This window comes from Paraburkholderia saeva (genome assembly GCF_907164555.1).
GTDB lineage: Bacteria > Pseudomonadota > Gammaproteobacteria > Burkholderiales > Burkholderiaceae > Paraburkholderia > Paraburkholderia saeva.
The window spans coordinates 57,672-115,342 of sequence record NZ_CAJQZC010000007.1; the positions used below are offsets into that span (position 1 = coordinate 57,672).

The 57,671-nt window shown below is 62.7% G+C and carries 46 protein-coding genes (2 of these 46 cut by a window edge); 39 read left to right on the forward strand and 7 right to left on the reverse strand.

The features are described 5' to 3' along the window. The 23 genes from LPA36_RS18845 to LPA36_RS18955 all read left to right on the forward strand — a co-directional run. Positions 1–774, forward strand: the 3' portion of a protein-coding gene (locus LPA36_RS18845) for a branched-chain amino acid ABC transporter permease (RefSeq protein ID WP_228879894.1). 111 nt of this gene lie to the left of the window's left edge; the window shows 774 of its 885 coding nt (coding positions 112–885); its start codon lies beyond the left edge, outside the window; it ends in the stop codon at positions 772–774. Next, entirely contained in the window at positions 774–1,745 is a 972-nt protein-coding gene (locus tag LPA36_RS18850; RefSeq protein ID WP_228880469.1) for a branched-chain amino acid ABC transporter permease, read from the forward strand. Before LPA36_RS18845 ends, LPA36_RS18850 begins: the two co-directional genes overlap by 1 nt. A gap of 235 nt (positions 1,746–1,980) precedes the next feature. Then, positions 1,981–2,241, forward strand: coding sequence for a hypothetical protein (locus LPA36_RS18855; protein WP_228879896.1), 261 nt, complete (start codon positions 1,981–1,983; stop codon positions 2,239–2,241). 48 nt (positions 2,242–2,289) lie between these two features. Next, positions 2,290–3,456 (forward strand): ABC transporter substrate-binding protein, encoded by a 1,167-nt coding sequence (locus LPA36_RS18860; RefSeq protein WP_228879898.1) that lies wholly within the window; start codon positions 2,290–2,292, stop codon positions 3,454–3,456. A gap of 212 nt (positions 3,457–3,668) precedes the next feature. Then, the gene (locus tag LPA36_RS18865; protein WP_228879901.1) at positions 3,669–4,829 is read left to right on the forward strand and encodes an ABC transporter substrate-binding protein; all 1,161 of its coding nucleotides are present in this window, start codon (positions 3,669–3,671) and stop codon (positions 4,827–4,829) included. A gap of 211 nt (positions 4,830–5,040) precedes the next feature. After that, entirely contained in the window at positions 5,041–6,096 is a 1,056-nt protein-coding gene (locus LPA36_RS18870; RefSeq protein ID WP_228879904.1) for a branched-chain amino acid ABC transporter permease, read from the forward strand. 4 nt (positions 6,097–6,100) lie between these two features. Then, positions 6,101–7,885 (forward strand): branched-chain amino acid ABC transporter ATP-binding protein/permease, encoded by a 1,785-nt coding sequence (locus tag LPA36_RS18875; RefSeq protein WP_228879907.1) that lies wholly within the window; start codon positions 6,101–6,103, stop codon positions 7,883–7,885. Continuing rightward, on the forward strand, positions 7,885–8,649 hold the full coding sequence (locus LPA36_RS18880) for an ABC transporter ATP-binding protein (protein ID WP_228880470.1): 765 nt from the start codon (positions 7,885–7,887) through the stop codon (positions 8,647–8,649). Before LPA36_RS18875 ends, LPA36_RS18880 begins: the two co-directional genes overlap by 1 nt. A gap of 174 nt (positions 8,650–8,823) precedes the next feature. After that, positions 8,824–10,782 carry a tRNA uridine-5-carboxymethylaminomethyl(34) synthesis enzyme MnmG gene (gene mnmG, locus LPA36_RS18885; protein ID WP_228880472.1) on the forward strand — a complete coding sequence of 653 codons (1,959 nt, stop codon included), beginning with the start codon at positions 8,824–8,826 and terminating at the stop codon, positions 10,780–10,782. Continuing rightward, positions 10,779–11,468, forward strand: coding sequence for a 16S rRNA (guanine(527)-N(7))-methyltransferase RsmG (gene rsmG, locus LPA36_RS18890; RefSeq protein WP_228879910.1), 690 nt, complete (start codon positions 10,779–10,781; stop codon positions 11,466–11,468). Before mnmG ends, rsmG begins: the two co-directional genes overlap by 4 nt. Positions 11,469–11,537: 69 nt before the next feature. Further along, positions 11,538–12,308 (forward strand): ParA family protein, encoded by a 771-nt coding sequence (locus LPA36_RS18895; RefSeq protein WP_228879913.1) that lies wholly within the window; start codon positions 11,538–11,540, stop codon positions 12,306–12,308. Between the two features lie 93 nt (positions 12,309–12,401). Beyond that, a complete protein-coding gene (locus LPA36_RS18900; protein WP_228880474.1) occupies positions 12,402–13,292 on the forward strand; it encodes a ParB/RepB/Spo0J family partition protein in 891 nt (296 codons plus the stop codon). Between the two features lie 12 nt (positions 13,293–13,304). After that, positions 13,305–14,453, forward strand: a complete 1,149-nt coding sequence (locus tag LPA36_RS18905; protein WP_407674306.1) for an SLC13 family permease — start codon at positions 13,305–13,307, stop codon at positions 14,451–14,453. 281 nt (positions 14,454–14,734) lie between these two features. Continuing rightward, on the forward strand, positions 14,735–15,277 hold the full coding sequence (locus tag LPA36_RS18910; protein ID WP_228879916.1) for an ATP synthase subunit I: 543 nt from the start codon (positions 14,735–14,737) through the stop codon (positions 15,275–15,277). A gap of 143 nt (positions 15,278–15,420) precedes the next feature. Further along, complete coding sequence (gene atpB / locus LPA36_RS18915; protein WP_228879918.1) at positions 15,421–16,272, forward strand: F0F1 ATP synthase subunit A; 852 nt, start codon at positions 15,421–15,423, stop codon at positions 16,270–16,272. An 82-nt stretch (positions 16,273–16,354) separates the two neighbouring features. After that, a complete protein-coding gene (atpE, locus tag LPA36_RS18920; RefSeq protein ID WP_007180033.1) occupies positions 16,355–16,624 on the forward strand; it encodes a F0F1 ATP synthase subunit C in 270 nt (89 codons plus the stop codon). Between the two features lie 137 nt (positions 16,625–16,761). Next, on the forward strand, positions 16,762–17,232 hold the full coding sequence (locus tag LPA36_RS18925; RefSeq protein WP_228879920.1) for a F0F1 ATP synthase subunit B: 471 nt from the start codon (positions 16,762–16,764) through the stop codon (positions 17,230–17,232). Positions 17,233–17,234: 2 nt separating this feature from the next. Beyond that, positions 17,235–17,774 (forward strand): F0F1 ATP synthase subunit delta, encoded by a 540-nt coding sequence (locus tag LPA36_RS18930; RefSeq protein WP_228879922.1) that lies wholly within the window; start codon positions 17,235–17,237, stop codon positions 17,772–17,774. A 58-nt stretch (positions 17,775–17,832) separates the two neighbouring features. After that, entirely contained in the window at positions 17,833–19,374 is a 1,542-nt protein-coding gene (gene atpA / locus LPA36_RS18935; protein ID WP_228879925.1) for a F0F1 ATP synthase subunit alpha, read from the forward strand. A gap of 145 nt (positions 19,375–19,519) precedes the next feature. Continuing rightward, the gene (gene atpG / locus LPA36_RS18940) at positions 19,520–20,410 is read left to right on the forward strand and encodes a F0F1 ATP synthase subunit gamma (RefSeq protein ID WP_228879927.1); all 891 of its coding nucleotides are present in this window, start codon (positions 19,520–19,522) and stop codon (positions 20,408–20,410) included. A gap of 76 nt (positions 20,411–20,486) precedes the next feature. After that, positions 20,487–21,881 (forward strand): F0F1 ATP synthase subunit beta, encoded by a 1,395-nt coding sequence (atpD, locus tag LPA36_RS18945; protein WP_228879930.1) that lies wholly within the window; start codon positions 20,487–20,489, stop codon positions 21,879–21,881. Between the two features lie 90 nt (positions 21,882–21,971). Beyond that, positions 21,972–22,397 (forward strand): F0F1 ATP synthase subunit epsilon, encoded by a 426-nt coding sequence (locus LPA36_RS18950; RefSeq protein ID WP_228879932.1) that lies wholly within the window; start codon positions 21,972–21,974, stop codon positions 22,395–22,397. 254 nt (positions 22,398–22,651) lie between these two features. Continuing rightward, positions 22,652–24,382, forward strand: a complete 1,731-nt coding sequence (locus LPA36_RS18955; protein ID WP_228879935.1) for an AMP-binding protein — start codon at positions 22,652–22,654, stop codon at positions 24,380–24,382. A 698-nt stretch (positions 24,383–25,080) separates the two neighbouring features. Here the strand turns inward: LPA36_RS18955 and LPA36_RS18960 are convergent. Then, positions 25,081–25,899 (reverse strand): transporter substrate-binding domain-containing protein, encoded by an 819-nt coding sequence (locus LPA36_RS18960; RefSeq protein WP_228879937.1) that lies wholly within the window; start codon positions 25,897–25,899, stop codon positions 25,081–25,083. 242 nt (positions 25,900–26,141) lie between these two features. On the opposite strand from LPA36_RS18960, the gene hemE reads away from it, so the two are divergent. The 4 genes from hemE (at position 26,142) to LPA36_RS18980 (ending at position 31,812) form a co-directional block, all read left to right on the forward strand. Continuing rightward, entirely contained in the window at positions 26,142–27,239 is a 1,098-nt protein-coding gene (hemE, locus tag LPA36_RS18965; protein ID WP_228879939.1) for a uroporphyrinogen decarboxylase, read from the forward strand. Positions 27,240–27,688: 449 nt separating this feature from the next. Beyond that, positions 27,689–29,932, forward strand: a complete 2,244-nt coding sequence (locus tag LPA36_RS18970; protein ID WP_228879941.1) for a primosomal protein N' — start codon at positions 27,689–27,691, stop codon at positions 29,930–29,932. Positions 29,933–30,112: 180 nt separating this feature from the next. Continuing rightward, positions 30,113–31,543 carry a YeiH family protein gene (locus LPA36_RS18975; RefSeq protein ID WP_228879943.1) on the forward strand — a complete coding sequence of 477 codons (1,431 nt, stop codon included), beginning with the start codon at positions 30,113–30,115 and terminating at the stop codon, positions 31,541–31,543. 2 nt (positions 31,544–31,545) lie between these two features. Further along, a complete protein-coding gene (locus LPA36_RS18980) occupies positions 31,546–31,812 on the forward strand; it encodes a hypothetical protein (protein ID WP_228879945.1) in 267 nt (88 codons plus the stop codon). 22 nt (positions 31,813–31,834) lie between these two features. Here LPA36_RS18980 and LPA36_RS18985 read toward each other — a convergent pair whose 3' ends face one another. Then, the gene (locus LPA36_RS18985; RefSeq protein WP_228879947.1) at positions 31,835–31,987 is read right to left on the reverse strand and encodes a hypothetical protein; all 153 of its coding nucleotides are present in this window, start codon (positions 31,985–31,987) and stop codon (positions 31,835–31,837) included. A 286-nt stretch (positions 31,988–32,273) separates the two neighbouring features. Between LPA36_RS18985 and putA the strand changes: the two genes are divergently transcribed. The 12 genes from putA to LPA36_RS19045 all read left to right on the forward strand — a co-directional run bounded on the left by putA (position 32,274) and on the right by LPA36_RS19045 (position 49,916). After that, positions 32,274–36,215, forward strand: a complete 3,942-nt coding sequence (putA, locus tag LPA36_RS18990; protein ID WP_228879949.1) for a trifunctional transcriptional regulator/proline dehydrogenase/L-glutamate gamma-semialdehyde dehydrogenase — start codon at positions 32,274–32,276, stop codon at positions 36,213–36,215. Between the two features lie 87 nt (positions 36,216–36,302). Then, complete coding sequence (locus LPA36_RS18995) at positions 36,303–37,451, forward strand: branched-chain amino acid ABC transporter substrate-binding protein (RefSeq protein ID WP_228879951.1); 1,149 nt, start codon at positions 36,303–36,305, stop codon at positions 37,449–37,451. A gap of 433 nt (positions 37,452–37,884) precedes the next feature. Next, the gene (locus LPA36_RS19000) at positions 37,885–40,797 is read left to right on the forward strand and encodes an aminotransferase class III-fold pyridoxal phosphate-dependent enzyme (protein ID WP_228879954.1); all 2,913 of its coding nucleotides are present in this window, start codon (positions 37,885–37,887) and stop codon (positions 40,795–40,797) included. Between the two features lie 36 nt (positions 40,798–40,833). Continuing rightward, positions 40,834–42,669, forward strand: a complete 1,836-nt coding sequence (locus tag LPA36_RS19005) for a fatty acyl-AMP ligase (protein ID WP_228879956.1) — start codon at positions 40,834–40,836, stop codon at positions 42,667–42,669. Between the two features lie 36 nt (positions 42,670–42,705). Further along, entirely contained in the window at positions 42,706–43,944 is a 1,239-nt protein-coding gene (locus LPA36_RS19010) for a cytochrome P450 (RefSeq protein ID WP_228879959.1), read from the forward strand. A gap of 13 nt (positions 43,945–43,957) precedes the next feature. Further along, a complete protein-coding gene (locus LPA36_RS19015) occupies positions 43,958–44,602 on the forward strand; it encodes a methyltransferase family protein (protein WP_228879962.1) in 645 nt (214 codons plus the stop codon). Positions 44,603–44,617: 15 nt separating this feature from the next. Continuing rightward, positions 44,618–45,421 (forward strand): glutathione S-transferase family protein, encoded by an 804-nt coding sequence (locus LPA36_RS19020; protein WP_228879965.1) that lies wholly within the window; start codon positions 44,618–44,620, stop codon positions 45,419–45,421. 10 nt (positions 45,422–45,431) lie between these two features. Continuing rightward, entirely contained in the window at positions 45,432–45,908 is a 477-nt protein-coding gene (locus LPA36_RS19025) for a hypothetical protein (RefSeq protein WP_228879967.1), read from the forward strand. After that, the gene (locus tag LPA36_RS19030) at positions 45,898–46,944 is read left to right on the forward strand and encodes a DUF2156 domain-containing protein (protein ID WP_228879968.1); all 1,047 of its coding nucleotides are present in this window, start codon (positions 45,898–45,900) and stop codon (positions 46,942–46,944) included. Before LPA36_RS19025 ends, LPA36_RS19030 begins: the two co-directional genes overlap by 11 nt. Next, complete coding sequence (locus tag LPA36_RS19035) at positions 46,944–48,281, forward strand: NAD(P)/FAD-dependent oxidoreductase (protein ID WP_228879970.1); 1,338 nt, start codon at positions 46,944–46,946, stop codon at positions 48,279–48,281. Before LPA36_RS19030 ends, LPA36_RS19035 begins: the two co-directional genes overlap by 1 nt. Before the next feature lie 14 nt (positions 48,282–48,295). Beyond that, positions 48,296–49,459 (forward strand): acyl-CoA dehydrogenase family protein, encoded by a 1,164-nt coding sequence (locus tag LPA36_RS19040; protein ID WP_228879971.1) that lies wholly within the window; start codon positions 48,296–48,298, stop codon positions 49,457–49,459. A 76-nt stretch (positions 49,460–49,535) separates the two neighbouring features. Further along, a complete protein-coding gene (locus tag LPA36_RS19045) occupies positions 49,536–49,916 on the forward strand; it encodes a phosphopantetheine adenylyltransferase (protein ID WP_228879973.1) in 381 nt (126 codons plus the stop codon). Positions 49,917–49,985: 69 nt separating this feature from the next. Here LPA36_RS19045 and LPA36_RS19050 read toward each other — a convergent pair whose 3' ends face one another. From LPA36_RS19050 to gcvH, 5 genes are all read right to left on the reverse strand, one after another. Beyond that, positions 49,986–51,707, reverse strand: a complete 1,722-nt coding sequence (locus tag LPA36_RS19050) for a thiamine pyrophosphate-binding protein (RefSeq protein ID WP_228879975.1) — start codon at positions 51,705–51,707, stop codon at positions 49,986–49,988. A gap of 142 nt (positions 51,708–51,849) precedes the next feature. Continuing rightward, entirely contained in the window at positions 51,850–53,238 is a 1,389-nt protein-coding gene (locus LPA36_RS19055; protein ID WP_228879978.1) for an L-serine ammonia-lyase, read from the reverse strand. Between the two features lie 27 nt (positions 53,239–53,265). Then, positions 53,266–54,408, reverse strand: coding sequence for an alginate lyase family protein (locus LPA36_RS19060; RefSeq protein ID WP_228879980.1), 1,143 nt, complete (start codon positions 54,406–54,408; stop codon positions 53,266–53,268). 116 nt (positions 54,409–54,524) lie between these two features. Then, entirely contained in the window at positions 54,525–57,455 is a 2,931-nt protein-coding gene (gcvP, locus tag LPA36_RS19065) for an aminomethyl-transferring glycine dehydrogenase (protein ID WP_228879982.1), read from the reverse strand. A 66-nt stretch (positions 57,456–57,521) separates the two neighbouring features. Further along, positions 57,522–57,671, reverse strand: partial view of a glycine cleavage system protein GcvH gene (gcvH, locus tag LPA36_RS19070; protein ID WP_228879984.1) — the final stretch only. The gene runs 231 nt beyond the window's last position; only the last 150 of its 381 coding nucleotides appear in the window; the start codon falls outside the window, past its right edge; it ends in the stop codon at positions 57,522–57,524.

The window sequence follows — 57,671 nt, forward strand, 5'->3', positions numbered from 1 at the left end:
CTGCTCAACGTGATCAACTTCGCGCACGGAGCGTTGTTCATGCTCGGCGCGATGCTCACGTGGATGGGTCTTTCGTATTTCAATCTCCCTTACTGGGTGATGCTCGCGCTCGCGCCGCTGCTGGTCGGGCTCTTTGGCATCGTCATCGAGCGCACGATGCTGCGCTGGCTCTATCGCCTCGACCATCTCTATGGGCTGCTGCTGACCTTCGGGCTCACGCTGGTTGTCGAAGGTGTGTTCCGTTCGGTCTACGGGTCGTCGGGTCAGCCTTACGACGTGCCTTCCGCGCTGTCCGGCGCGACCAATCTCGGCTTCATGTTCCTGCCGAACTATCGCGCGTGGGTTGTCCTCGCGTCGCTGGTCGTGTGCTTCGCGACGTGGTTCGTCATCGAGAAAACGCGTCTTGGCGCGTATCTGCGTGCCGGCACTGAGAACCCGAAACTCGTCGAGGCGTTCGGCGTCAACGTGCCGCTGATGATCACGCTCACCTATGGCTTCGGTGTCGCGCTCGCGGCGTTTGCCGGCGTGCTGGCGGCGCCCGTCATTCAGGTCTCGCCGCTGATGGGGCAGCCGATGATCATCACGGTGTTCGCCGTCGTCGTGATCGGCGGGATGGGTTCGATCATGGGTTCGATCCTGACTGGCCTGATGCTCGGTGTGATCGAAGGGCTGACACGTGTGTTCTATCCGGAAGCGTCGGCGACCGTCGTCTTCGTGATCATGGCGCTGGTGTTGCTGGTGCGCCCGGCGGGTCTTTTCGGCAAGGAAAAATGATGCAGAGAAAAGCGCTATACGGGCTGCTGTTTATCGCGCTGATCGCCGCGCCGTTCATCGGCGCCTATCCGCTGTTTGTGATGAAGGTGTTGTGCTTCGCGCTCTTTGCGGCCGCGTTCAACCTGCTGATTGGTTACACGGGGCTGCTTTCGTTCGGGCATGCAATGTTCCTTGCGTCGGCGGGTTATACGACGGGTTATGGCATCCAGACGCTCGGGTTTTCGCCCGAGGTCGGTCTGATTGCGGGCACCGCGGTAGCGACGCTGCTCGGACTGATCGTCGGACTCTTCGCGATCCGTCGCCAGGGCATCTACTTCGCAATGGTGACCCTCGCGCTCGCGCAGATGGTCTACTTCGTGTTCCTGCAGGCGCCGTTCACACACGGCGAAGATGGCCTGCAAGGCGTGCCGCGCGGCAAGCTGTTCGGCATGCTGAGCCTCTCGTCGGATCTCGCGCTGTATTACGTCGTGCTCGCGATCATGGTGCTGGCGTTTTTGCTGATCGTGCGGATCGTGCATTCGCCGTTTGGCCAGGTGCTCATCGCGATCAAGGAGAACGAACCGCGCGCGGTTTCACTCGGCTACGACACGGATCGCTTCAAACTGCTGGCATTCGTGCTGTCCGCCGGGCTCGCGGGTCTCGCTGGGTCGCTGAAGGTGCTCGTGCTGGGTTTCGAGACGCTTGGCGACGCGTACTGGACGATGTCCGGTCTCGTGATCCTGATGACGCTCGTGGGTGGCATGGGCACGCTCTTCGGGCCGCTGCTCGGCGCGACGTTGATCGTCGCGCTCGAAGACCGGCTTGGCGACATCGGCACCGCACTCGCGAACGTGACGGGCATCGACTGGTTCCGCTCATTTGGCGAATCGGCGACGATTGTCACGGGCCTGATCTTTATTGCCTGCGTGCTGGCGTTCAGACGAGGCATTGTCGGGGAGATCGTCGCACGGGTCCGGCCGCTACGTGCATGAGCGAGCGTTTCGCGCACATCCACATATGCTTCGGAATCCGATATAAGTGGAGGGCGGGATACTCACGCTGTGATGTATTGGAACCGCGCTGGGGAAGTCACAATCCCGCCCCAAATTGGTGCTGCATTGCACCACTAGGGTAAATGCTAGTTGTCCCTTGAATCGGGGTTGTTTAATCTTCACGCAGTTCTGGAGCACCGGCAACACGAAATTTGCAGGTGGAGAACGAGGAGACATGAGGCACAAAGTGCCCACACGAAAGCGCTGTTGGATTGATATCCAACAGCGCTTTTTATTTGCATTTCCGGTTTTGCATCGCTGTATTTCCAGTTCATCCGCGCTCATTCCTCACCGCATTTCCTCACGCATTTTCCGGTCGTATTTTTCGCTGGATTATCAACGCATTGAAGCCTCCAAAACGCTTGCAGCCCGGCGTGCGCGTCCGCTAAACTCGCCATTCGCCGACCATGTGGTCGGTGTAAAAAATCTCGAATGATTTGAGTCGGCGCTATTGCGCGCGGATATGACGGGGCAGAGGAGCGGAATGAAGTCGGCAATGCGATGGATCAGCGCGACATGTGTCGCGGCGGGCGTACTGGCAGCATGGAGCGGCGCAGCATCGGCACAGGTGAAAATCGGCGTGACCGTATCGGCAACGGGCCCGGCGGCGTCGCTAGGCATTCCGGAAAAGAACACGATCGCGCTCTTGCCGAAGGAAGTCGCCGGCCAGAAGATCGAATACATCGTGCTGGACGACGCGACCGATTCGACCCAGGCCGTGAAGAACGCCCGCAAGCTCACGAGCGAAGACCGCGTCGACGCGATCATCGGCTCGACGGTCGTGCCGAATTCGCTGGCGATGATCGACGTGGCGGCTGAAACCACCACGCCGGTGATCTCGATGGCCGCTGCCGCTGCGATTGTCGAACCGATGGATACGAAGCGCGCGTGGGTCTACAAGACGCCGCAGAACGACATCCTGATGGCGACGGCCATCGCGCAGCACATGTCCAATCACGGTGTGAAGACGGTTGCGTTCATCGGTTTCTCCGACGCCTACGGCGAGAGCTGGTTCCGCGAATTCGGCAAGGCCGCGGATCTCGCGAAGATCAAAGTGGTGGCGAACGAACGCTTCGCGCGCAACGACGCTTCGGTGACGGGTCAGGTGTTGAAGATGATGTCGCAGAATCCGGACGCCGTGCTCATCGCCGGTGCAGGTACGCCGGCTGCGCTGCCGCAAAAAACGCTGAAGGAGCGCGGCTACAAGGGCAAGTATTATCAGACGCACGGCGTCGCGAATAACGACTTCCTGCGCGTGTGCGGCAAGGATTGCGACGGCACGTATCTGCCTGCCGGCCCGCTGCTGGTTGCGGACCAGTTGCCCGATTCGAACCCCGTGAAGAAATCCGCGCTGACGTACAAGCATGCATATGAAGCCGCGTATGGCGCAGGCTCTGTGTCGACGTTCGGCGGCCACGCGTGGGATGCGGGTCTGCTTCTGCAACGCGCGATCCCCATCGCATTGAAGAAGGGCCAGCCGGGTACACCCGCATTCCGCGACGCGTTGCGCGCAGCGATCGAAAGCACGAAGGACATGCCGGCTTCACATGGCATCTTCAACATGAGCGCGAACGATCACTCGGGCCTCGATCAGCGGGCGCGTGTGATGGTCGAGATCGTCGGCGGCAAGTGGAAGCTGGCCACAGACTGATCCGAGGCGAGATAACACATTTGAACCCGGAAAAAGGCACGTCCAGTCAGACGTGCCTTTTTTTCTGCGTATCGGCATTGCAGCAACGCAGAGGCGGTTTGTCCCGAACAGGGAAAACCATGCTATTCACGCCCGAAGCCGAAAGCCAGATTCAGAAACCGGCGTGAAAGCCGGATTAAACAACAGGCAGTGCACAGCGTTTGGAGACAGCAATGAGAACAACAGGCAACTGGGTACGCGCAAGCCTCGCAGCGGCGCTCGTATGCGGCGCGACGGCCGCATCGGCGCAGGTGAAGATCGGGGTGACGTTATCGGCGACCGGGCCGGCTGCGTCGCTCGGCATTCCGGAGAAGAATACGATCGCGCTGTTGGCGAAGGAGATTGGCGGCAAGAGCGTGGAGTACATCGTGCTCGACGATGCATCGGATACGAGCCGCGCGGTGCAGAACACACGCAAGCTGATTGATGAAGACCACGTCGACGCGATCATCGGCTCGACGGTCACGCCGAACTCGCTGGCGATGCTCGATGCAGCGTCGCAAGGCAAGACGCCGATGATATCGATGGCCGCATCGGCCGCGATCATCGCGCCGATGGACGCGAAGCGGACGTGGGCGTTCAAGACGCCGCAGAACGACAGCCTGATGGCTGACGCGATCGCCGGATACATGGAAAAGCACGGCGTGAAGACCGTGGGCTTCATCGGCTTCTCGGATGCGTATGGCGAGAACTGGTACACGGTGTTCAACGCGGCGGCCACAACGCATCATCTAAAGGTCGTGTCGACCGAACGCTATAACCGCACGGACGCTTCCGTGACGGGCCAGGTGCTGAAGCTGGTTGGCTCGAATCCGGATGCGATTCTGATTGCGGGCTCGGGTACGCCGGCCGCGTTGCCCGCGAAGGCGCTGAAGGAGCGCGGCTACAAGGGCAAGATCTACCAGACGCACGGCGTCGCCAATAACGACTTCCTGCGCGTATGCGGCAAGGACTGCGAAGGCGAACTGCTGCCGACCGGCCCGGTTCTCGTGACCGAGCAGCTGCCGGATTCGAACCCAGTGAAGAAATCGTCGGAGGCGTACAAGGCAGCCTATGAAAAGGCCTATGGCGTGGGCACGCTGTCGACGTTCGGCGGTCACGCATGGGATGCCGGCCAGATGCTGCAGCGTGCGATTCCGGAAGCACTGAAGAAGGGGCAGCCGGGCACGGAGGCGTTCCGCGAGGCACTGCGTGCGTCGCTTGAGAACCTGAAGGATCTGCCGGTCGCGCACGGCATCATGAACACCACGACGACCGATCACAACGGCTTCGATAACCGCGCACGCGTGATGGTCGAAATCGTCGACGGCAAGTGGAAACTCCAGAACGACTAAAAAAGTACGCGCTTCTCGCATGCGGTGTGGCGATGAGGCTGCACCGACATTCTGTTCGACGAAAATGGCGACGACCGCCGCGCCTTATCCGGGTGCGGCGGTCGCGTTTCAGGGCAGGGATGACGAACTCATTCCGAAGACAAGGCGCTCGCGTTTGATGCGATGACGCCGGTTTCAATTTCGACTTCGACTTCGACGTTTCAGAGGAAGTATGGATCTATCAATAGCGGCGATCCTCGCGCAGGACGGGATCACCACGGGCGCAATCTACGCGTTGCTCGCGCTTGCGCTGGTGCTGGTGTTTTCGGTGACGCGGGTGATCTTCATCCCGCAGGGCGAGTTCGTTTCATATGGCGCGTTGACGCTCGCCGCCATTCAGACGCAGAAATTTCCCACCACGTGCTGGCTGCTGATCGCGATGGGGGCGGCGTGCTTTGTCGTCGAGACGGCGGGGCTCGTGCGGCACCCTGAGCGGCGGCGCCACGCAGCGCGCACGCTTGCGACGCTGGTCGGCAAATATCTGCTCTTCCCGATTGCCGTCTATGCGGTGACGCGCGGTCTCTTCATGCAGCCGCTACCGATGATCGTGCAGATCGCGTTGACGCTGCTGATCGTGATTCCGATGGGACCGTTCGTGTACCGGCTTGCGTACGAACCGATCGCCGAAGCGACGACGCTGCTGCTGCTGATCGTCGCAGTGGCCGTGCACTTCGCGATGGTTGGGCTTGGCCTCGTGATGTTCGGCGCGGAGGGCTCGCGCACGACGGCTTTCTCCGACGCGACGTTCAACATCGGCAGCATGACGATATCCGGGCAGAGCCTGTGGGTGGTCGTCACGGCCGTCGTACTGATCGGAGCGCTGTACCTGTACTTCGACCGCTCGATCTCGGGCAAGGCGCTGCGCGCGACGTCGGTGAACCGCCTTGGCGCGCGCCTCGTCGGCATTGGCACGACGCAGGCGGGGCGGCTCGCGTTCACGCTGGCCGCCGGCCTCGGCGCGCTGTGCGGCATCCTCGTGGCGCCGCTGACGACCATCTACTACGATTCCGGCTTCCTGATCGGCCTGAAGGGGTTCGTGGGGGCGATCATCGGCGGTCTCGTCAGCTACCCGCTGGCGGCCGCGGGATCGATCCTGGTGGGCCTGCTGGAGTCGTACTCGTCGTTCTGGGCAAGTGCCTATAAGGAAGTGATCGTGTTCACGTTGATCATCCCGGTGCTGCTGTGGCGAAGCTTCGTCAGCCCGCACGCTGAAGAGGACGAGGAGTGACACGATGAAACGGATCATGCAAAACAGGTTCTTCTGGCTGTTCCTCGTGGTGATGTTCGCGCTACCCGTCTTGCCGCAGCCGGTCCGCGTGCCTGAGTACTGGGTCACGCTGTTGAACTACATCGGACTCTATTCGATCGTCGCGATCGGGCTCGTACTGCTGACGGGCATCGGCGGGATGACGAGCTTCGGGCAGGCGGCGTTTGTCGGCGTGGGCGCGTATTCCACGGCGTATCTGACGACGCAGTTCGGTGTGTCGCCGTGGCTCGCGCTGATCGCAGGCGTCGTGTTGACGGCGCTGATCGCACTCGTGCTGGGTGCGGTGACGATGCGCCTGTCGGGCCACTTCCTGCCGCTCGGCACGATCGCATGGGGGCTCGCGCTGTTCTTCCTCTTCGGCAATATGGAGATGCTCGGCAAGTACGATGGCATCAATGGCATTCCGGTGCTCAACGTCTTCGGTATCCAGCTGGAGTCCGGCCGGCACATCTATTACCTGATCTGGATTGTCGTGCTGGCCGCGGTGGTCTCTGTTCAGAATCTGCTTAATAGTCGCCCGGGCCGCGCAATCCGTGCGCTTCGCGGCGGTGGCTCGATGGCCGAGGCAATGGGCGTTAACACCGCATGGATGCGCGTTGTGATCTTCGTCTATGCGGCGGTTCTCGCTGCCGTGTCGGGCTTCCTCTATGCGCACTTGCAGCGCGCGGTGAACCCCACGCCATTTGGTTTGAACCACGGCATCGAATTTCTGTTCATGGCGGTGGTGGGTGGCGTGTCGCATGTGTGGGGCGCGGTGCTGGGTGCGGCAATCCTGACGCTCCTGCAGGATTACCTCCAGACGTGGCTGCCGAAGCTGCTTGGCGAAAACGGCAACTTCGAAGTGATCGTCTTCGGCATCCTGATGGTCTTGCTGCTGCAGTACGCGCGTCAGGGCGTCTGGCCATTCGTCGCGCGGCTGTTTCCCCGCGGTCCGCGTGCCCACGTGCCTGATCACGCCGACCCTTTGCCGCAGCGCAGCAAGCCGACAGGCGGCGAAACGCTGCTTTCGGTGGTGAAGGCGCGTAAGCAGTTCGGCGGGCTGGTTGCCGTGAACGACGTGAGCTTCGAAGTGAAGGCTGGCCAGATCATCGGCCTGATTGGGCCGAATGGCGCCGGCAAATCGACGACGTTCAATCTGGTGACCGGCGTATTGCAGGCGACAAGCGGCGAAATTTCGTTCCGCGGTGAGCGGATCGATTCGCTGACTTCACGTGAAATCGTCAGGCGCGGGATCGGCCGGACGTTCCAGCACGTCAAGCTGCTGCCGGGCATGACGGTGCTGGAGAACGTTGCGATTGGTGCACATCTGCGTGGCCATGCGGGCGTCTGGCGTAGCGTCGCAAAGCTCAACGGCGCGGAAGAGGGACGCCTGATGGCGGAGGCTGCGCGCCAGATCCGCCGGGTTGGCCTCGAGCAGCATATGTACGACGAGGCCGGCAGTCTTGCCCTCGGGCAGCAGCGGATTCTGGAAATCGCGCGCGCCCTGTGCTGCGACCCGACGCTGCTGCTGCTGGATGAGCCTGCTGCCGGACTTCGCTATCAGGAAAAGCAGCAACTGGCTGTCCTGCTGAAGAAGCTCAAGGAAGAGGGCATGAGTGTGCTGCTTGTCGAGCATGACATGGACTTTGTGATGAATCTGACCGATCGGCTGGTGGTGATGGAGTTCGGCACCCGAATCGCGGAAGGTTTGCCGGAGGACGTGCAGAAAGATCCGGCCGTGCTCGAAGCCTATCTTGGCGGGGTGGAATGATGACGATGCAAACTGAATCCGGCACGCCGATTCTCGACGTCACCGGCTTGTCTGTCCGCTACGGCAAAGTCGAGGCGCTGCACAATGCGGCGATCAAGGTTCGGCCTGGCCAGATCGTGTCGGTGATTGGGCCGAACGGCGCGGGCAAGTCGACGCTGCTCAACGCAATCATGGGTGCGCTGCCGGTGAGTGGGCACGCGAAGGGCGCGATCGCCTTTCGAGGTGACGATGTTAGCGCTGTCCCCGTCGAAAAGCGCGTGGCACGGGGCATGTGCCTCGTCCCGGAAAAGCGCGAGCTGTTTTCCACGATGACGGTTGAAGATAACCTCGTGCTCGGAGCTTACCGCCGCAAGCGGGCGGGAGAACGTGACTTTCTCGATCAACTCGAACCGGTTTTCCAGCTGTTTCCGCGATTGAAAGAGCGGCGCAGGCAGGCAGCGGGTACGCTGTCTGGCGGCGAGCGGCAGATGTTGGCAGTGGGTCGGGCGTTGATGGGTAAGCCGGATCTGTTAATGCTGGACGAACCGAGCCTTGGTCTTGCCCCCCTGATCGTAAAAGAGATCTTTCATATCATTAGTGCACTGCGTCAGACGGGCGTTGCCACGTTGCTGATCGAGCAGAATGCGCGTGCAGCGCTGCAAATCTCCGACTACGGTTACGTACTCGAAACCGGCGAACTTGCACTTGAGGGCGCGGCGGCCGATCTGGCGCAGAATCCTCGGGTCATTGAGACGTATCTGGGGCTGACTAAAAAGGTCGCTTGATCTCGTCTTTGATAATCCGTGGCGACTTCGAGGCGGTGTGTTTCACGTGAAACACACCGCCTTTTTTATCGTTGACCGAACGGACGAAATTCGGGCCAAAAGCGAACCCGCTATAATTCGCCCATACATTTTCCTTTGAAAGGCTCACGCGCCTTATCCGGCGTGAGATCCGCGATGCTTTTTCCCTCAGAATTTGACGTTATTGTCGTCGGTGGCGGCCATGCCGGCACCGAAGCCGCTTTGGCGTCTGCGCGCATGGGCGCGAAAACGCTGCTGTTGACGCACAACATCGAAACGCTTGGCCAAATGAGCTGCAATCCGTCGATCGGCGGCATTGGCAAAGGCCATCTGGTCAAAGAAGTCGACGCGCTTGGCGGCGCAATGGCTGCGGCCACGGACGAGGGCGGGATCCAGTTCCGCATTCTCAACTCGTCCAAGGGCCCGGCCGTCCGGGCAACACGTGCCCAGGCTGATCGGCTCCTGTACAAGCAGGCTATCCGGCATCGTCTGGAGAATCAGCCGAATCTGTGGCTGTTCCAGCAGGCCGTCGACGATCTGATGGTAGAGGGCAATCGTGTCGTTGGAGCGGTGACGCAGGTCGGGATTCGTTTCCGTTCGCGGGCTGTTGTACTCACAGCGGGGACGTTCCTCGACGGAAAAATCCACGTCGGACTGAACAATTACACCGGCGGCCGCGCTGGTGATCCCGCTGCGGTGTCGCTGTCTGCGCGCCTCAAGGAGTTGAAGCTGCCGCAGGGTCGTCTCAAAACCGGCACGCCCCCCCGCATTGACGGCCGCACGATCGATTTTTCGGTACTCGAAGAGCAACCCGGGGATCTGGATCCGGTGCCGGTGTTCTCGTTTCTCGGACGCGTCGAGCAACATCCGCGTCAGGTTCCGTGCTGGGTGACGCATACCAACGAGCGTACGCACGACATTATTCGCGGCGGTCTCGACCGCTCGCCGATGTACACGGGCGTGATCGAAGGTGTCGGGCCGCGTTATTGCCCCTCGATCGAGGACAAGATTCATCGGTTTGCGTCCAAGGAATCCCACCAGATTTTTCTGGAGCCGGAAGGGCTGACCACGAATGAGTTCTACCCGAACGGTATCTCGACGAGTCTTCCGTTTGATGTGCAACTGGAACTGGTCCGGTCAATGCGCGGCCTGGAGCATGCTCACATCCTGCGCCCCGGTTATGCGATTGAGTATGACTACTTCGACCCACGTGGGCTGAAGGCGTCGCTGGAAACCAAGGTGATCGATGGGCTGTTCTTCGCGGGCCAGATCAATGGCACAACTGGCTATGAAGAGGCGGCAGCTCAGGGTCTGCTCGCCGGTATCAACGCGGGCTTGCAGGTGCAGGGCAGGGACGCGTGGTGTCCACGCCGGGATGAAGCGTACCTCGGTGTTCTCGTCGACGACCTGGTGACGCGGGGCGTTTCCGAGCCGTATCGGATGTTCACGAGCCGCGCGGAATATCGCCTGAGCTTGCGCGAAGACAACGCAGATATGCGTCTAACGGAGATCGGGCGCGAGATCGGTGTGGTGGACGATGTCCGTTGGGACGCATTCAGTCGCAAGCGCGATGCTGTTTCACGTGAAACAGAGCGTTTGCGTACGACCTGGGTCAATCCCAAGACCTTGTCGGCGGAAGCAGCGACAGCGCTGCTCGGCAAGCCAATCGATCACGAATACAGTCTGGCCGATCTGCTGCGGCGGCCGGGCGTGGGTTACGACGGCGTTTGCGGTCTGCTCGACGGTACGTGCGGACCGACGGAAGCGCTGGCTAATGACAGCGTCTTGCTCGCGCAAATCAAGGAGCAGATTGAGATCGCCGTGAAGTATCAGGGCTACATCGAGCGGCAGGCGGGTGAAATCGAGCGCAACGAAGCGCACGAGAGCACGCGACTTCCCGAAGGACTGGACTACGCCGAAGTTCGTGGACTGTCATTCGAGGCGCGCCAAAAGCTGACGCAATTCCGTCCGGAAACGATCGGGCAGGCGTCGCGGATATCCGGCATCACGCCTGCCGCAATCTCACTGCTTATGGTGCATCTGAAGCGCGGGCTTGGCCGGCGGCAGCCCACGGCGACGGACAACAGCGCCGAAAGCAAGCCGGTGATCCAATGACGGCAGGGCAAAGGAATGCTGCAGCGGCAGGTGAGCGGGACTTGCTGTCGGCGTTACTGCATGAAGGCGTGGGCGAACTTGGTCTCGAACTGACCGAGCCGCAACTCAACAAGCTACTCGATTACGTCGCGCTGCTGGCGAAGTGGAACGCGGTCTACAACCTGACTGCCATCCGCGATCCGCGGCAGATGCTCATTCAGCACATCCTCGATTCGCTGTCGATCGTGCCGCATCTCGCTCAGCGTGGACCGTCGTCGGTACTCGACGTGGGTTCCGGTGGTGGACTGCCGGGTATCGTGCTCGCCATCGTCATGCCGGACTGGGCTGTGACGCTGAACGATATTGTTCACAAGAAGACCGCATTTCAGGCGCAGGCCAAGGCCGAACTGGGTCTTTCCAATCTGTCGGTGGTGACGGGTCGTGTCGAAACCTTGCGGCCGGGCGTCGAAGTGCCGGCTAAATTCGATGTAATCGTCTCGCGCGCGTTCGCAGAGCTCTCGGATTTCGTTACACTGGCCCGTCATCTCGTCGCGGACCGCGGCGCGATCTGGGCGATGAAGGGTATTCGGCCCGAAGGCGAAATCGAGCGGTTGCCCGAGAGAGCGCGCGTGCAGCAGATTATCCGGCTTAAGGTGCCGTCGCTCGATGCAGAACGGCATCTGATTGAAGTCACAGTCGATGCCTGATTGACGCCCGATCGACACAACGCCAGTCATTCCTATCATTCAAAAGCAGCAAAAAGGGACACACCAACGATGGCAAAAATCTTCTGCGTTGCGAACCAGAAGGGCGGCGTCGGGAAGACGACGACAGCAGTCAATCTCGCCGCGAGCCTCGCATCGCAGGGACAGCGGGTCCTGCTCATCGATCTGGACCCGCAGGGTAATGCCACCATGGGCAGCGGCATCGACAAGGCCGCGTGCGAAAACACGGTCTACGAAGTGCTGGTCGATGGCGTGGCCGTCGCCGACGCGCGCGTCAAGCCCGAAGGCGTTTCGTATGACGTATTGCCCGCGAATCGCGAACTTGCGGGCGCCGAGGTTGAACTGGTCAGCGTCAACAACCGCGAGCGTCAACTGAAGGACGCGCTTGTGCACGTCGCGGAAGACTATGACTTCGTGTTGATCGACTGCCCACCGGCGCTCTCGCTGCTGACGCTTAACGGTCTGTGCGCGGCACATGGCGTTGTGATCCCGATGCAGTGCGAGTACTTCGCGCTGGAAGGCCTTTCCGACCTCGTGGCGACGATCAAGCAGGTGCACGCGAACCTGAACCGTGACCTCAAGGTGATCGGCCTCCTGCGGGTCATGTTCGATCCGCGCATCACATTGCAGCAGCAGGTTTCCGACCAGCTGAAAGAGCACTTTGGCGACAAGGTATTCGACGTGGTGATCCCCCGTAACGTCCGTCTGGCCGAAGCGCCGAGCTACGGTCTGCCAGGCGTGGTTTTCGACCGGGCATCGCGTGGCGCGCAGGCTTACGTCCAGTTCGGCGCGGAAATGATTGAACGGGTTCGCGCGTTGTAACGCGCGCCGACGCTGACGGAGCCCCGCGTGAAAGACAAGACGGCCAGCAAGGCGATACTCAAGACAGCACTCAAGGCGGATCGAGGAAGCACGATGAATGCAGTGGCAAGAAAGAAGGGATTGGGCCGTGGACTCGAGGCGCTGCTCGGTGGCAGCGCGGACATCACCGAGGCGGTGAAGATCGATGGTGCGCCTAACGTGCTGCCGCTTGGCAAATTACAGGCTGGCAAGTACCAGCCGCGCACGCGGATGGACGAGGGCGCGCTTCAGGAACTGGCCGCCAGCATCCGCACGCAGGGCGTGATGCAGCCGATCCTGGTGCGTCCGGTAAGCGCAGAGATGTACGAAATCATCGCGGGTGAGCGTCGTTTTCGTGCCGCGCGCCTGGCTGGGCTCGACGAGGTGCCGGTACTTGTGAAGGACGTGCCTGATCAGGCCGCCGCGGCGATGGCGCTGATCGAGAACATCCAGCGCGAAGACCTGAACCCGCTTGAAGAAGCACAGGGCATCCAGCGCCTGCTCGACGAATTCCACTTCACGCACGAGCAGGCCGCGGAATCCGTGGGGCGTTCGCGTAGCGCGGTATCGAACCTGCTGCGTCTTCTGAATCTGGCGTCGCCCGTGCAAACGATGCTGCTCGCTGGGGATCTCGACATGGGCCACGCGCGCGCGCTGCTCGCTGTCGACCCCGCGACGCAGATCACACTGGCAAACCAGGTGGTCAACAAGCGCATGTCGGTTCGTGAGACCGAAAAGCTGGTGACCTCCACGACCAAAGTTGCGCCGGCAGTGAAGGCACGTGTGAGTCACGACGGCGGACGCGATACCCGTCGTCTGGAGGAAGAGCTGTCCGATCTGCTCGCCGCAACGGTGAAGATCAAGCTCGGTCGGCGCGGGCGAGGGCAGGTGCTCGTCGACTTCGGCGACCTCGACGCACTGGAAGGCATTCTCGCGCGATTGCGCGGCAACACGGCTACCGCCTGAGCACGCGCGATCGTGCCCGCGGCAGAGCGCACGCCGAAGGCGTCCCGAATCATCATCCGTGAAGTATTCGCGTTAGCGACGAAGGAACCGGTTCTGTCGGTTCTCGTCGCTGCGCTAGTCGTTCTGCAGTGCCTGCATCCGCGGCCGTGGGCTTCATTGGCGGCGTCGATCGACTGGCAGACCGTGCTGACGTTGGCCGGACTCCTGATCGTGACGAAAGCCGTCGAATTGTCAGGATTCCTGATCTGGATGGCGCATCGCGTCGTGCATCGCATTCATTCGGAGCGCGGCCTTGCGTTTCTGTTGATCGGCCTGGCCGCGGCGCTCTCGACGCTGCTCACGAACGATGTCGCGTTGTTCGTCGTTGTTCCGCTGGCGCTGTCGCTGCATAAACTGACGCCGTTACCGCTCAAGCGCCTCGTGATTTTCATCGCGCTGGCGGTCAACGCGGGTTCGATCCTGACACCACTCGGCAACCCGCAGAACCTGTTCCTCTGGCAGACGAGCGGTGTGTCGTTCGGGACATTCGTACGGGCACTCGCGCCGCTGTGCGTCGCATTGATGGGGGTGCTGTATCTGCTGGCCGCCGTCTTTTTCCGCGGCAACGCGCTCGATCTTTCGAAGGATACCGAGCCGCATCCTGTCGACCGGCCACTTGTCGGCGTCGCGGCGGTGCTGTTCACCGCGTTCGTGCTGCTGGCGGACTCGCATCACGTTGTGATCGGTCTCACGGGCGTCGCGGCGGGTTTCCTGCTGTGGCGTCCCAAGGCCGTGCTGACCATCGACTGGTTGCTGCTGCTGATCTTCGTGTTCATGTTCATCGTGTTGCGCAGCGTCGCCGCGCTGCCGTGGGTGCACGAGTTGATCAGCCGCGTCGGCATCGGTTCGCCGTTGCGTGCGTATGCCGCCGGCGCGATCGTGTCGCAGGGCATCAGCAATGTACCGGCCGCAATCATGCTGGCCGAATTCACGAAGGACTGGCGCGCGCTGGCGTTCGGCGTGAGCGTCGGCGGCTTCGGCATCGCCATCGGTTCGCTCGCCAACCTGATTGCCGTGCGCCTTTCACATGAACGCGGAATGTGGCTGCAGTTTCACCTCTTCTCGATCCCTTTCTGGATCGTCAGCGGCGCAATCGGCGCGGGTCTTCTGTTGCATTTATGAGACGGCTGCTACAGCGTCCGGCGCAGTGCTGAAACGGCACAAATGGCCGTTTCGGACCGGTACCATCCGGGTGCGCCCCGGCCGCCTTACATTTGTCGTGTCTCCCGCAGTAGACAGCCATTTCCCGCATGATGAAGGCGTGTTTCATGCAGGTTATTGGTCGACGTAAAGTCTTGAATTGCCTGCAACTATCGCTTACAATCGCCCGGATTTATTTGCCAGGCAACCCCGTCAGCGGTGCGTAAGCTCGCGGGCTGAACAAGACTCTACGGAACACTGTGATGGCGGCTCAATCGTCGAATCAGGCGCCCCACGAAGGGCACGACGAACAGCCCGCAACGCATGCCGTATCCGGGTCTTCGGGGCAGCACGCAGCGCATGACGAAGCGTGGGACGCTGAGCAGCAAGATAACAATATCGTTCCGCTCACGCGGACTGAAGCTGAAAAGCTGTTTGGTCCGGATGTGAGTCGTCCATCGCGCGTTACGCCCTTCCGGGTTGTGATGGCGCAAATGGTTTTGTCCCTGGGAGCAACGCTGCTGTGGTGGCTGTTTTACAAGCCACCGGGTGATGCTGCGCTGTCTGCATTCCTGGGGGGAGCGATCTGCTGGGTGCCGAGCGCGATGTTCGCGGCACGTCTGAGAACATTGAGCGGCGCCGAAACCGCGATGAGCTGGATGATCGGCGAAGCGCTCAAGATGGGGGCGACAATTGCGATGTTTGTAGCCATCGCGTTCTGGTATCACGACGTACGCTGGGTTCCGCTGCTCGTGACCTACCTCATCGCCCTCAAGACGTACTGGATCGCACTCGCCTGGCGGTGAGGCACTGAACACACGGCTGGCGCACGGCGTCAGCAACAGGCAGGCGGGTTCGACTTGAACCCGCGCCGGCATGTTCCCGCAATAGCGCATTGCAGCGGGAGCAGCCTGGAAAGATTTTCGACAATTTGGGTGGCATTAATCATATGGCAGCTAGCGAAGGCACGCGCGCTCTGGATCCGTCCGAGTACATCGCGCACCACTTGCAGAATCTTTCAACCGCGCACCAGACGTCGATTTTCGACATTCACGTCTGGAATCTGGACACCCTGTTCTGGTCGATCGTTTGCGGTCTGGCCACGATCGCGATCCTGCATCTCGCCGCACGCAAGGCGACGTCCGGCGTACCGGGCCGTTTCCAGTGCGCAATCGAAATGCTGGTCGAAATGGTCGAGGATCAATCGAAGTCGATGATCCACGGCTCGCGCACCTTCATTGCGCCGCTCGCGCTGACCGTGTTCGTCTGGGTCGCACTGATGAACTCGCTCGACTTTATCCCTGTCGACCTGCCGGGCCGCGTGATCGGCTGGCTGGGCCTGTCGGAAGTCATCCCGCATCACCGCATCGTGCCGACCGCCGACCTGAACGGTACGCTTGGCATCGCACTCGGCGTGTTCGCGCTGATGATTTACTACAACTTCAAGATCAAGGGCGCCGGCGGCTTCGTGCACGAACTGCTGTCCGCGCCGTTCGGTGCGCATCCGCTGCTGTGGATTCCCAACCTTGCGCTGAACATCATCGAGTTCGTCGCGAAAACGGTTTCGCTCGGCATGCGGCTGTTCGGCAACATGTACGCCGGCGAACTGCTGTTCCTGCTGATTGCCCTGCTCGGCAGCATGTGGGGTTTCGGCGCGGATGCCTCGGTACTCGGCTTCATCGGCCACGTGATCGCAGGTACGGTGTGGGCGATCTTCCACATTCTGATCGTTCTGCTGCAAGCGTTCATTTTCATGATGCTGACGCTGGTGTACATCGGCCAGGCTCACGACACCCACTAACGTGGTGCGTCGATTAAAAGAATTGCTTTAGTTTTGTTTCATTAAATCCCAGTTCCAAAAGACTTTTCACAAAGGAGTGATCATGCAAGCTTTCATCGCCAACATCCAGGGTCTGACCGCCATCGGTATCGGCATCATCATCGGCCTGGGTGCAATCGGCGCCTGTATCGGTATCGGCCTGATGGGCGGCAAGTACATCGAAGCATGTGCCCGCCAGCCGGAACTGATGAACCCGCTGCAAACCAAGATGTTCCTGCTGGCTGGTCTGATCGATGCGGCGTTCCTGATTGGCGTTGGTGTGGCAATGCTGTTTGCGTTCGCGAACCCGCTGCTGTCGAAGCTGGCAGGCTGAGGTTCCTCGGAAGTTTGCGCCTGATCTATAACGGATAAGGGCGCAGGGCGGAACGGGTCTGAGGCGCTGATCGACGACAGAATCGATGAGCGCCTTACCGTTTCAATTTCCGAAATAGCAACGTTTAAGGAAACACCGTGAATCTCAACGCAACCCTGTTTGCGCAAATGGTCGTGTTCCTGATCCTCGCGTGGTTCACGATGAAGTTCGTGTGGCCGCCGCTGATCAACGCCCTCGACGAGCGCTCCAAGAAGATTGCCGACGGTCTGTCTGCTGCCGAAAAGGGCAAGGCTGAACTCGAAGCCGCTCACAAGCGCGTCGACCAGGAACTGGCACAGGCACGCAACGATGGTCAGCAACGTATCGCTGACGCAGAAAAGCGCGCAGTATCAGTCGCAGACGAAATCAAGGCCCAGGCACAGGCAGAAGCTGCCCGCATCATTGCGCAGGCCAAGGCTGACGCTGACCAGCAAGTCGTGAAGGCCCGTGAAACGCTGCGTGGCGAAGTCGCCGCACTGGCTGTGAAGGGCGCCGAACAGATCCTGAAGCGCGAAGTCGACCAGGCAGCTCACGCTGACCTGCTGAATCAACTGAAAGCCGAGCTCTGATCATGGCCGAACTTGCAACCATCGCCCGCCCGTACGCAGAAGCGCTGTTTGGCGTGGCCGAAGCTGGTGACACTGCCGCCTGGTCCACGCTCGTGCAGGAGCTGGCACAGGTTGCGCGTCTGCCCGAAGTGCTGTCGGTCGCTACGAGCCCGAAAATCAGCCGCGCACAGGTCAGCGAACTGCTGCTGTCCGCGGTGAAGTCGCCGCTGAAGGACAACGCGCAGGCGAAGAATCTGGTGCAGATGCTGGTCGACAATCATCGTCTGACGCTGCTGCCGGAAATCGCCACGCAGTTCGAAGCGCTGAAGAACGCCCGCGAAGGTGCGGCCGATGTGCTGATCGTCAGCGCATTTCCGCTCGAAGGCGCGCAGCTGAACGACCTCGTCGCAAGTCTCGAACGCAAGTTCAAGCGCAAGCTGAAGCCGACGGTTGAAACCGACGCGTCGCTGATCGGCGGCGTACGGGTGACGGTCGGCGACGAAGTGCTCGATACCTCGGTCCGCGCGCGGCTCGCCAGCATGCAGACGGCTCTGACGGCCTGAAGCGCGTAACGCGCCAAAGCGGCTGGCACGCAACAGAATTGACTATCAGGAGCGAATAATGCAACTCAATCCCTCTGAGATCAGCGAGCTGATCAAGAGCCGGATCCAGGGCCTTGAAGCGAGCGCAGACGTTCGCAACCAGGGCACCGTGATCTCCGTGACCGACGGTATCGTGCGTATCCACGGCCTGTCGGAAGTGATGCAGGGCGAAATGCTCGAATTCCCGGGCAACACCTTCGGTCTCGCGCTGAACCTCGAGCGCGACTCGGTTGGCGCCGTGATTCTGGGTGAATACGAACACATCTCGGAAGGCGACATCGTCAAGACGACGGGCCGCATTCTCGAAGTGCCGGTGGGTCCGGAACTGCTCGGCCGCGTGGTCGACGCACTCGGCAACCCGATCGACGGCAAGGGCCCGATCAACGCAAAGAAGACCGACGCAATCGAAAAGATCGCTCCGGGCGTGATCTGGCGTAAGTCGGTTTCGGAGCCGGTCCAAACCGGTCTGAAGTCGATCGACGCGATGGTGCCGGTTGGCCGTGGCCAGCGTGAGCTGATCATTGGCGACCGTCAGTGCGGCAAGACTGCAGTTGCAGTCGATGCGATCATCAACCAGAAGGGCAAAAACCTCTTCTGTATCTACGTCGCGATCGGCCAGAAGGCTTCGTCGATCATGAACGTGGTGCGCAAGCTCGAAGAAACCGGCGCGATGGAATACACGATCGTCGTTGCGGCTTCGGCTTCGGAATCGGCTGCGATGCAGTACCTCGCACCGTACGCCGGCTGCTCGATGGGCGAATATTTCCGCGATCGCGGCCAGGACGCGCTGATCGTGTATGACGACTTGACCAAGCAAGCCTGGGCCTATCGTCAGATCTCGCTGCTGCTGCGCCGCCCGCCGGGCCGCGAAGCTTACCCGGGTGACGTGTTCTATCTGCACTCGCGTCTGCTGGAACGTGCTGCTCGCGTGTCGGAAGACTACGTCGAGAAGTTCACGAACGGCGAAGTGAAGGGCAAGAGCGGTTCGCTGACGGCACTGCCGGTTATTGAAACGCAGGCAGGCGACGTGACGGCATTCGTTCCGACGAACGTGATCTCGATTACCGACGGCCAGATCTTCCTGGAAACCGACCTCTTCAACGCAGGTATCCGCCCGGCAATTAACGCCGGCGTGTCGGTGTCGCGCGTGGGTGGTGCGGCTCAGACGAAGGTCGTGAAGAAGCTGTCGGGCGGTATCCGTACCGACCTCGCGCAGTACCGTGAACTCGCAGCATTCGCGCAGTTCGCATCGGACCTCGACGAAGCAACCCGCAAGCAGCTGGAACGCGGCCGCCGCGTGACGGAACTGCTGAAGCAGCCGCAATATCAGCCGCTGCAGGTGTGGGAACTGGCTGTCGCGCTGTTCGCAGCGAACAACGGCTACCTCGACGATCTGGAAGTTGCGCAAGTGCTGCCTTTCGAAAAGGGCCTGCGCGACTACCTGAAGACGAAGCACGCTGATCTGATCAAGCGCGTCGAAGACACCAAGGAACTCTCGAAGGACGATGAAGGCCTGCTGCACACGGCCCTCAAAGACTTCAAGAAGTCCGGCGCTTACTGATCCGCGAGTGACCCGCAAGGCATAGGCGGACCTTGAAGCGGCGCGGGCCGCAGGCAACTGAACCCGCGCTGCTTCGATCGCTTTGCATGGGACCCGGGTAAGCGCTAAAGCACTCACTCGGGCCGGGCCGACAAAGGAGCAAGCAATGGCTGGAATGAAGGAAATTCGCGGCAAGATCAAGAGCGTGCAAAACACGCGCAAGATCACGAAAGCGATGGAGATGGTGGCCGCATCGAAGATGCGCCGCGCTCAGGAGCGCATGCGCGCTGCTCGCCCGTACGCCGACAAGGTCCGCGACATCGCTGCGCACATGAGCCGTGCGAACCCGGAATATCGTCACCCGTTCATGGTGGCGAACGACGGCGCGAAGACGGCAGGCATCATCCTTGTCACAACCGACAAGGGCCTGTGCGGTGGTATGAACACGAACGTGCTGCGCGCTTCGCTCCAGAAGTTCAAGGAGCTGGAAGCAGCCGGCAAGTCCATCGAAGCAACGGCGATCGGTACCAAGGGTCTTGGTTTCCTGAACCGTCTGCGTGCGAACGTGGTGTCGAATGTTGTCCATCTGGGCGACACGCCGCACCTCGAAAAGCTGATCGGCGCGGTGAAGGTGCAACTCGACCTGTACTCGGAAGGCAAGGTTTCGGCGGTGTACCTCGCGTACACGCGCTTCATCAACACGATGAAGCAGGAGCCGGTGATCGAGCAGCTGCTGCCGCTGTCGGCAGAAGACTTCGAGCGCAAGGACGAGAGCGGTGAAACCGTTACGCCCAACACTTCGTGGGACTACATCTACGAGCCGGACGCGCAGGCAGTGGTGGACGAACTGCTGGTGCGTTATGTCGAAGCGCTGGTCTATCAGGCCGTCGCGGAAAACATGGCATCGGAGCAGTCGGCACGGATGGTCGCCATGAAGGCCGCTTCGGACAACGCGAAGACGGTCATCAACGAACTGCAGCTCGTGTACAACAAGAGCCGTCAGGCAGCGATCACGAAAGAACTGTCGGAAATCGTCGGTGGCGCCGCTGCGGTCTGACCGCGCGCCTCACGGGCGAATCCATCGAAACTGCGCCTTTGCGCGAGTGAAGAATTGAGTATCTAAAGGAAAAGCGATGAGTACTACTGCTTTGGTAGAAGGCAAGATCGTACAGTGCATCGGCGCGGTGATCGACGTGGAATTTCCGCGTGAAACCATGCCGAAGATTTACGACGCGCTCATTCTCGAAGGTTCGGAACTGACCCTCGAAGTCCAGCAACAACTGGGCGACGGCGTCGTCCGTACCATCTGTCTGGGTGCATCCGACGGCCTGCGCCGCGGCACGATCGTCAAGAACACGGGCAACCCGATCAGCGTGCCGGTTGGCAAGCCGACCCTCGGCCGGATCATGGACGTGCTGGGTCGCCCGATCGACGAAGCCGGCCCGATCAACTCGGACGTGGTTCGTGGCATTCACCAGAAGGCACCGAAGTTCGACGAACTGTCGCCTTCGACGGAACTGCTCGAAACCGGCATCAAGGTTATCGACCTGATCTGCCCGTTCGCCAAGGGCGGCAAGGTTGGCCTGTTCGGCGGCGCCGGCGTGGGCAAGACCGTGAACATGATGGAACTCATCAACAACATCGCGAAGGAACACGGCGGTTACTCCGTGTTCGCAGGCGTTGGCGAGCGTACCCGTGAAGGGAACGACTTCTATCACGAAATGAAGGACTCGAACGTTCTCGACAAGGTCGCGCTGGTGTACGGCCAGATGAACGAGCCGCCGGGCAACCGTCTGCGCGTTGCGCTGACCGGTCTGACGATGGCTGAGCACTTCCGTGACGAAGGCCTCGACGTGCTGTTCTTCGTCGACAACATCTACCGTTTCACGCTGGCCGGTACTGAAGTGTCGGCACTCCTCGGCCGTATGCCGTCGGCAGTGGGCTATCAGCCTACTCTCGCTGAAGAAATGGGCAAGCTGCAAGAGCGTATTACGTCGACGAAGACCGGCTCGATCACGTCGGTGCAGGCCGTGTACGTCCCTGCGGATGACTTGACCGACCCGTCGCCGGCTACGACCTTCGGCCACCTGGACGCAACCGTCGTGTTGTCGCGTGACATCGCTTCGCTGGGTATCTACCCGGCAGTCGACCCGCTCGATTCGACCTCGCGTCAGATCGACCCGAACGTGATCGGCGAAGAGCACTACTCGATCACGCGCGGCGTGCAGCAAACGCTGCAACGCTACAAGGAACTGCGCGACATTATCGCGATTCTGGGTATGGACGAACTGTCGCCGGAAGACAAGCTGTCGGTCGCGCGCGCTCGTAAGATCCAGCGTTTCCTGTCGCAGCCGTTCCACGTTGCTGAAGTGTTCACGGGCTCGCCGGGCAAATACGTGCCGCTGAAGGAAACGATCCGCGGCTTCAAGATGATCGTCGAAGGTGAGTGCGATCATCTGCCGGAGCAGGCGTTCTACATGGTCGGCACGATTGACGAAGCCTTCGAAAAGGCCAAGAAGATCCAGTAAGGCTTGAGTGCAGGCAACGAGGCGCGGATTTTGCGGGTATCCAGGTAAAAGCCGCGCCGAACGCATCACGCTCAACCAGGAATCGACACCATGGCAACTATCAAAGTAGACGTCGTCAGCGCGGAAGAGCAGATCTTCTCGGGCCAGGCGAAATTCGTCGCGCTGCCGGGCGAAGCGGGTGAACTGGGCATTCTGCCGGGCCACACGCCGCTCATCACGCGGATCCGTCCGGGTGCGGTGCGCATCGAAGTGGAAAACGGCGAGGAAGAATTCGTGTTCGTCGCCGGCGGAATCCTTGAGATCCAGCCGGGCGCAGTGACGGTCCTGGCCGACACCGCAATCCGCGGTAAGGATCTCGACGAAGCCAAGGCCGAAGAAGCGCGCAAGCGTGCTGAAGAAGCGCTGCAGAACACGGGTTCGAACCTCGAATACGCTACCGCGCAAGCGGAACTCGCGTATGCGACGGCTCAGCTTGCTGCGATCCAGCGCCTGCGCAAGCTGCGCGGTCAACACTGATCGCACGGCAACACGCAGCAGAAGTAGAAAAAAAGCAGCCCTTCGCGGCTGCTTTTTTTTGTTCATCACTTGACGTTTACGGAAAGGTAAGCAAAATCGCAGTTTGCTTTACCGACGGTGAAGGGCCCAGCACGAAAGCGGGAACAAAAAGCTGCGGGTAACACTTGATGCCGCGCAGTCACACGCCGGTGGCACAATCGGTTTCAAATTCATTTCAATCGGGCGACGACGCTTCGCTCGCGGAGGCAGACATCATGGCAAGCCAGACTGGAGGCGCGGGCGCGCTCATCGCGCCGAAGGACAACCTCTCATACGTTCGCGGCTCGACGGAGAGTGTACTGAGCGAGGCAACCGTCGGTCAGTTTCTGCAGGACACGGCGCGCCGCTTTCCGGAACGTCCCGCCGTGGTGTTCCGGGAGCAGCGCATCCGCTGGACGTGGAAGGAGTTTTCCGACGAAGTCGATATCCTTGCCGCCGGCCTGCTTGCACTCGGAATCGAAAAGGGCGACCGCGTCGGCATCTGGTCGCCGAACCGGGTCGAATGGCTGCTGACGCAGTTCGCCACCGCGCGCATCGGCGCGGTGCTTGTCAACATCAACCCGGCGTACCGGCTGGCCGAACTCGAATACGCGCTGAACAAGGTCGGTTGCAAGGCGATCATCTCCGCGCACAGCTTCAAGTCGTCGATGTATCTGGAGATGCTGCAGGAGCTTGCGCCCGAACTGGCCGTGCACGCGCCCGGTGAACTGCGCGCGGAGCGTCTGCCGGAACTGCGTTATGTGATCCGCATGTGCGACACCGAAACACCAGGCATGCTGACGTTCTCCGACGTCATCGAGCAGGGTCGCGCTTCGCTCGACGCCGCGAGGCTCGACGCGATCGGCGCTACGTTGTCGGCGCATGAGCCGATCAACATCCAGTTCACGAGCGGCACGACCGGCAACCCGAAGGGCGCAACGCTCACGCACAGCAATGTCGTGAACAACGCCCGCTATATTGCGATGGCCATGCGCCTGGGCGAAGACGACAGCCTGTGCATTCCGGTGCCGTTGTATCACTGCTTCGGCATGGTGCTGGCTGTGCTCGCGTGCGTATCGGTGGGCGCGAACATGGTTTTTCCCGGCGAGGCTTTCGATCCGCTCGCGACACTGACCGCCGTCGCCGAAGAGCAATGCACGGCGCTTCACGGCGTGCCGACGATGTTCATCGCCGAACTCGACCATCCGGAATTCGCACGCTTCGATCTGAGCCGCCTGCGCACGGGCATCATGGCGGGCTCGCCGTGCCCGATCGAAACGATGAAGAAAGTCGTGTCGAAAATGCATCTCGGTGAAATCACGATTGCATACGGCATGACGGAAACGAGCCCGGTCTCGTTTCAGAGTTCGACGACCGACCCGCTCGACAAGCGCACGACAACTGTCGGCCGCATCCAGCCGCATCTGGAAGTGAAGCTTGTCGACGCGAGCGGCGATGTCGTGCCGGTCGGCGAAACGGGCGAACTGTGCACAAAGGGTTACTCGGTGATGCTCGGCTACTGGGGCGACGAAGCCAAAACGCGCGAAAGCATCGTCGATGGCTGGATGCACACCGGCGACCTCGCGACGCTTGATGCTGAGGGGTACTGCAATATCGTTGGCCGCTTGAAGGACATGCTGATTCGCGGCGGCGAAAACATTTACCCGCGCGAAATCGAGGAATTCCTGTTCCGTCATCCGAAGATCCAGAGCGTGCAGGTGTTCGGCGTGCCCGACCCGAAGTACGGCGAAGAAGTATGCGCGTGGATCGTGCTGCGCCCGGGCGAGCAGGCCACGGCGCAAGATGTGCAGGAATTCTGTCGCAACCAGATTGCGCACTACAAGGTGCCGAAGCATATTCGCTTCGTCGACGAACTTCCGATGACCGTGACCGGCAAGGTGCAGAAGTTCGTGATGCGCGAGCGGATGATCGAGGAACTGAAAATCATCGCGGACAAGACCGCGTGATCCAGGAAACACGGCAAGCCATTACGTCGCGCACAGGCGCGCAATGGCTTGCCGGAACCGCGTTCCTGGAACAGCTTGATAGCCCAAACGTCCACGAAACTCCGCTGAAGAAGCGGGGAGCAAACGTTTGGCCAGACGAAAAAAAAGCGGGCCTGGAGCCCGCTAAAAACCACACGCTACGGGGTTAGCGCGAGGAGACCAATGAAGGAACCGACTGGGACGGCGCACATCCGCCGACCACGGCCCCAGCAGGGATGCCCCTTTTCAGGGCTTCGGCAAAGCCGACCGGCATAGTGCATCGTATCCGCTCACACTACGCACGCAGCCACATCCGTGTTGAAACCGTTGAAGGGCATTGTGGGCGAATAACTCTGCCAGCGCGGTAACAAAGTGTTTCAGGTTGTAACGCCCGTCAGACAAGGCTTTGCGGGATTATGTGCCGACCCGGCGTGTTTCAAACGTCATTTTTACCGGTGGGAATTCGTGGATTCCTGGCAACCGGCCGACGCTATCCGTCAACCCATACTGCGCCTTTTTATCGCGTGTTGGGAGCCGGGATTTCCCGGCATTGGGCGTCGCTCTCATGCGCCGTTTCAATCGTCATGGGGAAGGGTGTTCCTCCCCATGACGCGGCTGAATCAAGGTGCAAACCCGGCCGGCGCGCGTTGCCCGGCCGGGCAACCACATCTCTCAAAGAACTACTTCAGCCACTTGTCCTGAATGGCCTGATATTCGCCGGTCGCGCGCGCGAGATGCAGCCACTGGTCCACGTACTGCTGGAGCACGACGTCGCCGCGCGGCACCATCCATGCCTTTTCACCGTACTGGAACGGCTTGTCCGGATGCACGGAGCACAGGCCTGGATTGAGCTTTTGCTGCAGCAGCGTTTCGGACGCGTCGGTGACCATCACATCGGCCTTGCCGGCGAGGATCTGCTTGAACACCGTCACGTTGTCCGGATAGACCGTCAGGTTCGCGTGCGGGAAAAACTGCTTTGCGAAGCGCTCGTTGGTGCCGCCCGGATTGACGATCACGCGCGTGGACGGCTGGTCGATCTGTGCGACGGTCTGGTACTTGTTGACGTCGTCGCAGCGCACAATCGGCGTCTTGCCGTCGATCATGTACGCCTCGGTGAAGAACGCGCGTTTCTGGCGGTCGAGCGTCGTCGATACACCGCCGATCGCGACATCGCATTTTGCGACGAAGTCGTTCATCAGGTTCGACCACGATGTTTTCACGAACTCCGCCTTCACGCCGAGCGAGTGCGCGAGGGATTCGGCCATGTCGATGTCGATGCCCTCGAACTGGCTGTCCGGCTTGTAGAACGAATACGGCTTGTAGTCGCCGGTCGTGCAGGCGCGCAGTGTGCCGCGCGCGACGATTTCGTCGAGACGCGACGCTTGCGGCGCAGCGGCCGTGTTTGCCGCGCTGTTCGTCTGCGCGGAAACCGGGCTCACAACAGTCAGTGCAGCGGCGCAGATCAGGGCGCCGGCCCATGCGAGGGCGGTCTTGTTCATCGAGTCTCCTTCGTTTGTCTGTTATTGGAAGATAAATGCGTTTAAGGCCGCTGATGATAGCCCGGCAACCCGATGTTGATAAGGTTGCGGAGGCGTTCCAACCACTGCATCAGTCCCTAAGCCCGACGTCTCCGAAGGCTTCCGCATGGTCGCAACAGACAGACGCGTTTATTCGCTGCATCCAGCGCGATGCGGGCGGCGCTGTCCGGTAAAATGGCCCTTTGCCTCCAGTCGCCCGCAACGTGGTCAATACTCTTCTGAACGACACATTCCTGCGCGCGCTCATGCGCCAGCCGACCGAATACACGCCGATCTGGCTGATGCGTCAGGCGGGTCGCTACCTGCCGGAATACAACGCGACGCGCAGCCGCGCGGGCAGCTTCCTCGGTCTCGCGAAGAATCCGGATTACGCGACGGAAGTCACGTTGCAGCCGCTCGACCGCTATCCGCTCGACGCCGCGATTCTTTTCTCCGACATCCTGACGATTCCCGACGCGATGGGCCTCGGCCTCGACTTCCAGACGGGCGAAGGTCCGAAGTTTGCACGTCCCGTGCGCACGGAAGAAGACGTCGCACGCCTCGCGGTGCCGGACATCGACGCCACATTGCGTTACGTGACGGATGCCGTCAGCCAGATCCGCCGTTCGCTCGTCGACGCGCAGGGCCGGCAGCGCGTGCCGCTGATCGGCTTTTCGGGCAGCCCGTGGACGCTTGCGTGCTACATGGTCGAAGGCGGCGGTTCGGCCGACTTCCGCACCGTGAAGTCGATGCTGTATGCGCGTCCTGACCTGATGCACCGCATCCTCGACGTGAACGCGAAAGCGGTGGCCGCCTACCTGAACGCGCAGATCGAGGCCGGTGCACAGGCCGTGATGATCTTCGATACATGGGGCGGTGCGCTCGCCGACGGGACCTATCAGCGCTTCTCGCTACACTACATCCAGCAGGTCGTCTCGCAGCTCAAGCGTGAACATGAAGGCGCGAAAGTACCGGTCATCACCTTCACGAAGGGCGGTGGCCTGTGGCTTGACGAGATCGCCGCGACAGGCGTCGATGCGGTCGGGCTCGACTGGACCGTGAATCTTTCGAAGGCGCGCGAACGTGTCGGCGACAAGGTGGCGCTGCAGGGCAATATCGACCCCTCGGTGCTGTTCGCGTCGCCTTCGGCGATCCGGATCGAGGCGCGCGCCGTACTCGACAGCTTCGGCAACCATCCCGGCCACGTCTTCAATCTGGGCCACGGGATCTCGCAGTTCACGCCGCCAGAGCACGTCGCCGAACTCGTCGACGAAGTACACCGGCACAGCCGTGCTATTCGCGCCGGCAGTGTGTCAGCGTGAGGTTCTCAGCGTGAAAATTTTGTTGCAGTGCGATGAAGTGGGCTCTCGGCATAAGGGTGGTACTGGGTCGTGGAGCCCGTCGCGCGGCCATCCTGCAATTGTCAAGACTTGACTTATGCACATTTGCCTCGCTGCGCCGCAGTAGAGCGTCGCATCGCTGTTTTGGGCTTGCAAGTTGTGTGCGAGTTTGATCCGCGCCTTGACTGGCAAGGGTTTCCGCGATTATTTGAGATATGTGCGGTAGCCCACAGAACGACGGCGGGGCGCCGTTTTCGTGCCAAGAAAACAGAGTTCTCAACAAAGTTATCCACAGGCTCGGCGGACCGATTGCAATTCTTCAGTAGAATCCAAAGCTTGGCGTTTAAAGTGAGGTTTTACTTTAACTTCCGCGCCTTCGCTCAGGCGCTTCGGGTCACCCGATCTGCCCCGCTTTACAGGGTAAGCGCTGCGTGAGCGACGTTTTTGTGCGCGTTGCGCTCGATCACCCACTGCCGACGCTCTTCGACTACCGGTGTGATACCGAGCCGGCACCCGCGCCAGGGATGCTCGTGAGCGTGCCGTTCGGCAAGCGCGACACGGTTGGCCTCGTGTGCGAAGTGAGCGATCGAAGCGACGTACCCGCCGGCAAGGTGCGCGCAGTGAACGCAGTGTGCACGGCATGCCCGCCGCTATCCGCCGCGTGGCTCAAGCTGGCGGCGTTCGCGGCCGACTACTACCAGCGTGGAATCGGCGAAGTCGCGTTGCCAGGCCTGCCTCAGGCGCTGCGCGACGCAACGCGCTGGGCACGGCTGCTCGCGCCGGAAGAGCGCTATCGTTTGATGCAGGCGGGTCGCGAAGCGTTGCCTGATGCGTTGCCGGCCCGCGCCAGCGCGCTGCGCCGTCTCGCCGGGGTGCTGGCCGAAGCCGGCTCGCTGTCCGCCGCCGATGCGCGCGCCCTGCATCCGAAGGCCGTCGCGACGCTCGACGCCTGGGCGGCGGAAGGCTGGGTCGAGCGCGACGTGATCGAAGCCGCCGACGTACGCGCAACGCCACCCGCCGACGCGCCGCCGGCCACGCTGCCAACACTCACCGACGAACAGACCGCCGCCGTCGAAGCGATTCGCGACGCGGTCGGCTTCGCGCCGTTCCTGCTGCACGGCGTAACGGGCAGCGGCAAGACCGAGGTCTATCTGCGTGCGCTGGCCGGCCTGCTCGCCGCCGATCCGCACGCGCAGGCGCTGGTTCTCGTTCCTGAAATCAATCTCACGCCGCAGTTCGAAGCGGCGTTTCGTGCGCGCTTCGCTGCGCTCGATTCCGGCGCGATCGTCACGCTGCATAGCGGGCTGGCGGAGGGCGAGCGGGCGCGTCACTGGTTCGCCGCCCACGCCGGACGCGCGCGGATCGTGCTCGGCACCCGGCTCGCCGTGCTGGCCTCGCTGCCAAAGCTGGCGATTATCGTCGTCGATGAAGAGCACGATCCGGCTTACAAGCAGCAGGAAGGCTTGCGCTACTCGGCGCGCGATCTCGCGATCTATCGCGCGAAGCAGCTCGGCATTCCGGTCGTGCTTGGCTCCGCGACGCCTTCGCTCGAAAGCTGGTGGCAGGCGGATCAGGGGCGCTACACGCGGCTTACGCTGTCGCGCCGCGCAGTGGCCGACGCGGTGCTGCCGGCAGTCAAGCTGATCGATCTCGAGGAAGAACACCGGCGCGGGCGTGCGTCGATCGACGGCCTGTCGGGTCCGCTGATCGCGGCGCTGAAATCGCGGCTGGAACGCGGTGAGCAAAGCCTCGTGTTTCTCAACCGGCGCGGTTACGCGCCCGTCCTTTCGTGCGATGCGTGCGGCTGGGTCGCCGGTTGCCCGCGTTGCAGCGCGTACGTCGTCCTGCACAAACCCGAGCGCGCGATGCGCTGCCACCACTGCGGCTGGGAATCGCGCATTCCGCGCTCATGTCCGGATTGCGGCAACGTCGACATCGCGCCGCTTGGGCGCGGCACGCAACGCGTCGAGGAAACGCTTGCCGAAGTCGTGCCCGGCGCGCGCGTGCTCCGCATCGACGCCGACAGCACGCGCCGCAAGGGCAGCGCGCAGGCACTGTTCTCCGACGTGCACGCGGGCGAAGTCGACATCCTCGTTGGCACGCAGATGATCGCGAAGGGACACGACTTCCAGCGCGTCTCGCTGGTGGGCGTCGTGAACGCCGATACCGCGCTGTTTTCCCACGACTTTCGTGCGAGTGAGCGACTTTTCGCCCAGCTGATGCAGGTCAGCGGGCGCGCGGGCCGTGCCGGTCTGCCGGGCGAAGTGCTGGTGCAGACGCGCTATCCGCGTCACGCGCTCTATCACGCGCTTGCACGCCACGATTACGTCGGCTTCGCCAGGTCGCAGCTCGGCGAGCGGCGCGATGCGCATCTGCCGCCGTTCGTCTACCAGGCGTTACTGCGCGCCGAAGGCCGCACGCTCGAAGCGGCACTCGCGTTCCTGCAGCAGGCCGCCGCCCAGCTAACGACGATTTCCGCGGCCGAACGCGTGACCGCGTACGATGCCGTGCCGCTGACCATCGTCAAGGTGATGCACGTGCATCGCGCGCAGTTATTGATCGAGAGCGCATCGCGCGGCGCGCTCCAGGCCACGCTGCACGCGTGGCAGCCGATGCTCCGCACGCTCAAGGGCGTGCTGCGCTGGACTCTCGAGGTCGATCCGCTCGACATCTGACGCGGGCTGGCTGGGCGCCGCGCGGGCAAATCCCTTCCGGTTATATCGATAGAGCGAAAGGTCGTTTCGTTTCTCGTTGTTGCTCGACTATATTTCGCCCGATCGGCGCGAAATTCACAACAATCTGGATCCGACCAACCCTTGCGCCGACGCACCTCAACTTCCCGGGGCCTTGCGACGATGAGCGATACAAACCACAGCCTGCCGGCGGGCGCGCAGCCCGCAACGGCAGACCGCACCGGACGCACGACGCGTGGCGGCGGCGGTCTCTTTTCAACCGAAGACTGGTGGGCCGTCTGGATTGGCCTCTTCGTGATCGTGATCGCGTGGGCGCTGTTCGCGTCCGGCGGCAGTATCAAGTGGCTGGCGGTTGCACCCGCCCGATGGTCGAGCGTCGGGGCCGCCGGCGCGGACGTCGTCAAACATCTGCCGAACTACGTCGCGCTTTTCGTCGTGTTTGCTGTGCTGTTCAGCATCGGCCTTGCTGTGCTCAGGCAGAAGGTCGCGCACTTCCTGCCGTCGTTTCTGATCCTGTTCGTCGTCTCGGTGCTGATTTTCGAACTCGGTGCGTGGAACAACGCGGCAAAGTACAACCTGGAGCCGCCGCTGGTTGCTCTCGCGCTCGGTCTCGTCATCTCGAATGTCTTCAAACTGCCGGAGTGGTTCTCGGCCGGCTTGCGCGTCGAGTTTTACATCAAGGTCGGCATCGTGCTGCTGGGCGCGACGTTGCCGTTCACGCTGCTCGTCTGGGCGGGGCCTGTCGCGGTCGGCCAGGCGACGATCGTCTCGCTGATCACGTTCTTCGTCATTTTCTTCGCCGGCAAGGCGTTCGGCCTCGACCGGCGTTTCGCGGCGGTGCTCGGCGTGGGCGGCGCGGTGTGCGGCGTGTCGGCGGCCATTGCGATTGCGGGTGCCGTGCGCGCGAAGCGTGAGCAGGCTTCGGTGGCGATCACGCTCGTGATTCTGTGGGCGATCGTGATGATCTTCGTGCTGCCGTTCGCGTCACGCTCGCTCGGGTTGCCGACCGGCGTTGCAGGCGCGTGGATCGGCACTTCCGAATTCGCCGACGCTGCCGGCATCGCGGCCGCGCAGGCCTACGGCGACTTCGCGAAGAGCGCGGGCGGCGTGATCGCCGGCGCACCGGAGGCGTCGTTGCAGGCGTTCACGCTGATGAAGGTGGTCGGCCGCGATATCTGGATCGGCATCTGGGCGTTCCTGCTGGCGATCGTCGCGACGACGCGCTGGGAATCCGAAGACAGCGGCGTGAAATCCCGTGCCGACGCAGGTGAAATCTGGGCGCGCTTTCCGAAATTCGTGATTGGTTTCGTGATCGCGTCAGCGCTGGTGACGTGGATTGCCAGTCACTATTCGCTCGCGGATTACCGGAAGGTCGTGACGCCCGAATTCGTCGCGCCGATTACCGCGCTGCGTACCTGGGCGTTTATCTTCTGCTTCTTCAGCATCGGGCTGACGACGCGTCTGCGCTCGCTCACGGCGACCGGCCTGAAGCCGTTCCTGGCGTTCACGGCGGGCGTCGCGGTCAATATCGCCATCGGCTACGTGCTGTCCGCGCACGTATTCGCATCGTACTGGAATAGCCTGGGACAGTGACCGTGAAGCCCAGCGGCACTTCGACGCTCGCGCGCGGCACGCCGGAGACGGCCGCGCTGCGCGAGCCAGTGCGGTGTTGCGCCGGATGCCGGCATCGGGCCGACGACCGGCATTCTCTCGAGCAAAGCATTCCGGGCCTCACCGTCTTCAGTTCGGGTTTCGGCGCGAGCGTGGCGGCGAGCCGGCTGTGTCGTCTGCACGACCAGCTCGTCTCGCCCGACGACACCTGCAGCCAGTTCGACCCGACGCCCGCCCGCATGTCTGCCTGAGCGGCGCTGGTTCACGCGTCGCTCAGGACGCGCTTTTTGCCGATCCTTCGCTACGCACATCGACGCGCGCTGCTTCCACCCGTTTTGCGGCCGAACACGACGCGCCGCGAATGAAGAACACCGCGCACAGCGCGCACATCGACCAGATGCCGGTCACAACCATCCACTTTTCCATTTCCACCACCTTCCGTATGCAGGGCGCCTGTTTTGCGGCGTATGCCTGTATATCGGCACGGCGCGCGATTCGATAAGGGTGAGACGAAAAGATTCGGGCCAGGGAAAATACCGATCGCAACCGGGCGCACCCGGCGCAACCCGATCAGGCGCAAACGCCAGTGGCATAAGGGATTCAGAAGGGTGCAACCTTTTGCGGAGAGCGGTTGCACCTTTTTAATTGGAGGCGTACGATTCGCCCACTTTCTAGTCTTTCGCCGATGGTCAAATCGGCATTCGAAGGAAACATGGCGAGCACTACCCTTGGCGTCAAGGTTGACGACCTCCTCCGTTCCCGGCTGAAAGATGCCGCCACGCGTCTCGAACGCACGCCGCACTGGCTGATCAAGCAGGCGATCTTCGCGTATCTGGAGAAGATCGAGCATGGCCAGCTGCCCGCCGAGCTGTCGGGCCTGAACGGCGTGGCCGAGCTGGCCGAGAGCGCAGCCGTCGATTCCGACGAAGAGAGCGCCTCGCATCCGTTCCTCGAATTCGCGCAGAGCGTGCAGCCGCAGTCGGTGTTGCGCGCGGCGATCACGGCCGCGTATCGCCGGCCGGAGCCGGAATGCGTGCCGTTCCTGCTCGGTCAGGCGCGTCTGCCCGCGAACCTCGCCGGTGACGTAGAGGCGCTGGCCGGCAAGCTCGTCGAAACGCTGCGCAGCAAAAGCAAAGGCGGCGGCGTCGAAGGGCTGATCCACGAATTCTCGCTGTCGAGCCAGGAAGGCGTCGCGCTGATGTGCCTCGCCGAAGCGCTGCTGCGCATTCCCGATCGCGCCACGCGCGACGCGCTGATCCGCGACAAGATCAGCAAGGGCGACTGGCGCTCGCACGTCGGCCAGGCGCCGTCGCTGTTCGTCAACGCCGCGACGTGGGGCTTGATGATCACCGGCAAGCTCGTGACGACCAACAGCGAAACGGGGCTTTCGTCGGCGCTGACGCGTCTGATCGGCAAGGGCGGCGAGCCGCTGATCCGTAAGGGCGTCGACATGGCGATGCGCCTGATGGGCGAGCAGTTCGTCACGGGCGAGAACATTTCCGAAGCGCTGGCCAATAGCCGCAAGTTCGAAGCGCGCGGCTTCCGCTATTCATACGACATGCTCGGCGAAGCCGCGACGACCGAAGCCGACGCGCAGCGCTACTACGCATCGTACGAGCAGGCGATCCACGCGATCGGCAAGGCGGCAGGTGGCCGCGGCATCTACGAAGGCCCGGGCATCTCAATCAAGCTGTCGGCGCTGCACGCACGCTACTCGCGCTCGCAGCAGGAACGCACGATGAACGAGTTGCTGCCGCGCGTGCGAGCGCTCGCGATCCTTGCGCGCCGCTACGACATCGGCCTGAACATCGACGCCGAAGAAGCCGACCGCCTCGAAATATCGCTCGATCTGCTCGAAGCGCTGTGCTTCGATCCGGAGCTGGCCGGCTGGAACGGCATCGGCTTCGTGGTGCAGGCGTATCAGAAACGGTGCCCGTTCGTGATCGACTACATCGTCGATCTGGCGCGCCGCAGCCGTCACCGCATCATGGTCCGTCTCGTGAAGGGCGCGTACTGGGATACCGAAATCAAGCGTGCGCAGGTGGACGGCCTCGAAGGCTATCCGGTCTACACGCGCAAGATCTATACGGACGTCTCGTACCTCGCCTGCGCGAAAAAGCTGCTTGGTGCGCCGGATGCCGTCTATCCGCAGTTCGCGACGCACAACGCGCACACGCTCGCAGCGATCTATCACCTCGCCGGCCACAACTACTATCCCGGCCAGTACGAATTCCAGTGCCTGCACGGCATGGGCGAGCCGCTGTATGAAGAAGTCACCGGCCGCGACAAGCTGAACCGTCCGTGCCGCGTGTACGCGCCGGTCGGCACGCACGAAACGCTGCTTGCGTATCTCGTGCGCCGTCTGCTGGAGAACGGCGCGAACACGTCGTTCGTGAACCGCATCGCCGACGAAACCGTCGCGATCAAGGACCTCGTGGCCGATCCGGTCGACGAAGCGTCGAAGATCACGCCGCTCGGCGCGCCGCACGCAAAGATTCCGTTGCCGCGTCAGCTGTTCGGCACCGAGCGTCTCAATTCGATGGGCCTCGATCTGTCGAACGAACATCGGCTGGCGTCGCTGTCGTCGGCGTTGCTGGCAAGCGCGCATCATCCGTGGCGCGCCGCGCCGATGCTCGCCGACAGCGACATCGCTGATGGCGCCGCACGCGACGTGCGCAATCCGGCCGATCAACGCGATCTCGTCGGCACGGTGGTGGAGGCGAGTTCCGAGCATGTGAGCGCCGCGCTCACGCACGCGGTCGCCGCCGCGCCGATCTGGCAGGCGACGCCAGTGGAGGCGCGCGCCGATTGCCTCGCGCGCGCGGCCGACCTGCTCGAAGCGCAGATGCATACGCTGATGGGTCTCATCGTGCGCGAAGCGGGCAAGTCGCTGCCAAACGCCATCGCGGAAATCCGCGAAGCGATCGACTTCCTGCGCTATTACTCCACGCAGATCCGCACGGAGTTTTCGAACGACACGCACCGCCCGCTCGGTCCGGTGGTGTGTATCAGTCCGTGGAATTTCCCGCTCGCGATTTTCATGGGCCAGGTTGCTGCGGCACTTGCTGCCGGCAACACGGTGCTCGCGAAGCCGGCAGAACAGACGCCGCTGATCGCCGCGCAAGCCGTGCGTATCCTGCGCGAAGCCGGCGTGCCGGCGGGCGCGGTGCAACTGCTGCCGGGCGACGGCGAGACGGTCGGCGCGGCGCTGGTGTCCGATGCGCGTACGCGTGCCGTCATGTTCACCGGTTCCACGGAAGTCGCACGTCTGATCAACAAGACGCTGTCGTTGCGGCTCGACGCGGACGGCAAGCCGATTCCGCTGATCGCCGAAACGGGCGGCCAGAACGCGATGATCGTCGATTCGTCGGCGCTCGCGGAACAGGTCGTCGCCGACGTGCTTCAGTCGTCTTTCGACTCGGCCGGTCAACGCTGTTCGGCGCTGCGCGTTCTTTGTCTGCAGGATGACGTCGCGGACCGCACGCTCGAAATGCTGACGGGCGCGATGGGCGAACTCGCGGTGGGCAATCCGGACCGTCTGTCGATCGACGTCGGCCCGGTGATCGACATCGAAGCGAAGCGCGGCATCGATGCGCACATCGCCGCGATGCGCGAGAAGGGCCGCAAGGTCGTGCAGCTGCCGATGCCGGAAGGCTGCGCGGCAGGCACGTTCGTGCCGCCGACGCTGATCGAGCTCGACAGCATCGACGAGCTGAAGCGCGAAGTGTTCGGCCCCGTGCTGCACGTGGTGCGCTATCGCCGCAACGCGCTCGACAAGCTGCTCGACCAGATCCGCACGACGGGCTACGGGCTCACGCTTGGCGTCCACACGCGGATCGACGAGACGATCGCGCATGTGATCGGCCGCGCACACGTCGGCAATATTTACGTGAACCGCAACGTGATCGGTGCGGTAGTGGGGGTTCAGCCGTTCGGCGGCGAAGGGCTGTCGGGCACAGGGCCGAAGGCGGGCGGCGCGCTATATCTGCAGCGTCTGCTGGCCAAGCGCCCGGCTGGTCTGCCGAAGTCGCTTGCTGCGGCACTTGTGGTGGATGCGCCGCAGTCATCCCAAAATGCGGGTGGAATGGGAGACAATCCGGCTGCCGCGCTGACCGCACTGCGCGACTGGCTGATCGGCGAGGGGCAGGCGACGATCGCCGCGCGCTGCGACGGTTACCTGTCGCACGTGCTCGCGGGTGCGACGGCGGTTTTGCCGGGGCCGACCGGCGAGCGCAACACGTACACGCTGGGCGCACGCGGCACGGTGCTGTGCGTGCCGTCGACACAAGGCGGCGCCCGCGCGCAGTTCGCGGCTGTGCTGGCAACGGGTAACCGCGCGCTTTTCGAAGGCGCGGCAGGCGAGCAGCTGGTAGCTGCGTTGCCGGCAGGATTGAAGCAACACGCAAGCGTGAAGAAGAACGCAGAGGCCGCTTTCGATGCAGTGCTTTTCGAAGGCGACAGCGACGAACTGCTCGCGCTGGTGAAGGAAGTCGCGAAACGGCCGGGGCCGATCGTATCGGTGCAGGGCGTGGCGGCACGCGCGCTGGAAAGCGGCGATGAGGATTACGCACTTGAACGTCTGTTGACGGAACGTTCGGTCAGCGTAAATACGGCAGCAGCAGGCGGCAATGCGAATTTGATGACGATTGGCTGAGCGAACCTCAACGATCAATTCAAAAAAATGGAAGCGGCACGGCGACCCCGATGCTGCTCCACTCACACCTGGTACCAAGGAGAAGCTATGCAACACACGATGAAAGGGCTGACAGCTGCGACGCTCGTCGCGGTCATGTCGCTGGCGGGGACCGCGCAGGCACAAACGGCTGAAGACGTGAAGATCGGCTTCGCCGGTCCGATGACGGGCGCTCAGGCGCACTACGGCAAGGACTTCCAGAACGGCATCACGCTGGCTGTGGAAGACATGAACGCGACAAAGCCGGTGATCGGCGGCAAGCCGGTGCACTTCGTGCTCGACTCGGCGGACGACCAGGCTGACCCGCGCACGGGCACGACGGTTGCACAGAAGCTCGTCGACGACGGCATCAAGGGCATGCTCGGCCACTTCAACTCGGGCACGACGATCCCGGCATCGCGCATCTACGCGAACGCCGGTATCCCGGAAATCGCGATGGCGACGGCGCCTGAGTACACGCAGCAAGGCTTCAAGACGACGTTCCGCATGATGACCTCCGACACGCAGCAAGGTTCGGTGGCTGGCACGTTCGCCGTGAAGACGCTCGGCGTGAAGAAGATTGCGATCGTCGACGACCGCACTGCATACGGCCAGGGTCTGGCAGACCAGTTCGAGAAGGCCGCGAAGGCATCGGGCGCGACGATCGTCACGCGCGAATTCACGAACGACAAGGCAGTCGACTTCAAGGCGATTCTGACGAAGCTGAAGGCCGCGAACCCGGACCTGATTTATTACGGCGGCGCGGATTCGCAAGCTGGCCCGATGGTCAAGCAGATGAAGACGCTTGGCATGAAGGCACCGCTGATGGCTGGCGAAATGGTCAAGACGGACACGTTCCTGAAGATCGCGGGTGACTCGGCGAACGGCACGGTGGCTTCGCTGGCTGGCCTGCCGCTGGAAGAAATGCCGGGCGGCAAGGACTACACCGCGAAGTACAAGAAGCGCTTCAACGAAGACGTGCAGACGTACTCGCCGTACGCGTACGACGGCGCAATGGCACTCTTCAACGCAATGAAGAAAGCCAACTCGACGGATCCGGCAAAGTACCTGCCGTTGCTCGCGCAGACGTCGATGCCGGCTGTGACGGCGAAGGACCTCGCCTACGACAGCAAGGGTGACCTGAAGAACGGCGGCATCACGTTGTACAAGGTTGTCGACGGCAAGTGGACGACGCTGCAAAGCGTGGGCGGCAAGTAATAGCCGGCCGATAGCCACGCATCAGCTGCATACCGGATCGCGTATTTCCCGGCGATCCGGCGGTTTCAGAAACACCCCGCGAGCAATCTGGCTCCCGGGGTGTTTTTTTGCGCCAAATTTAAGAGCGAATCTCTTAAATAGGCGGATATACGCAGACGGGCCTGATTTCTATCCGTTTTGAATAATCCGTTTTGTAATCATCGAAACCTTGATTTAGATTCAGTCGTCTGATTTACGGGTCATATGGCTAACGGCTAATCTTGATCGCATAGAAGTTTAATGCCGCGATCATATTGCTTAGTGAAGCTAAATATATGACGCCCATCGTTCGATCGGACAGCATCGGAACAACGAGATGTCAGAGGCGATATCAGAAGTCGGGAATCGTGGGCGGCCCCAGGTGGGGCTAATTCAGACGAAAACGGACGGTCCAGTGTCAATTAAGACAGAGCAGGAAATAACCGCATGGTTGATCGCCTATACGCAGGCGCATTTCAACATCGCGTGGGACGGTACGCCAGCCAGCCTGGCCGATCTGGGTATTGACTCGTTGTCGGGAGCCGAATTGTTGGGCGCGCTGGAGCACTGGCTTGCTGTTTCGATCCCGGTTGAGTTTCTGGATCGCGTCACCGATTCGACCGGGCTCGGCGCCGCGCTGGTGGCATTGCAGCAACCCTCAAAGGCCGGCCTGGCGACGGCCAGCGTCTTCGAAACTTTCGTCAATCCGTTTCTGGCGAGAAAGCTCGAACAGATTCGCATCGACAGGTCGTTCGTTCGCGCGAAAGGCGCCTTTCTATACGACGAAGATGGCGAGGCATACCTCGACTTCCTGGCACAGTACGGCGCCGTTCCATTCGGACACCATCCTGAGGAAATCTGGAGTGCGGTCGATGCATTGCGCGCCGACGCGGAACCGGTTTTTGCGCAGCCGTCGCTGCTGGTATCGGCGGGGCGCCTCGCACAACGGTTGATCGAGCTGGCGCCGCCTGGACTGCGATACGTAACGTTCACGAACAGCGGCGCGGAGTCGGTCGAAGCCGCGCTCAAGATGGCGCGTCACGCCACCGGTCGAACGCGCATTCTATCGACGAAAAACGCCTTTCACGGGAAGACGTTCGGCGCGTTGTCGGCCACGGGCAAGCCCGACTATCAGTCGCATTTCGGCCTGCCGCTCGCCGGTTTCGATCACATCGAATATGGCGACGCCACCGCGCTCGAGTCGCGCATCGCTTCCCACGCGGGTGTCTATGCCGCGTTTATCGTCGAGCCGATCCAGGGGGAAGGCGGTGTCCATGTGCCGCCGAAAGGCTATCTGTCCGCCGTCGAGGCAATCTGCCGACGCCATGGCGTCGTGCTGATTGTCGACGAAGTGCAGACCGGACTTGGACGCACCGGCGCGATGTTCGCATGCGAATACGAGGGCGTGCGTCCCGACATTCTCCTGTTGTCGAAAGCGCTGGGCGGCGGCGTCGTGCCGGTCGGTGCCGTGCTGAGCACCCAGGCGGTGTACAGCGAAAAATTCGCGTTGAAGCACTCGTCGACGTTTGCGGGCAATGCGCTGGCGTCACGAGTGGCACTCGCCACGCTGGACCGACTCACACGCAACGATGGCGAACTGCTGCGGCATGTGCAGGTCGAAGGCGCCAGGCTCAAGCAGCGGCTGGAGGCGATGCGTGCACGCTTCCCGCATCTGGTCAGCGAGATTCGCGGGCAGGGTTTCATGCTCGGCATTCGTCTTTGCGCTGACCGTGCCCGCTGGCCGGAGAACTTCCTCGGTATTGCCGCGCAGGAGGGCGAACTGGCCCAGTTTGTCGCAAGTTATCTGCTGAACGTCGAGCGCGTCCGCTTTGCACCGACGCTCAATCGTGGCGATGTACTGCGCGTCCAGCCGCCGCTCACCGCGACGCGCGAACACTGCGACAGGGCGGTCGACGCGCTGGAGCGCGCGCTGGGTGTGCTGGCGGCGCGCGATACCGGCACGTTCTTTCGGGCGCTGCTGCGCCGCGAAGCACCTGGTCACGTGGAAATACCGAATGTTTCCAGTGCCGCTGAAGCCATATCGAGCGTCGCGTCTCACTCGCCGTCACATCAGTCCGCAGGCGCGGCATCAGACGAACATCGCTTTGGGTTTCTGATTCATCCGCTCGACGCGCAGAGCTATGCCGATTACGACCGCAGCCTGAACGTCCTGAACGCGCACGAACTCGCGGAGTTCGCGATGAGCATGGACGGCCTGATCGATCCCGTCATCGGTTCCAGTGCGCTGATTGAATCGCCGGCGGGCACAAAAGCGCGTGGCGACTTCATCATGATCAGCCACACGGCGGCGCAGTTACGGCAACTTTCGCAACACGAGGCGATCGCCGTTCTGGCAAAGGGCATCAGGCTCGCACGCGAGCGGGGCGCTCGAATCGTCGGACTGGGTGCCTACACGTCCGTGGTGAGCGGTGGCGGCGCGCAACTCCTGACGCCGGGTATCGCATTGACGTCGGGCAATTCCTACACCGTCGCCGCAGGCGTCGAAGCACTCGACGACGTCATGCGTCGCACCGGCCGTCCGTGGGGCACAAGCGCGGCCGCGGTCATTGGCGCGGCGGGTGCGATCGGCTCCTGCATGGCAGTTCTGCTGTCGCGCCGCGCGGCACGGGTGCTGCTGATCGGCAATCCCGCGCACGCCCGGGAAACCGGGCGCGCAAGACTGCTTGCCGTCGCGCGGATGATCGTCAAAGGCGCACTTTTCGCGGGCGAAGAAGCCCCGTTCCCGGGCTCCGTCGCGGCGCAGATCAGACACGCGGCGGGGCGCGCCGATGTGACAGCGCGCGTGTCCGATGTCGACGATCTGATCGTCCAACTCGAGGCGAACTGCGCACTCGTGCTCACGGGTGACATCCGGACGCTCCGCGAGGCGGACGTCGCGTTGGCGGCAACCAGCTTTCCCGGCGACGTCATCGATGAAACCCTGCTGCAGCCGGGAACCATCGTGTGTGACATATCGAGGCCGCGTTCCATTCCGGCTTCGATCGTTAAGGCGCGTCCGGATGTACTGGTCATCGACGGCGGCGTTATCGCGTTGCCGGGTTCCCCACGAATCGGTCCGTACGGCATTGCGCCCGGCACTGCGTTCGCATGCATGGCCGAAACGATGCTGCTCGCACTCGAAGGACGCTTCGAGAACGTGAGTATCGGCAACACCCTGGACGTACAGGAGATCGCGCGGCAACAGCAACTCGCGCGCAAGCACGGGTTCACGCTTGCGGGCCTGCAGAGCTTTGGCCGTCCGCTGGCGGAGGCGCACTGGCAACGCTTCATCGATCTCGCCAGCCATCGTACCGTTCAGCTCGCCTGAGCCGCGCAACGACCGTTCCGAATCAAGGAGATTTCCATGACCGCATCGAACCGACCGCTGAAGCTTCTGGTTCCGGCCGCGCCATACGCCAGTTCGAGTCTCGTCGACATCGCGCGCGGCCACGCGCATGACAACCCGGCTGGGCGGCCTTTCACGTACATCGACTATTCGGCCTCGCAGCCCTTCGACATGTCGATTACTTACCGGCAATTCGACCAGCGTGCGAGGCAGATTGCGGCGCTATTGCAAGCCGGGGGCAAACCGGGTGAGCGCGTATTGCTGCTCTATCCGGCGGGGCTCGACTATCTGTGTGCGCTTTTTGGCTGCCTGTATGCGGGCATGATCGGCGTGCCGGCATATCCGCCGCTCAATCCGCGTTTGCGCGACCGTCTTGCCGCCGTCGCGCAGGATTGCGGCGCGCGGGCTGCGTTGACAACCACTGCAACGCTCGATGAACTGCGCGACGAGGCCGGTCCGCTCGCGCGTCTGCGCTGGTTCGCAACGGACACCGATCTCGACGTGACGGGTCTCGAAACCGCATGGCGCGATCCCCGCGCACATCGCGAACAGATCGCCATCCTGCAATACACGTCGGGTTCCACGGGCACGCCGAAAGGCGTCAGGCTTACCCACGGCAATCTGTTGAACAACGTCTACCTGATCGCGCTTCACATGCAGTTCAGGCCCGACGATCACAATCTGAGCTGGCTGCCGCCGTATCACGACATGGGGCTGATTGGCGCACTGCTTGCGCCGTTCTGTGCTGGCGTGCCCGTCACCTTCATGGCGCCGGCTGCTTTTCTGCGCCGGCCTGAGCGATGGCTCGCCGAACTGTCCGGGCGGCGTTGCACGTTGAGCGGCGCGCCCAATTTTGCTTACGAACTGTGTGTCGACAAGATTGCGGCGGAAACGCTCGATTCGCTTTCGCTCGATCTGTCCAGCTGGGAACTCGCGTACAGCGGTGCGGAGCCCGTGCGTGCCGACTCGTTGAACCGTTTCGTCGAGCGCTTCGCGCCGTGGGGATTCCGGCGTCGCGCCTTCTATCCGTGTTATGGCATGGCCGAGACCACGCTCTTCGTGACAGGCAAGCGCAGAGACGAGTCGCCGCGCACGCTGTCGGTCGACAGCGTGGCGTTCGCGAAGGCGGGCCAGGGCGTCGCCTTCGCGAACATCGCGCCCGAAGCAATGACGCGCGAGCTGGTGAGCTGCGGCCAGCCTGCAACCGATCTGGATGTGCGGATCGTCGATCCGGATACCGAAACTGAGCGTGCCGACGGATGCGTCGGCGAGATCTGGGTGGCGGGACCATCGGTGGCAGCGGGATACTGGGAGCACCCTTCCGCCACGGCCGCAGCGTTCGGCGCCCAGATTCGCGACGGCGCGGGCCGCTATCTCAGGACCGGTGATCTTGGCTTCATGCACGAAGGCGAACTGTACGTCAGTGGCCGCCTCAAGGACCTGATCATCATTCGCGGCGTCAACCACTATCCGCACGACATCGAGCGGACGGTCGATCATTGTCACGAGGCCATCCGGCCGGGATGCGGCATCGCGTTCTGCGTCCCGGTGAGCAACGAGGATCACGTTGTATTCGTGCAGGAGATCAACCGGCGCGACGTCGCGCGCGCGGATGAAATCAGCGCCTGCATTCGGGATGCCATTTACCGGCATCACGGCATCCAGCCCTACGCAATCGTTCTGATTGCCAATGCCAGCATTCCCAAGACAACAAGCGGAAAGCTGTCGCGGCGCCCTTGCCGCGAACAGTTTCTCGAAGGTCGCCTTCAGGTCATCGCGCAGTGGACGAACCCGCGTCTCGCCGACATGAGGCCTGTCCATGCCGCGCAGCCTGAAACGCCACTTCCCGCCTGAACCGTTCGTTTCATGGTCCTTTTACAGGAGAGTTTCATGTCCACGCTTTCGTCGGACGTCGCCGCTTTTGTTCCCGCGTTCGATCCGCTTGTTCCACATCCCGCACACGTGCGCGATCCCTATCGCGTCTATCGACAGCTGCGCGAGCACGCACCCATGTACCGCTCGCCGCACGGCGTGTGGGTTGCCAGCGCGCACAGGGAAGTCTCGTACATGCTGAAAGATGCGAACTTCGGCCGCGGCTATTTTTACTTCGAGAACATGGCCGAACGCCTCGGACCGGGCATCCTCGATCAACCGGTTTATGCGTCGGCGCGCAACATGATGGTGATGAAAGATGGCGACGACCATTTGCGCGTACGCAGCGCAGTCGCGCGAAGTTTCTCCCTTAAGCGGGTCGAAGCACTGCGTCCGTTCATGCGCAGCGTGATGAACCGGCTGATCGATGACGCGCTTGGCAAGACATCGTTCGATGTCATGCTGGATCTGGCTTTTCCCCTGCCAAGCGCAGTGATCTGCCATCTGATCGGCATTCCGGAACACGACTGGCCGAAGTTCAGCCAGCGCAGCGCAAATGGTTCGCGTGCGCTCGAACCTGCGCCGCTGAGTCCACTGGAACTATTCGAACAGAACAAGGCGATCAACGAGTCTCATGAATATTTCCAGTGGCTGATTGAATTGCGTCGGCGCGAACCCGGTGACGATCTGACCTCCCAGCTGATTGCGGCGGAAGCAGAGGGCAAGGTCACTCGCGCCGAGACGATCGACAACCTGCGCATGATGTTCGTCGGCGGTCAGGAGACGACCGTGAACACGATCGGCAATGGCCTGCTTGCGCTGTATCAGCACCCCGACCAGTTGCGCGCGCTGAAAAGCGACATGACGTTGTTGCCGGACGCTGTCACCGAGATGGTGCGCTATGACTCCGCAGTGCAGATGACACCGCGCCAGGCACGCGTGGACATCGAGGTCGCGGGCGCTTCGATCAAGGCGGGCGAGACGATCCTCTGCATCGTGGCATCCGCGAATCGGGATTCGAGCGCGTGGCCGGATGCCGACCGCTTCGATATCTCGCGCCGCAACAGCTATCCGCTTTCGTTTGGCGGCGGCCCGCACTACTGCCTTGGCGCGCAGCTCGGCCAGGTGGAAACCGAAGTAGCGCTACAGACGATTTTCGAGCGGCTGCCGGATCTCAGGCCTGAAGTCGACAACCCGCGCTGGCTGCCCGGCACGGTGGTGTTTCGCGGACTGCAGTCGCTTCCTGCTACCGCGTGAGGGAGGCCGTTACATGATCCGCAAATTCATGACAGGTCTCGTCGCCGTGGCGCTGGTTTTTCTGCTGCCCGCCGCGGTGCTTCAACCTGACGCGCTCGTTTCGTCGAAGCTCTGGGCAATGGTCGGCCTCGGGATGCTCGCCTCACTGACGCAGCCTGCCTACAGCCCGCTCGACCGCGATGCGCCCCCCGAAGATCGAGGCACCGCGCGGCAGCTCGTCTGGACGGTGTATCTCACGTCACTGGGTGGCGTTCTCGAATGCCTCGTGTGGCGGTATCCGGCGAGCATGGCGTGGGACGAGCTTGCCATCACCGCTTTCGCGGTTGCGATAGCAGGCGCCTTGCTGCGTGCGTGGGCTGTCGCGGAACTCGGGCGCTTCTTTACGTGGCACGTGCGCGTGCAGACGGGCCAGCAGGTGATCTCGACTGGCCCGTATCGCTTGATGCGGCACCCGAGCTACACGGGCGCGTGGTTCCTTTACACCGGCCTGCTGATCGCCATGCATGCGCCTGTCGCGGCGGCGTTCGCCGGCGTGCTGCTTCTCGCGGCTTTCGTGCGACGCATCCGCTACGAAGAAGGCCTGATGCTGCAGACGTTTGGCGCGCAGTACGTCACTTATTGCGGTCGCGTGAAGCGACTGGTTCCGTTCATCTGGTAACCCAGGAAACTAGACATGTTCACTCTTCATCACTCGCCGTTCTCCGTCGCCTCGCAAAAAGTCCGACTCGCACTTGCCGAAAAGCAGCTTGAATGGAACGACCGCATCGTCGATCTTCTCGGCGGTGAACATCTCAGCGAAACCTTCCGCCGTCTGAACGCGCGGGCGGAGGTGCCGGTACTCGAACACGAGGGGCTCGTATTGACCGAATCGTGGTTCATCTGCGAGTACCTCGACGAAGCGTTTCCGCAAGTCCCGCTGATGCCCGTTGCGCCCGCAGATCGCTACGCGGCGCGGCAGTGGAACCACTGGATTGACCGGGAACTGCATCACGCATCGGGCGTGGTGACATGGGCCGTGCTCGCGCGTCCGCTCCTTATGCAACAGTCGCCGGGGACGGTGAGCGGTCTGCTTCAGGCGATACCGGACGAATCGGTGCGGGCATGGCGTCGCAGCGTGCTGGAGCATGGTCTCGATGCGCCCGAACTGAAGCGTTGCATCGACCGGTATCGCGCATTCTTCGCGCGCATGGAAGCGCAACTCGGCGACGCGCACGCATGGCTCGCGGGCCCGTCCTGCAGTCTCGCCGATCTTGCTGCGTTGCCGTATGTGATGCGCGCGGAACATGTTGGGCTCGGCGGTTTGATGAGCTTTGAAGCGCATCCCAACGTGCGCGCCTGGTACATGCGCATGTTGACAAGACCCTCCATGCAGCCGTCGTTCGTCCGCTATCTCGATCCACAATTGCAGGAGGTCATGACAAGCCTCGTGGTGGCGGCACAGCCGAAGCTCGAACAGCTCATGCGGCAGGCCGGCTGACGGAGGCGCAATGGACCAGCAGAACCTTTTTGAAACGCCCACGACATACCGGTTGCTTCGCCTGGAAAACCTGGCGGCGCTGGCGATCTGCGCTGGACTGTTTGTTGCCCATCTGGCAGAGATCCGCTGGTGGGTATTCGTGCTCCTTTTCGCCTATATCGATGTGATCGGATATCTTCCGGGTGCGTTTGCGCATCGGCGCGCGGGCGGCAGACGCATTCACCGCGTGTTCTACGTGCTGTACAACAGCATGCACAGTGCGGTCTCGGCGCTTCTCGTCGCGGCGTTATGGGCCTGGCTGGTCCGGCCAGAATGGGCGTTGCTCGCGATACCGATTCATCTGTGTGGCGACCGCGCGCTATTCGGCAACTTTCTGAAGCCCTTTGGCGTGAGCTTCGAGCCGGCCGCTCATCCAGCATTCGTGCATTTCAGGACGAGCTACGCGAATGCGTCCGTGACCCGCGAGGGAGGTCCGGATGCAGCTTGACGCGCCTGTGAACGTGCTTGCCGGGAGAATTGCGGATGCATCGGGCGACGCGGTCGGCGTGCTGCGACGTCACGCCGACCACCCGTCTGCGTTGCTTGCAATCAATCAGGATACCTTGAGGTTCCACGATCCCGCTATTGACGGCCTGATCGCGTACCGACCGGCCGGTCGTCATCATCTGGTGATGGCCGCAGGTATCACGGCCGCGCCGGACCAGCGCGCACTGCTGCTCGACCGGTTTCTCGGCTGGGCGCGCCGCGAGCGCCGCAAGGTGGTCGCCGTGCAGATGTTTCGCGATGACGCCGTTTTGTTCGCGAGCCGCGGCTTTCGGGTCAACCAGATCGGCGCATCGTACAGCGTGAGCCTCGATCGCTTCAGGATTTCGGGCACGCCATTCATCAAGCTGCGCAACAAGATCTCGCGGGCGCGCCGAAGTAACGTGAGCGTCCTGGAACTGGGCGTCGACTTGCCTGCGACGTCGCACATCGGAGAGGCAATTGCCGCCATCGACCGTGAGTGGATCAAGGACAAGGGCGCGAAGGAGCTGGCCTTTCTGATCGGCGAAGTAGGCGCGCCCGACCAGCTCGATCGCTCGGTAAAGCGGCTATTCGTCGCGATGCAGAATGGCGAGACGGTGGCATACGTTCTCTATACCGCGAGCTTTGGCCGGCACAGCGGCTGGATGCACGACCTCACGCGGCGCAGGCCTGACACGGCGACGGGCGTGATGGAACTGATCAACATCACCGCCATCGAGCGCTTCAAGGCAGAGGGCGCGGGCATGCTGAACTTTGGCTTCACGCCGCTCACCTCGCTCGCCGATGAGCATGAAATCGCGGACGCGTGCAGCCGCGCGACGGCGTGGACGTTCCGGAAGCTGGCGCGACACGGCAGCTTCATCTATCCCGCCGAAGCGCAACTGCAATACAAGCTCAAATGGGCGCCCGATCTCGTGCAGCCTGAATACATCGCGTTTCAGAACGGCACGGCCGTGAGCAGCCTCTGGCAGTTTCTCCGCCTGACGAGGGCGATCTAGTGGCTTCATTCATGCCGAATCCCGCGCGCCGGACAGACACGCCCTCGACCCTATGGCTTCCGTTTCCACTGGACGAGCCCACATGTGCCGTTGGCGCGGACCTGACCTGCGACGTCGCCATCGTAGGCGGCGGTCTGACCGGGCTTTCCACGGCGCTTCATCTGAAGGCCGTCGAGCCGCGGCTTGATGTCGTGCTGCTCGATGCCGGCCGCATCGGTTATGGCGCGAGCGGTTTGAACTCCGGGCAGTGCGCGCCGCGGATCGGTCCGGCGATCGAGCGTCAGGTGAAATCGCCCGGGCCGGATTTTGCGCACGCGGCATACGCGTATTCGCTCGAAGCGATGGCATTGACGACGAGTCTCGCAAACCGTTGCGAGATCGATTGCGAACTGCACGACGCCGGGCAATGGCAGGTCGCGTTGCGCGACGCCGATGCGCTCACGCTAGAAAAGCGCGCCACCATTTATCGCGCGTTGGGCTTCGACGTGCCGTTGCTCGGCGCGGATGCGCTCCGCGCATCGCTGCCGGACTCGCAGCGAATACGCAACGCGATTGCATTTCCGGCGCGTCTGCTCAATCCCGGTCGTCTTTGCATCGGCCTGAAGCGTGCCGCGCTCGAACGGGGCGTCCGCATTTTTGAGCACACGCGGGTTTCGCGATTCGCGCGCGATACCGGTGCGCTGCATGTTCGCAACAGCATGATCAACGCAACACGCATCGTGTTCGCGACCGATGGCGGCATCGGCAGCATCGACGGACTGGATGCGTTTCGCCGGACCGTTTTGCCCGTCGCGGCATTTGCCGCAGTGACGCGTCCACTGTCTTCCGACGAGCGGCGGGTTATCGGCTGGCACCAGGGCCAGGGTCTCTACGACACGCGCCCCATGTTCAATTTTCTGCGACCGCTCGCTGACGGGCGTCTGCTGATTGGCGGCGGCTATCGCTACGCGCCTGGCGAAAAGGTCGATCTCGACCTGCACGAACGGAGCGCGCCTGATCTGACGGGCCAGTTGCCACTTTTTTTCCCGTCGCTGGGTGCGATGACGGCCGGGTCGGTCTGGCACGGCAGGTTGGGCTGCACGCTAAACGAATGGCCTGTCGTCCGGGCGCTCGATGCCGAACGTCGCTACTGGCATGCCGGCGGGTGGAATGGTCACGGCGTCGCGCTTGCCGTTGCGGCCGGTCGCGACCTCGCCCATGCGATGGCCGGCCAGGTCGCCATGCCGGCCGTTCCATGGACGAGCCCTCGCGCGCCCGGCCTGCCGCTTGCGCTGGCGCGCACGGTTCTTCCGCTGTACCTCGGGTGGCTTCGCCATTCGAGCCAAATCACTATCTGATGGAGGTAACCAGAATGTTCCTAGAGGAATCGCGTGGTGTCCTGGAGCAATACGCGCCGGGTCTTGAAGCCGAACTTGCAGGGCACGGCCTGCTGGCCATGGAATCGAAGGATCCGCAGGAAATCAAGGCGCTGATCCGCAAATATCATCTGCTGCGGCTGTGGGTTCCGGCGTCGCTCGGCGGCGCGATGATTTCGCCGTACGACGGAATCCGCCTGCAGCGCGCCATTGGCGCCCGCGCGCCGTCGATGGCGCTGATGCTGACGATGCATAACTTCACGGTCAGTTTCTGCGGTGCGCTGGCCGACTACGTGCCGTTATGCGCGCGGATGCTGCACGACGTCGCGCACGACAACCTGCTGGTGGCGTCCGCCTTCGCCGAAGGGCGGCGCGGCGCGGGCATTCTGGACTCGACGGTCTACGTGGCGCCGGACGGCGATGGCTTCCGGATCACGGGCAGCAAGAAGCCGTGCACGATGGCGAACAGTATGGACATCATCACGGTCGGCGTTGCCATGCAGGGACCGGACGGTATCAAGCGTACCGGCATGGCGATCCTGCCCGCGAACGCGTCGGGCGTGACGCGGCACCGCTTCTGGAACGTCCCGCTGCTCGCCGCCGCCGACAGCGAGGAACTGCGCTTCGACAACGTGCGCATATCGGCGGACCAGGTGCTGCTCGCATCCGAAGACGACGCGGAAACGGCCAGCATCGTCGCGATGGGGGAAGCGATCGGATTGTGCTGGTTCGAGATCGTCGCTTCGGCGAGCTATCTCGGCGTGGTGAGCGCAATGGCGGACCGCGTCGTAGCGGATCGTCGCGTCGAGGAATCGGAGCGTGTGCTGCTTGCGGGCGAGCTGGAATGCGCCCAGGCTGCGCTGGACGGCGCGATCCACCTGATGCAGACCTGCCAGCCGGACGGTGCATTGCTTGCCCGTGTACTGATGATCCGCTTCGGTGTTCAACGGGCGCTCGAACGATGCGCGATGCTCGCGGCAGAGCTGGCCGGCGGACTCGCCTATATTCGCGACACCGAAATCATGACGCTGCTTGCGGCCAGCCGATGCCTTGCGTTCCACCCGATTGGTCGGAAGGCGGCGCAGCCGATGCTGGCCGCGTGGCTGGAATCAGGCGCCGACGTCGACGGTTCGTCTTCGGCATCCGGTTCAGAGGCATAGGGAGACGTCGCGCGCGGGCGCCGCCGGGCAGGCTGGCGGGCCCCGCCGTCGCGCCGCCATGGAGAAAGTGGAAGAAATGAAATATCTGATCGCCGTACCGCTGATCATCGTCGGCATCATCCACCTGCTGCCGGTTGCTGGCGTATTGGGTGCGCGTAATCTCGGCGGCCTCTACGGTATCGCGCTCGACGAACCCAACCTGACCGTGCTGATGCGCCACCGCGCGGTGCTGTTCGGATTGCTTGGCGTGTTTCTGCTTTACGCCGCGTTCGACGCCGGCTTGCAGCCGCTCGGCTTTATAGCGGCCTTCGTCAGCGTGGGGGCCTTCCTGTATCTGGCGTGTTCGACTGGGCACCTCAACGCACAATTGTGGCGCGTCGTGCTAGTCGACGTCGTCGCAACCATTGCGCTGGTGATCGGCGCGGCTGCACGCTTCTGGCAGGCGCACGCCGCTTGATCGACGTCACCGCAGACCCCGACCGCTTGCCGTCTTGCGGTCGCGGGTCTCCCGGTATGCGCGCGCTCGCTACACCTCGCCGCGCAGTTTCCTTCCCTGCTCGCGAATCTGCTCCAGCGTCGCGCCGGGCGTGCTCGCTTCCTGCGGCAGGCGGATTTCGATCAGCGCGGCGCGCTTCGCCGCCTGCGCCCGTTCGAGCGCCGGCAGGAAATCTTCCGTCCGCTCAACGAGCTCACCGTGCGCGCCAAACGAGCGCGCGAACGCGACGAAATCCGGATTCGTCAGACCGGTGCCGTGCACGCGCTCCGGATAGTTCTTCTCCTGATGCATCCGGATCGTGCCGTACTGGCTGTTATTCACGACGATGAAAATCACGTGAAGGTCGTACTGCATCGCCGTCGCGAGTTCCGGCGCAGCCATCATGAAGCAGCCGTCCCCCGCGAGCGCGATGACCGCGCGATCCCGATACATCGACTTCGCCGCGATCGCCGCCGGCACGCCGTAGCCCATCGCGCCACTTGTCGGCGCGAGTTGCGAGCGGAAATGCCGGTATGAGAAATGACGATGCAGCCACGTGGCGTAGTTGCCGGCGCCGTTCGTGAGAATCGCGTCTTCGGGCAGATGCGCGCGCAGTTGCTGCATGACCTCGCCCATCTGCACGTCACCGGGAATCGTGCGCGGCTTGCGCCAGTCGAGATAGGCCGCGTGCGCCGCTTCGGCTGAACCCGCCCAGCGGAGCGTGGATGACGGCGTCAGTTCCGCGAGCAACGCAGCGAGTTCCGGCATGCCCGAGACGATCGGCAGATCGGCAGCATACACACGGCCGAGTTCTTCCGCGCCTTGATGGATGTGGACGAGTGTCTGCTTCGTCTTCGGAATATCGAGCAACGTGTAGCCGTTTGTCGTCGCTTCGCCGAGGCGTGGGCCGATTGCAAGCAGCAGGTCGGCGTCGCGAATGCGCGCGGCCAGCGCCGGATTGACGCCGAGGCCGACGTCGCCGGCGTAGTTGGGATGCTCGTTGTCGAGCGTGTCCTGATAGCGGAACGCGAGGCCCACCGGCAACTGCCAGGCTTCGATGAAGCGGCGGAAGTCGGTGCACGCCTGCGGCGTCCAGCCGCTGCCGCCCGCGATCACCATCGGCCGCTCTGCGCCTTCCAGCAGCACGCGCAGCTGCTCGATCTGCGCCTTCGATGGCGACGCCGCCACGCGGTGATATTTCGGCGCGCCCGGCACCACGGGGCACGCGTCGCTCAGCACGTCTTCCGGCAGCGACAGCACGACGGGCCCGGGACGCCCCGATGTTGCGATATGAAACGCGTGACTCAGGTATTCGGGAATGCGGCGCGCATCGTCGATCTGTGCGACCCATTTGGCCATCTGGCCGAACATGCGACGATAGTCGATCTCCTGGAAAGCCTCGCGGTCGAGATGCTCGCGCGCGCACTGGCCGATCAGCAGGATCATCGGCGTTGAGTCCTGGAATGCGGTGTGTACGCCAATCGACGCGTGCGTCGCGCCCGGGCCGCGTGTGACGAGCGCGACACCTGGCCGTCCGGTCAATTTGCCGACGGCTTCGGCCATGTTGGCGGCCGCCGCCTCGTGGCGGCACACGATCGTCTGGATGCTGCTGGTCTCGTCGTGGAGCGAATCGAGAATCGCGAGAAAACTCTCGCCCGGCACGCAGAATACGCGCTCGACACCATGCGTCAGCAACGCATCGACAACGAGGCGCGCGCCGGTGGTGGTGGGGCCAGCGGAATCAGTAGCAGCAGAAACGTTCGGCAACGACATTGCGAGAAATCCTCCAGTCAGTTCATTCGGGCCAAAGACCGCCTGCATCTTCAGATGGCGGGGTGGCTGGCCCGAGTCACGGTTGGCGGCCGTGCGCTGCACCGGCACGATGCGCGCGCGGCCTTTATTGAAACGACGTGTATCAGCATTCGACGATATTCACCGCGAGGCCGCCGCGCGACGTTTCCTTGTATTTGGTTTTCATATCGGCGCCGGTCTCGCGCATCGTCTTGATGACGGAATCGAGCGACACATAGTGGCTGCCGTCGCCGCGCAGCGCCATGCGTGCAGCGTTGACCGCTTTCACCGAGGCCATCGCATTCCGTTCGATGCACGGAATCTGCACCATGCCGCCGACCGGGTCGCACGTGAGGCCAAGATTGTGTTCCATGCCGATTTCAGCGGCATTTTCGACCTGAAGCGGCGTGCCGCCCATGACGGCGGCGAGCGCGCCGGCTGCCATCGAGCATGCGACGCCCACTTCGCCCTGGCAACCCACTTCGGCGCCGGAAATCGACGCGTTCAGCTTGTACAGAATACCGATCGCGGCGGCCGTCATCAGGAAATCGATCACGCCCTGTTCGTTCGAGCCGGACATGAAGCGCGTGTAGTAATGCAGCACAGCCGGGATGATGCCCGCAGCACCGTTGGTCGGCGCTGTGACGACGCGCCCGCCCGCGGCGTTTTCCTCGTTGACGGCGATCGCGTACAGGTTGATCCAGTCGATCATCGAAAGCGGATCGCGCAGCGCCAGTTCCGGATTGCCCGACAGCGCCCGATACAGCTGCGGCGCGCGGCGTTTCACCTGGAACGGACCGGGCAATGTGCCGTCCGCATCGGGGTTGCCGATACCGCAACCGCGCGCGACACACGACTGCATCACCGCCCAGATCTTCAGCAGACCAGTGCGCGTTTCTTCTTCGGTATGCCACACGCGCTCGTTTTCCCACATCAGTTGCGCGATCGACTTGCCCGTCGCGGCGCACATTGCGAGAAGCTCGTCGCCGGTGCGAAACGGATGCGGCAACTGTTCGACCGCGCTCAGCACTTTCGTATTGGGCGCGCCGGCCGTCACGACAAAGCCGCCACCGACCGACAGATACGTCGATTCGCGCAGCGTCGTGCCTTCCGCATCGAACGCATGGAGTTTCATGCCGTTCGGATGTTCGGCGAGCGCCTGACGGTAGAACGAGATGTGCTCTTTCAGAACGAACGGAATCGCGTGCTTGCCGAGCAGTTCCAGCGTGCGCGTTTTGCGCACGGCTTCGAGACGTTCCGCGATGGTGTCGGGATTGACCGTGTCGGGGGCGTCGCCGAGCAGGCCGAGCATCACGCCGCGATCGGTGCCGTGACCTTTGCCGGTGGCGCCGAGCGAGCCGTACAGATCGACTTTCACGGAGGCCGTGGCATCAAGCAGCCCGTCGCGCTCGAGACCCTGGGCGAACATCAGCGCCGCGCGCATCGGACCGACCGTATGTGAACTGGAAGGACCGATACCGATCTTGAAAAGGTCGAACACACTGACTGCCATTACTGCTCCCTGCAATTGAAAAAACGTTTAGCGCGCCGCGAGCGGCAGGCACACGGCGAGCCACGCGGGCGGCGTCGGTGCCAGTTGCAGCGCGACCGGCGTGTACCGGCCATCGAGTCGCGCGGCCAGGTGGAACAGTTCGGTCGCATTCTTCGGATCCCACTGACCCGAATAGCCGGGCAGACCGGCCTCGCGACGCTTCGCATCGAACGGTACGTCCGAATGCACAAACTCTTCGTGCGTCTTCGCGCCGGTCGCGTATGGGGTGAGCCAGTCGAGCGCCGTTGCGAGCGATGCGCCGTTCGCCGCCTTTTCCGGCAACCAGTTGCGGTTATGGCGGCGCGCGGCGAGCGCGGCGGTGACGAGCGGTTGCAGGTCGTACGTGACGTAGTGCAGCGCATCGCGCTCCGCGAAATCGACGGTCGAGCCGTCCGGCGCGATGTTGTCGCCAATGTGTTCGACGAAGAGACGCTGCGCCGCGTTGATCATCTTGCGATTGTCGAGCGTGAAGGCCGCCATCGAAACAAGTTTGACGCGATGGCTCTGCCAGTTGTTCCTGAATGAGCCATTGAGCGGACGCGGCTGGGCGTCGATCTGTCCGATGTAGCCGTTCGCGAGCTTCGTGAGGAACGCCATCGCCGCGTTGCGCGTTTTCACGGGCAGCGCGCTGGCGGTCAGGTCGTAGGCGAGGATCAGGCTGTCGAAGCGGGTTTCGTCGATCGGATTGAAGCTCGGCTGGTAGGTTGTCACCCAGGCGTACAGCAGGCGGTCGACGAGCTTCAGATACCGTTCATCGCTGGTGGCGCGCCAGGCGAGCGCGGCGTCGCGCAACAGGTCGAGATCCTTTTCGGCTTCGACGCTCTGGTCGTAGATGCCTTCGTGCGGCAGCGTGCCTTCGGTATGCAGCTTCGCGAGTGCGTGCGGCGGGTCGTTCAGATGCGCCAGCACATTGCTGACGAGTGCCTTGACGCCGGGATCGGCGTTGGTGCGCTCGCTGGTTTGCAGCGCGGGGGCGGCGCAGAAGTTCATCGCCGCCTGGGCCTGCTGCGCGGGTAGGGCGAGTGCGCCGAAGGTGAGGAGCAGCGTGGCCAGCAATGCGCTGGCGGACTGCAATGAAAGTGCTTGCGTTGCTTTTGGCCGGCGTTGCATCAATCGCACCTTTCGCGCCATGCGAAACTCCTTTGGTCAGGCTGATTCGGTGTGTGATGTTAGCCGTTCCCGGGCGCGAACGACAGAACCGCGCGCCGTGAAACGGCGGCGCGCGGTCCCACCTGACGCGGCAAGCGTTACTCGTAATCCGCCATCGGCACGCACGAGCAGAACAGGTTGCGGTCGCCATAGACGTTGTCCGCGCGGCCGACCGGCGGCCAGTATTTCTGCGCGATCAGCGACTTCAGCGGGTACGCGGCTGTCTCACGTGCATACGCGTGCTTCCAGTCATCGGCGACGACGACCCTCGCAGTATGCGGCGCATGCCTCAGCGGATTGTCTTCGCGGTCGGCGCGGCCTTCTTCGACGGCGCGGATTTCCTCGCGGATCGCGATCATCGCCTCGATGAAGCGGTCGAGTTCTTCCTTCGATTCCGATTCGGTCGGCTCGACCATCAGCGTGCCCGGCACCGGGAAGCTCATCGTCGGCGCGTGGAAACCGTAGTCCATCAGGCGCTTGGCGACGTCGTCCACACTGATGCCGCTTGAATCCTTGATCGGCCGCAGATCCAGAATGCATTCGTGCGCGACGAGTCCGCCCGGGCCCGAATAGAGCACCGGGTAATGCGGCGCAAGCCGGTTCGCAACATAGTTCGCGTTCAGGATCGCGACTTCGGTGGCTGCGGTCAGGTTCTTCGCGCCCATCATCGCGATGTACATCCACGAAATCGGCAGGATCGACGCCGAGCCATACGGCGCGGCCGACACGGCGCCGATGCCGCTCGCATCACGCTCGTAGCCCGACGACGCCTGGTTCGGCAGGAATTTCGCCAGATGCGCGCCGACCGCGACCGGGCCGACGCCCGGTCCGCCGCCGCCGTGCGGAATGCAGAACGTCTTGTGCAGGTTCAGGTGCGAGACGTCGCCGCCGAACTGGCCCGGCGCCGTGAGGCCGACCATTGCGTTCATGTTCGCACCGTCCACGTACACCTGACCGCCGTGCGCGTGCACAATTTCGCAGATTTCGCGCACATTGGCTTCGAATACGCCGTGCGTCGACGGATACGTGATCATGATCGCGGCGAGCTTGTCGGCGTGCTGCGCGGCCTTCTTCTTCAGATCGTCGATATCGACGTTGCCTTGCGCGTCGCACGCGACGACGACGACCTGCATGCCGGCCATCTGCGCCGAAGCCGGGTTCGTGCCGTGCGCCGAAGCGGGAATCAGGCAGACGTTGCGATGGCCTTCGCCGCGCGACGCGTGGTACGCGTGGATGATCAGCAGGCCCGCATATTCGCCCTGCGAGCCGGCGTTCGGTTGCAGCGAAACGGCCGCGTAGCCGGTCGCCGCAACCAGCATCTGTTCGAGCTGGTCGATCATTTCGCGGTAGCCGACGGTTTGCTCGGCCGGTGCGAACGGATGGATCTGGCCGAATTCCGGCCACGTGACCGGCAGCATTTCGGACGTCGCGTTCAGCTTCATCGTGCACGAGCCAAGCGGGATCATCGAGCGGTCGAGCGCCAGGTCCTTGTCCGACAGGCTGCGCAGATAGCGCAGCATTTCCGTCTCCGAATGGTGACGGTTGAACACGTGATGCGTGAGATACGCGCTCGTACGTTCCAGCGAAGCCGGGAACGAATCTGCGGCGCCGAGCGCTGCGTCTAGCGCGTCGACCTGCGGCACGTCGTTCACGAACGCCGCCTGCGCGAACGCGGCCAGCAGATCGGCGAGATCGCTGCGCTTCGTGGTTTCGTCGACGGAAATGCCGACGCGCGTTTCGCTCACACGACGCAGGTTGATGCCCTTCGCCGTCGCCGCGTCGTGCAGCGCCTGCGTGCGCGCGCCGGTTTCGAACGTGAGCGTGTCGAAGAACGTTTCGTTGACGAGTTTGTAGCCGAGCTGCTTCGCGCCTTCGGCAAGCAGGGCGGCGATGCGGTTCACGCGCAGCGCGATCGTCTTCAAGCCGTGCGGGCCGTGATAGACGGCGTACATGCTCGCCATGATCGCGAGCAGCGCCTGCGCGGTACACACGTTCGACGTGGCTTTCTCACGGCGGATATGCTGCTCGCGGGTTTGCAGCGCGAGACGCAGCGCCGGATTGCCCTGCGCGTCGACGGTGACGCCGACGAGACGCCCCGGCATCTGGCGCTTGAATTCGTCGCGCACGGCGAGATAGGCCGCGTGCGGGCCACCGAAGCCGACCGGCACGCCAAAGCGCTGCGTGTTGCCGACGGCCACGTCCGCGCCCCATTCGCCCGGCGGCGTCAGGACGGTCAGCGCGAGCAGGTCGGCGGCGACCACCACGTGGCCGCCCGCAGCGTGGATGGCGTCGGCCAGCGCACGGTAATCGCGCACGTCGCCGTTCACGCCGGGGTATTGCAGCAGCACGCCGAACGCGTTGGCGCTGGCGGCGTCGGCAGCCGGGCCGACCTTCACTTCGATGCCGACCGGCTTCGCGCGGGTCTGCACGACTTCGATGGTTTGCGGCAGGACGTCGTCGGCGATGTAGAACACGTTCGACTTCGGTTTGCCGATGCGTTGCAGCAGCGTCATGGCTTCGGCGGCGGCGGTGGCTTCGTCGAGCAGCGACGCGTTCGAAATCGACAGCCCGGTCAGGTCGATCACCATCTGCTGAAAGTTCAGCAGCGCTTCGAGACGGCCCTGCGAAATTTCCGGCTGATACGGCGTGTAAGCCGTGTACCACGCGGGGTTTTCCAGCACGTTGCGCAGGATCACGGCCGGCGTGTGGGCGTTGTAATAACCCTGACCAATGTACGAGCGGAACACCTGGTTCTTGTCCGCGAGCTGGCGCAGTGCGGCGAGCGCTTCGGCTTCGCTCTTCGGCTGGGCGAAGGGGCCGAGCGGCAGCGTTTCGCTGCGACGGATCGTCTTTGGAATCACGGCGTCCATCAGCGCGGCGCGCGATGCGAAGCCGAGGGCTTCGAGCATTGCCTGCTGATCGGCGGAATCCGGGCCGATGTGCCGTTCGGCGAAGGCATCATGCACTTCGAGCGCGACGAGCGAGAGAGGAGTGCGGTTCATCAGACGATCCGGGTGTTCGAGCTTCATGAGGTGTTCCTGGCGGTGCGGCGATCCGGCAATGCGTGCCGGTGCCGCACCTGACGTGTTGAGAAATTACTCGCCGATGGACTTCGAATACGCGTCGGCGTCGATCAGGCGGTCGGTGGCGGCGCCGGCGGCCGGTTTGACCTTGAAGAGCCAGCTGTCGTACGGCGCGCCGTTGACCGAATCGGGTGTGTCGGCAAGTGCCGTGTTCGATTCGAC

Bases quoted from the DNA above. Each gene is read 5' to 3' on its own strand.
- LPA36_RS18985 (WP_228879947.1), bottom strand. From the start codon at position 31,987: ATGGAAAAGTGGATGGTTGTGACCGGCATCTGGTCGATGTGCGCGCTG.
- LPA36_RS18955 (WP_228879935.1), top strand. From the start codon at position 22,652: ATGGCAAGCCAGACTGGAGGCGCGGGCGCGCTCATCGCGCCGAAGGAC.
- LPA36_RS18860 (WP_228879898.1), top strand. From the start codon at position 2,290: ATGAAGTCGGCAATGCGATGGATCAGCGCGACATGTGTCGCGGCGGGC.
- LPA36_RS19060 (WP_228879980.1), bottom strand. From the start codon at position 54,408: ATGGCGCGAAAGGTGCGATTGATGCAACGCCGGCCAAAAGCAACGCAA.
- LPA36_RS19055 (WP_228879978.1), bottom strand. From the start codon at position 53,238: ATGGCAGTCAGTGTGTTCGACCTTTTCAAGATCGGTATCGGTCCTTCC.
- LPA36_RS18960 (WP_228879937.1), bottom strand. From the start codon at position 25,899: ATGAACAAGACCGCCCTCGCATGGGCCGGCGCCCTGATCTGCGCCGCT.
- atpE (WP_007180033.1), top strand. From the start codon at position 16,355: ATGCAAGCTTTCATCGCCAACATCCAGGGTCTGACCGCCATCGGTATC.
- LPA36_RS18880 (WP_228880470.1), top strand. From the start codon at position 7,885: ATGACGATGCAAACTGAATCCGGCACGCCGATTCTCGACGTCACCGGC.
- rsmG (WP_228879910.1), top strand. From the start codon at position 10,779: ATGACGGCAGGGCAAAGGAATGCTGCAGCGGCAGGTGAGCGGGACTTG.
- LPA36_RS19050 (WP_228879975.1), bottom strand. From the start codon at position 51,707: ATGTCGTTGCCGAACGTTTCTGCTGCTACTGATTCCGCTGGCCCCACC.
- LPA36_RS18855 (WP_228879896.1), top strand. From the start codon at position 1,981: ATGAGGCACAAAGTGCCCACACGAAAGCGCTGTTGGATTGATATCCAA.
- putA (WP_228879949.1), top strand. From the start codon at position 32,274: ATGGCGAGCACTACCCTTGGCGTCAAGGTTGACGACCTCCTCCGTTCC.
- LPA36_RS19005 (WP_228879956.1), top strand. From the start codon at position 40,834: ATGACCGCATCGAACCGACCGCTGAAGCTTCTGGTTCCGGCCGCGCCA.
- LPA36_RS19045 (WP_228879973.1), top strand. From the start codon at position 49,536: ATGAAATATCTGATCGCCGTACCGCTGATCATCGTCGGCATCATCCAC.
- LPA36_RS19030 (WP_228879968.1), top strand. From the start codon at position 45,898: ATGCAGCTTGACGCGCCTGTGAACGTGCTTGCCGGGAGAATTGCGGAT.
- atpA (WP_228879925.1), top strand. From the start codon at position 17,833: ATGCAACTCAATCCCTCTGAGATCAGCGAGCTGATCAAGAGCCGGATC.
- LPA36_RS18865 (WP_228879901.1), top strand. From the start codon at position 3,669: ATGAGAACAACAGGCAACTGGGTACGCGCAAGCCTCGCAGCGGCGCTC.
- LPA36_RS19025 (WP_228879967.1), top strand. From the start codon at position 45,432: ATGGACCAGCAGAACCTTTTTGAAACGCCCACGACATACCGGTTGCTT.
- LPA36_RS18895 (WP_228879913.1), top strand. From the start codon at position 11,538: ATGGCAAAAATCTTCTGCGTTGCGAACCAGAAGGGCGGCGTCGGGAAG.
- LPA36_RS18995 (WP_228879951.1), top strand. From the start codon at position 36,303: ATGCAACACACGATGAAAGGGCTGACAGCTGCGACGCTCGTCGCGGTC.
- LPA36_RS18975 (WP_228879943.1), top strand. From the start codon at position 30,113: ATGAGCGATACAAACCACAGCCTGCCGGCGGGCGCGCAGCCCGCAACG.
- LPA36_RS18850 (WP_228880469.1), top strand. From the start codon at position 774: ATGCAGAGAAAAGCGCTATACGGGCTGCTGTTTATCGCGCTGATCGCC.
- LPA36_RS19040 (WP_228879971.1), top strand. From the start codon at position 48,296: ATGTTCCTAGAGGAATCGCGTGGTGTCCTGGAGCAATACGCGCCGGGT.
- atpD (WP_228879930.1), top strand. From the start codon at position 20,487: ATGAGTACTACTGCTTTGGTAGAAGGCAAGATCGTACAGTGCATCGGC.
- LPA36_RS18875 (WP_228879907.1), top strand. From the start codon at position 6,101: ATGAAACGGATCATGCAAAACAGGTTCTTCTGGCTGTTCCTCGTGGTG.
- LPA36_RS18910 (WP_228879916.1), top strand. From the start codon at position 14,735: ATGGCGGCTCAATCGTCGAATCAGGCGCCCCACGAAGGGCACGACGAA.
- gcvP (WP_228879982.1), bottom strand. From the start codon at position 57,455: ATGAAGCTCGAACACCCGGATCGTCTGATGAACCGCACTCCTCTCTCG.
- atpB (WP_228879918.1), top strand. From the start codon at position 15,421: ATGGCAGCTAGCGAAGGCACGCGCGCTCTGGATCCGTCCGAGTACATC.
- LPA36_RS18900 (WP_228880474.1), top strand. From the start codon at position 12,402: ATGAATGCAGTGGCAAGAAAGAAGGGATTGGGCCGTGGACTCGAGGCG.
- LPA36_RS18870 (WP_228879904.1), top strand. From the start codon at position 5,041: ATGGATCTATCAATAGCGGCGATCCTCGCGCAGGACGGGATCACCACG.
- LPA36_RS19015 (WP_228879962.1), top strand. From the start codon at position 43,958: ATGATCCGCAAATTCATGACAGGTCTCGTCGCCGTGGCGCTGGTTTTT.
- LPA36_RS18950 (WP_228879932.1), top strand. From the start codon at position 21,972: ATGGCAACTATCAAAGTAGACGTCGTCAGCGCGGAAGAGCAGATCTTC.
- LPA36_RS18930 (WP_228879922.1), top strand. From the start codon at position 17,235: ATGGCCGAACTTGCAACCATCGCCCGCCCGTACGCAGAAGCGCTGTTT.
- LPA36_RS19020 (WP_228879965.1), top strand. From the start codon at position 44,618: ATGTTCACTCTTCATCACTCGCCGTTCTCCGTCGCCTCGCAAAAAGTC.
- atpG (WP_228879927.1), top strand. From the start codon at position 19,520: ATGGCTGGAATGAAGGAAATTCGCGGCAAGATCAAGAGCGTGCAAAAC.
- mnmG (WP_228880472.1), top strand. From the start codon at position 8,824: ATGCTTTTTCCCTCAGAATTTGACGTTATTGTCGTCGGTGGCGGCCAT.
- LPA36_RS19010 (WP_228879959.1), top strand. From the start codon at position 42,706: ATGTCCACGCTTTCGTCGGACGTCGCCGCTTTTGTTCCCGCGTTCGAT.